Annotated in this window: 57 protein-coding genes and 1 tRNA gene (2 of these 58 running past the window's edge); 28 read left to right on the top strand and 30 right to left on the bottom strand. The window is 71.6% G+C overall.

All coding sequences use genetic code 11. The features are described 5' to 3' along the window. The 3 genes from CSIV_RS03650 to CSIV_RS03640 all read left to right on the top strand — a co-directional run. Nucleotides 1-919, top strand: the 3' portion of a protein-coding gene (locus tag CSIV_RS03650; RefSeq protein ID WP_202400747.1) for an SPFH domain-containing protein. It extends 74 nt beyond the left edge of the window; only the last 919 of its 993 coding nucleotides appear in the window; its start codon lies beyond the left edge, outside the window; it ends in the stop codon at nucleotides 917-919. Beyond that, a complete protein-coding gene (locus CSIV_RS03645; protein ID WP_077050053.1) occupies nucleotides 916-1698 on the top strand; it encodes a glycerophosphodiester phosphodiesterase family protein in 783 nt (260 codons plus the stop codon). The genes CSIV_RS03650 and CSIV_RS03645 overlap by 4 nt, the downstream gene beginning before the upstream one ends. A gap of 109 nt (nucleotides 1699-1807) precedes the next feature. Continuing rightward, the gene (locus CSIV_RS03640; RefSeq protein ID WP_077050052.1) at nucleotides 1808-2176 is read left to right on the top strand and encodes an RNA polymerase-binding protein RbpA; all 369 of its coding nucleotides are present in this window, start codon (nucleotides 1808-1810) and stop codon (nucleotides 2174-2176) included. 14 nt (nucleotides 2177-2190) lie between these two features. Here the strand turns inward: CSIV_RS03640 and lnt are convergent, their stop codons facing one another. From lnt to CSIV_RS03595, 9 genes are all read right to left on the bottom strand, one after another. Further along, complete coding sequence (lnt, locus tag CSIV_RS03635; protein WP_077050051.1) at nucleotides 2191-3753, bottom strand: apolipoprotein N-acyltransferase; 1563 nt, start codon at nucleotides 3751-3753, stop codon at nucleotides 2191-2193. A 72-nt stretch (nucleotides 3754-3825) separates the two neighbouring features. Then, the gene (locus CSIV_RS03630; protein WP_083734973.1) at nucleotides 3826-6300 is read right to left on the bottom strand and encodes a DEAD/DEAH box helicase; all 2475 of its coding nucleotides are present in this window, start codon (nucleotides 6298-6300) and stop codon (nucleotides 3826-3828) included. Next, entirely contained in the window at nucleotides 6297-7055 is a 759-nt protein-coding gene (gene tatC / locus CSIV_RS03625; RefSeq protein ID WP_077050050.1) for a twin-arginine translocase subunit TatC, read from the bottom strand. Before tatC ends, CSIV_RS03630 begins: the two co-directional genes overlap by 4 nt. Nucleotides 7056-7118: 63 nt before the next feature. Continuing rightward, on the bottom strand, nucleotides 7119-7373 hold the full coding sequence (gene tatA / locus CSIV_RS03620; protein WP_077050049.1) for a Sec-independent protein translocase subunit TatA: 255 nt from the start codon (nucleotides 7371-7373) through the stop codon (nucleotides 7119-7121). 79 nt (nucleotides 7374-7452) lie between these two features. Further along, nucleotides 7453-8436: a helix-turn-helix transcriptional regulator gene (locus CSIV_RS03615; RefSeq protein WP_077050048.1), complete on the bottom strand. Its 984-nt coding sequence runs from the start codon at nucleotides 8434-8436 to the stop codon at nucleotides 7453-7455. After that, a complete protein-coding gene (locus CSIV_RS03610; protein WP_077050047.1) occupies nucleotides 8433-9425 on the bottom strand; it encodes a helix-turn-helix transcriptional regulator in 993 nt (330 codons plus the stop codon). The genes CSIV_RS03615 and CSIV_RS03610 overlap by 4 nt, the downstream gene beginning before the upstream one ends. A 26-nt stretch (nucleotides 9426-9451) precedes the next feature. Then, complete coding sequence (locus CSIV_RS03605) at nucleotides 9452-10399, bottom strand: FKBP-type peptidyl-prolyl cis-trans isomerase (RefSeq protein WP_077050046.1); 948 nt, start codon at nucleotides 10397-10399, stop codon at nucleotides 9452-9454. 9 nt (nucleotides 10400-10408) lie between these two features. After that, the gene (locus CSIV_RS03600) at nucleotides 10409-11434 is read right to left on the bottom strand and encodes a tRNA (adenine-N1)-methyltransferase (protein WP_077050045.1); all 1026 of its coding nucleotides are present in this window, start codon (nucleotides 11432-11434) and stop codon (nucleotides 10409-10411) included. Further along, on the bottom strand, nucleotides 11431-12123 hold the full coding sequence (locus CSIV_RS03595; RefSeq protein ID WP_077050044.1) for an HAD family hydrolase: 693 nt from the start codon (nucleotides 12121-12123) through the stop codon (nucleotides 11431-11433). Before CSIV_RS03595 ends, CSIV_RS03600 begins: the two co-directional genes overlap by 4 nt. A gap of 97 nt (nucleotides 12124-12220) precedes the next feature. On the opposite strand from CSIV_RS03595, the gene CSIV_RS03590 reads away from it, so the two are divergent. After that, nucleotides 12221-13087 carry a PAC2 family protein gene (locus CSIV_RS03590; RefSeq protein ID WP_077050043.1) on the top strand — a complete coding sequence of 289 codons (867 nt, stop codon included), beginning with the start codon at nucleotides 12221-12223 and terminating at the stop codon, nucleotides 13085-13087. 54 nt (nucleotides 13088-13141) lie between these two features. Here CSIV_RS03590 and CSIV_RS03585 read toward each other — a convergent pair whose 3' ends face one another. Together CSIV_RS03585 and CSIV_RS03580 are read right to left on the bottom strand one after the other, a co-directional pair. Then, the gene (locus CSIV_RS03585; RefSeq protein ID WP_077050042.1) at nucleotides 13142-13993 is read right to left on the bottom strand and encodes an undecaprenyl-diphosphate phosphatase; all 852 of its coding nucleotides are present in this window, start codon (nucleotides 13991-13993) and stop codon (nucleotides 13142-13144) included. An 8-nt stretch (nucleotides 13994-14001) separates the two neighbouring features. Further along, the gene (locus tag CSIV_RS03580) at nucleotides 14002-15303 is read right to left on the bottom strand and encodes a M20/M25/M40 family metallo-hydrolase (protein WP_077050041.1); all 1302 of its coding nucleotides are present in this window, start codon (nucleotides 15301-15303) and stop codon (nucleotides 14002-14004) included. Nucleotides 15304-15442: 139 nt separating this feature from the next. Here CSIV_RS03580 and CSIV_RS03575 point away from each other — a divergent pair. Both CSIV_RS03575 and CSIV_RS03570 read left to right on the top strand, forming a co-directional pair. Then, a tRNA-Leu gene (locus CSIV_RS03575) sits at nucleotides 15443-15527 on the top strand. Nucleotides 15528-15685: 158 nt separating this feature from the next. Beyond that, nucleotides 15686-16729, top strand: a complete 1044-nt coding sequence (locus CSIV_RS03570) for an isopenicillin N synthase family dioxygenase (RefSeq protein ID WP_077050040.1) — start codon at nucleotides 15686-15688, stop codon at nucleotides 16727-16729. A 243-nt stretch (nucleotides 16730-16972) separates the two neighbouring features. On the opposite strand, the gene CSIV_RS03565 is transcribed toward CSIV_RS03570, so the two are convergent. Next, nucleotides 16973-18052: a VIT1/CCC1 transporter family protein gene (locus tag CSIV_RS03565; RefSeq protein ID WP_077050039.1), complete on the bottom strand. Its 1080-nt coding sequence runs from the start codon at nucleotides 18050-18052 to the stop codon at nucleotides 16973-16975. A gap of 155 nt (nucleotides 18053-18207) precedes the next feature. After that, nucleotides 18208-20088: a DEAD/DEAH box helicase gene (locus tag CSIV_RS03560; protein WP_083734972.1), complete on the bottom strand. Its 1881-nt coding sequence runs from the start codon at nucleotides 20086-20088 to the stop codon at nucleotides 18208-18210. Between the two features lie 279 nt (nucleotides 20089-20367). Here CSIV_RS03560 and CSIV_RS03555 point away from each other — a divergent pair, with 279 nt between their 5' ends. Continuing rightward, nucleotides 20368-21225, top strand: coding sequence for an SGNH/GDSL hydrolase family protein (locus tag CSIV_RS03555; RefSeq protein WP_077050038.1), 858 nt, complete (start codon nucleotides 20368-20370; stop codon nucleotides 21223-21225). A 2-nt stretch (nucleotides 21226-21227) separates the two neighbouring features. On the opposite strand, the gene CSIV_RS03550 is transcribed toward CSIV_RS03555, so the two are convergent. Beyond that, entirely contained in the window at nucleotides 21228-22034 is an 807-nt protein-coding gene (locus CSIV_RS03550) for a TrmH family RNA methyltransferase (RefSeq protein ID WP_077050037.1), read from the bottom strand. A 73-nt stretch (nucleotides 22035-22107) separates the two neighbouring features. Between CSIV_RS03550 and CSIV_RS03545 the strand changes: the two genes are divergently transcribed. Beyond that, nucleotides 22108-22956 carry a Sir2 family NAD-dependent protein deacetylase gene (locus CSIV_RS03545; protein ID WP_077050036.1) on the top strand — a complete coding sequence of 283 codons (849 nt, stop codon included), beginning with the start codon at nucleotides 22108-22110 and terminating at the stop codon, nucleotides 22954-22956. 95 nt (nucleotides 22957-23051) lie between these two features. Then, the gene (locus CSIV_RS03540) at nucleotides 23052-23639 is read left to right on the top strand and encodes a histidine phosphatase family protein (RefSeq protein WP_077050035.1); all 588 of its coding nucleotides are present in this window, start codon (nucleotides 23052-23054) and stop codon (nucleotides 23637-23639) included. A 10-nt stretch (nucleotides 23640-23649) separates the two neighbouring features. Here CSIV_RS03540 and CSIV_RS03535 read toward each other — a convergent pair whose 3' ends face one another. From CSIV_RS03535 to pdhA, 5 genes are all read right to left on the bottom strand, one after another. Next, on the bottom strand, nucleotides 23650-24117 hold the full coding sequence (locus CSIV_RS03535) for a MaoC family dehydratase (protein WP_077050034.1): 468 nt from the start codon (nucleotides 24115-24117) through the stop codon (nucleotides 23650-23652). Beyond that, complete coding sequence (locus CSIV_RS03530; RefSeq protein ID WP_077050033.1) at nucleotides 24114-25292, bottom strand: acyl-CoA dehydrogenase family protein; 1179 nt, start codon at nucleotides 25290-25292, stop codon at nucleotides 24114-24116. Before CSIV_RS03530 ends, CSIV_RS03535 begins: the two co-directional genes overlap by 4 nt. A 91-nt stretch (nucleotides 25293-25383) precedes the next feature. Continuing rightward, nucleotides 25384-26922: a dihydrolipoamide acetyltransferase family protein gene (locus tag CSIV_RS03525; protein ID WP_077050032.1), complete on the bottom strand. Its 1539-nt coding sequence runs from the start codon at nucleotides 26920-26922 to the stop codon at nucleotides 25384-25386. Continuing rightward, nucleotides 26919-27926 (bottom strand): alpha-ketoacid dehydrogenase subunit beta, encoded by a 1008-nt coding sequence (locus CSIV_RS03520; RefSeq protein WP_077050031.1) that lies wholly within the window; start codon nucleotides 27924-27926, stop codon nucleotides 26919-26921. The genes CSIV_RS03525 and CSIV_RS03520 overlap by 4 nt, the downstream gene beginning before the upstream one ends. Beyond that, nucleotides 27923-29089 (bottom strand): pyruvate dehydrogenase (acetyl-transferring) E1 component subunit alpha, encoded by a 1167-nt coding sequence (pdhA, locus tag CSIV_RS03515; RefSeq protein WP_077050131.1) that lies wholly within the window; start codon nucleotides 29087-29089, stop codon nucleotides 27923-27925. Before pdhA ends, CSIV_RS03520 begins: the two co-directional genes overlap by 4 nt. 175 nt (nucleotides 29090-29264) lie before the next feature. Between pdhA and CSIV_RS03510 the strand changes: the two genes are divergently transcribed. Further along, entirely contained in the window at nucleotides 29265-29738 is a 474-nt protein-coding gene (locus CSIV_RS03510) for an Lrp/AsnC family transcriptional regulator (RefSeq protein WP_077050030.1), read from the top strand. 69 nt (nucleotides 29739-29807) lie between these two features. On the opposite strand, the gene CSIV_RS03505 is transcribed toward CSIV_RS03510, so the two are convergent. Beyond that, nucleotides 29808-30800, bottom strand: coding sequence for an EamA family transporter (locus CSIV_RS03505; RefSeq protein WP_077050029.1), 993 nt, complete (start codon nucleotides 30798-30800; stop codon nucleotides 29808-29810). 72 nt (nucleotides 30801-30872) lie between these two features. On the opposite strand from CSIV_RS03505, the gene CSIV_RS03500 reads away from it, so the two are divergent. Continuing rightward, a complete protein-coding gene (locus tag CSIV_RS03500) occupies nucleotides 30873-31433 on the top strand; it encodes a CGNR zinc finger domain-containing protein (protein ID WP_077050028.1) in 561 nt (186 codons plus the stop codon). A 22-nt stretch (nucleotides 31434-31455) separates the two neighbouring features. Here CSIV_RS03500 and CSIV_RS03495 read toward each other — a convergent pair whose 3' ends face one another. Further along, a complete protein-coding gene (locus CSIV_RS03495; RefSeq protein WP_077050027.1) occupies nucleotides 31456-32331 on the bottom strand; it encodes an alpha/beta fold hydrolase in 876 nt (291 codons plus the stop codon). An 88-nt stretch (nucleotides 32332-32419) separates the two neighbouring features. Between CSIV_RS03495 and CSIV_RS03490 the strand changes: the two genes are divergently transcribed. The 4 genes from CSIV_RS03490 to CSIV_RS03475 all read left to right on the top strand — a co-directional run bounded on the left by CSIV_RS03490 (nucleotide 32420) and on the right by CSIV_RS03475 (nucleotide 36781). Continuing rightward, entirely contained in the window at nucleotides 32420-33154 is a 735-nt protein-coding gene (locus tag CSIV_RS03490; protein ID WP_077050026.1) for an exonuclease domain-containing protein, read from the top strand. 149 nt (nucleotides 33155-33303) lie between these two features. Then, nucleotides 33304-34773, top strand: a complete 1470-nt coding sequence (locus CSIV_RS03485; protein ID WP_077050025.1) for an HNH endonuclease signature motif containing protein — start codon at nucleotides 33304-33306, stop codon at nucleotides 34771-34773. Nucleotides 34774-35153: 380 nt separating this feature from the next. Then, nucleotides 35154-35693: a GNAT family N-acetyltransferase gene (locus CSIV_RS03480; RefSeq protein ID WP_202400694.1), complete on the top strand. Its 540-nt coding sequence runs from the start codon at nucleotides 35154-35156 to the stop codon at nucleotides 35691-35693. A gap of 233 nt (nucleotides 35694-35926) precedes the next feature. Next, a complete protein-coding gene (locus tag CSIV_RS03475; RefSeq protein ID WP_077050024.1) occupies nucleotides 35927-36781 on the top strand; it encodes a carbon-nitrogen hydrolase family protein in 855 nt (284 codons plus the stop codon). A gap of 175 nt (nucleotides 36782-36956) precedes the next feature. On the opposite strand, the gene CSIV_RS03470 is transcribed toward CSIV_RS03475, so the two are convergent. After that, the gene (locus CSIV_RS03470; protein WP_077050023.1) at nucleotides 36957-37502 is read right to left on the bottom strand and encodes an RBBP9/YdeN family alpha/beta hydrolase; all 546 of its coding nucleotides are present in this window, start codon (nucleotides 37500-37502) and stop codon (nucleotides 36957-36959) included. Nucleotides 37503-37626: 124 nt separating this feature from the next. On the opposite strand from CSIV_RS03470, the gene CSIV_RS03465 reads away from it, so the two are divergent. After that, a complete protein-coding gene (locus CSIV_RS03465; protein WP_077050022.1) occupies nucleotides 37627-38082 on the top strand; it encodes an Lrp/AsnC family transcriptional regulator in 456 nt (151 codons plus the stop codon). Between the two features lie 23 nt (nucleotides 38083-38105). Beyond that, nucleotides 38106-38636 (top strand): GNAT family N-acetyltransferase, encoded by a 531-nt coding sequence (locus CSIV_RS03460; protein ID WP_238592328.1) that lies wholly within the window; start codon nucleotides 38106-38108, stop codon nucleotides 38634-38636. A gap of 67 nt (nucleotides 38637-38703) precedes the next feature. Here CSIV_RS03460 and CSIV_RS03455 read toward each other — a convergent pair whose 3' ends face one another. From CSIV_RS03455 to glgA, 3 genes are all read right to left on the bottom strand, one after another. Continuing rightward, the gene (locus CSIV_RS03455; protein ID WP_076490581.1) at nucleotides 38704-38958 is read right to left on the bottom strand and encodes a type B 50S ribosomal protein L31; all 255 of its coding nucleotides are present in this window, start codon (nucleotides 38956-38958) and stop codon (nucleotides 38704-38706) included. 124 nt (nucleotides 38959-39082) lie between these two features. Next, nucleotides 39083-39865: an ABC transporter ATP-binding protein gene (locus CSIV_RS03450; RefSeq protein ID WP_077050020.1), complete on the bottom strand. Its 783-nt coding sequence runs from the start codon at nucleotides 39863-39865 to the stop codon at nucleotides 39083-39085. 65 nt (nucleotides 39866-39930) lie between these two features. Continuing rightward, nucleotides 39931-41121, bottom strand: coding sequence for a glycogen synthase (gene glgA, locus CSIV_RS03445; RefSeq protein ID WP_077050019.1), 1191 nt, complete (start codon nucleotides 41119-41121; stop codon nucleotides 39931-39933). Nucleotides 41122-41197: 76 nt separating this feature from the next. On the opposite strand from glgA, the gene glgC reads away from it, so the two are divergent. Beyond that, a complete protein-coding gene (gene glgC / locus CSIV_RS03440) occupies nucleotides 41198-42442 on the top strand; it encodes a glucose-1-phosphate adenylyltransferase (protein ID WP_077050018.1) in 1245 nt (414 codons plus the stop codon). Between the two features lie 62 nt (nucleotides 42443-42504). Here glgC and CSIV_RS03435 read toward each other — a convergent pair whose 3' ends face one another. Then, nucleotides 42505-42978, bottom strand: coding sequence for an S-ribosylhomocysteine lyase (locus CSIV_RS03435; protein ID WP_077050017.1), 474 nt, complete (start codon nucleotides 42976-42978; stop codon nucleotides 42505-42507). Nucleotides 42979-43080: 102 nt separating this feature from the next. Between CSIV_RS03435 and serB the strand changes: the two genes are divergently transcribed. Together serB and CSIV_RS03425 are read left to right on the top strand one after the other, a co-directional pair. Further along, nucleotides 43081-43722 (top strand): phosphoserine phosphatase SerB, encoded by a 642-nt coding sequence (gene serB / locus CSIV_RS03430; RefSeq protein WP_077050016.1) that lies wholly within the window; start codon nucleotides 43081-43083, stop codon nucleotides 43720-43722. A gap of 42 nt (nucleotides 43723-43764) precedes the next feature. Then, nucleotides 43765-44436, top strand: a complete 672-nt coding sequence (locus tag CSIV_RS03425) for an alpha/beta fold hydrolase (RefSeq protein WP_077050015.1) — start codon at nucleotides 43765-43767, stop codon at nucleotides 44434-44436. A gap of 107 nt (nucleotides 44437-44543) precedes the next feature. Here CSIV_RS03425 and fabG read toward each other — a convergent pair whose 3' ends face one another. Beyond that, the gene (fabG, locus tag CSIV_RS03420; protein ID WP_077050014.1) at nucleotides 44544-45254 is read right to left on the bottom strand and encodes a 3-oxoacyl-ACP reductase FabG; all 711 of its coding nucleotides are present in this window, start codon (nucleotides 45252-45254) and stop codon (nucleotides 44544-44546) included. A gap of 134 nt (nucleotides 45255-45388) precedes the next feature. Here fabG and CSIV_RS03415 point away from each other — a divergent pair, with 134 nt between their 5' ends. The 4 genes from CSIV_RS03415 to CSIV_RS03400 all read left to right on the top strand — a co-directional run bounded on the left by CSIV_RS03415 (nucleotide 45389) and on the right by CSIV_RS03400 (nucleotide 47653). Then, entirely contained in the window at nucleotides 45389-46009 is a 621-nt protein-coding gene (locus CSIV_RS03415; RefSeq protein ID WP_077050013.1) for a DUF4190 domain-containing protein, read from the top strand. Nucleotides 46010-46052: 43 nt separating this feature from the next. Further along, complete coding sequence (locus CSIV_RS03410; protein ID WP_077050012.1) at nucleotides 46053-46421, top strand: DUF3099 domain-containing protein; 369 nt, start codon at nucleotides 46053-46055, stop codon at nucleotides 46419-46421. Further along, nucleotides 46418-46624: a hypothetical protein gene (locus CSIV_RS03405; RefSeq protein ID WP_077050011.1), complete on the top strand. Its 207-nt coding sequence runs from the start codon at nucleotides 46418-46420 to the stop codon at nucleotides 46622-46624. Before CSIV_RS03410 ends, CSIV_RS03405 begins: the two co-directional genes overlap by 4 nt. Before the next feature lie 144 nt (nucleotides 46625-46768). Continuing rightward, nucleotides 46769-47653, top strand: coding sequence for an SURF1 family cytochrome oxidase biogenesis protein (locus tag CSIV_RS03400; RefSeq protein WP_077050129.1), 885 nt, complete (start codon nucleotides 46769-46771; stop codon nucleotides 47651-47653). A gap of 49 nt (nucleotides 47654-47702) precedes the next feature. Here CSIV_RS03400 and CSIV_RS03395 read toward each other — a convergent pair whose 3' ends face one another. After that, nucleotides 47703-49301 carry an ABC-F family ATP-binding cassette domain-containing protein gene (locus CSIV_RS03395; protein ID WP_077050010.1) on the bottom strand — a complete coding sequence of 533 codons (1599 nt, stop codon included), beginning with the start codon at nucleotides 49299-49301 and terminating at the stop codon, nucleotides 47703-47705. Nucleotides 49302-49488: 187 nt separating this feature from the next. On the opposite strand from CSIV_RS03395, the gene CSIV_RS03390 reads away from it, so the two are divergent. Genes CSIV_RS03390 through CSIV_RS03375 form a run of 4 tightly spaced genes read left to right on the top strand, consistent with a single transcriptional unit; the run spans nucleotide 49489 to nucleotide 53471 of the window. After that, complete coding sequence (locus CSIV_RS03390) at nucleotides 49489-50523, top strand: iron-siderophore ABC transporter substrate-binding protein (RefSeq protein WP_077050009.1); 1035 nt, start codon at nucleotides 49489-49491, stop codon at nucleotides 50521-50523. A 25-nt stretch (nucleotides 50524-50548) separates the two neighbouring features. Further along, entirely contained in the window at nucleotides 50549-51595 is a 1047-nt protein-coding gene (locus tag CSIV_RS03385) for a FecCD family ABC transporter permease (protein WP_077050008.1), read from the top strand. Next, a complete protein-coding gene (locus CSIV_RS03380) occupies nucleotides 51592-52650 on the top strand; it encodes a FecCD family ABC transporter permease (RefSeq protein ID WP_202969665.1) in 1059 nt (352 codons plus the stop codon). The genes CSIV_RS03385 and CSIV_RS03380 overlap by 4 nt, the downstream gene beginning before the upstream one ends. Continuing rightward, entirely contained in the window at nucleotides 52647-53471 is an 825-nt protein-coding gene (locus tag CSIV_RS03375; protein ID WP_077050007.1) for an ABC transporter ATP-binding protein, read from the top strand. The genes CSIV_RS03380 and CSIV_RS03375 overlap by 4 nt, the downstream gene beginning before the upstream one ends. An 81-nt stretch (nucleotides 53472-53552) precedes the next feature. On the opposite strand, the gene CSIV_RS03370 is transcribed toward CSIV_RS03375, so the two are convergent. Both CSIV_RS03370 and CSIV_RS03365 read right to left on the bottom strand, forming a co-directional pair. Continuing rightward, nucleotides 53553-54479: a siderophore-interacting protein gene (locus CSIV_RS03370; RefSeq protein ID WP_077050006.1), complete on the bottom strand. Its 927-nt coding sequence runs from the start codon at nucleotides 54477-54479 to the stop codon at nucleotides 53553-53555. 66 nt (nucleotides 54480-54545) lie between these two features. Continuing rightward, on the bottom strand, nucleotides 54546-55485 hold the 3' portion of the coding sequence (locus CSIV_RS03365) for a MalY/PatB family protein (protein ID WP_077050005.1). It continues 218 nt past the right edge of the window; 940 of the gene's 1158 nt are visible here — the last part of the coding sequence; its start codon lies beyond the right edge, outside the window; it ends in the stop codon at nucleotides 54546-54548.

Raw genomic sequence — 55485 nt, 5'->3', positions numbered from 1 at the left:
GATCCGCATCATCCCGCAGGCCCGCGCCGGGGTCGTCGAGCGGCTGGGTCGCTACCACAAGACCCTCTTGCCGGGCTTGAACATCGTGGTGCCCTTCGTGGACCGCGTGCGACCGCTCATCGACATGCGCGAGCAGGTGGTGTCGTTCCCGCCCCAGCCGGTGATCACCGAGGACAACCTCGTCGTCTCGATCGACACGGTGGTCTACTTCCAGGTCACCGACGCCCGCGCGGCGACGTACGAGATCGCCAACTACCTCGGCGCCGTCGAGCAGCTGACGACGACGACCCTACGCAACGTCGTGGGCGGCCTGAACCTGGAAGAGGCCCTCACCAGTCGCGACAACATCAACGGGCAGCTCCGGGTGGTGCTCGACGAAGCGACGGGCAAGTGGGGTATCCGGGTCGGCCGGGTCGAGCTGAAGGCCATCGACCCGCCCGTCTCCATCCAGGACTCCATGGAGAAGCAGATGCGCGCGGAGCGCGATCGTCGCGCCGCGATCCTCACCGCCGAGGGCTCGAAGCAGTCGCAGATCCTCGAGGCGGAGGGGCGCCGGCAGGCGGCCATCCTCCAGGCCGAGGGCGACAAGCAGGCCGCGGTGCTCCGCGCGGAGGGCGAGGCGCGAGCCATCCAGGCGGTGTTCACGGCGATCCACGAAGGGCGCCCCGACGACAAGCTCCTGGCGTACCAGTACCTCCAGACGCTGCCGAAGATCAGCGACAGCGCGTCGAGCAAGCTGTGGATCATCCCGAGCGAGTTCACCGAGGCGCTCAAGGGCATCTCGGGCGCGTTCGGAACCCGCGCCACCGGGCAGCCGGATGCGGCGGCGACCGCGGACCGCCCGACCGTCGAGTCCGCGGTGAGCCCCACCGAGGGCGTGGCCGACGAGCGTGGCAGCGCCACCCCCGCCGGCTCATGACTCGCCATCCCTACCTGTCTCCCGCGCCGCCGCGCGTCCTCGCGCACCGGGGGCTCGTGACCGCGCACGACGCCGCCCTCGGGGTCGTCGAGAACTCCTTCGCCGCCGTGGCCGCGGCGCACGCGGCCGGCATCGAGTACGTCGAGTCCGACTGTCACCTCACCGCCGACGGCGTGGTGGTCCTGTTCCACGACGACGATCTGGACCGCGTCGCCGGCGACCCGCGGAAGATCTCCGACGTCCGCCTGCCCGAACTCGAAGAGCTCATGGCCGACCGCGGCGGACTCGTGACCCTGCCGCAGGCCCTCGAGGCGTTCCCCGATGTCCGGTTCAACCTCGACGTCAAGGCGGAGGCCGCCGCCGAGCCCGTCGGCCGGCTGATCGCCCCGCACGCCGCGCGCGTCCTCGTGACGAGCTTCTCCGACGATCGGCGCCGCGTCGCGCTGGCGGCGGCCTTGACGGCCGGCGCGTCTCTTCCCCCCGCAACGTCCCCCGGCTCGGCCACCGTCGGGCGGCTCGTCACGGCACAGGCTCTCGGCCTGCGCCGCCGGGTCGAGCGGCTGCTCGGCGGCCTCGACGCGCTCCAGATCCCCGAGCGGCAGGGCCCGATCCGCGTCGTCACCCGCGGGCTCGTGCGTGCCGCGCACGCCGCCGGCGTCGAGGTCCACGTCTGGACCGTGAACGACCCCGCCGACATGGAGCGGCTGCTGGACCTGGGCGTCGACGGGCTCGTCACCGACCGCGCGGACCTCGCGCTCGCCGTGGTGAACGGACGCTGAACCCCCGGTGGCCTGAGCATCCTCTGTGAATCCCGTCAGGGAGCCCCTTGTTCGAATAAAGCGCACAGGTGCGGCCGTTATACATGGGGACCGACGAGAGGACCACACAATGGCAGATCGCAGTCTTCGAGGCATCCGACTCGGCGCACAGAGCCTTCAGAGCGAAGACGGGGTCGTTTTCCACGACCGGGCCCAGCACACCTACGCCTGCAGCACCTGCGGGCGCGAGACGGTGCTCACCTTCGCCGCCGACGCCGAGGTGCCCCCGGCGTGGGAGTGCCGCACCTGCGGCGCTGAGGCTCTGCTTCGCATCGGCGAAGGCACCGCCACCGTCGACCACAGCGACGACAAGGCACCCCGCACGCACTGGGACATGCTCCTGGAGCGTCGCACGATCCCCGAGCTCGAGGAGCTCCTGGAGGAGCGCCTCGCGTTCCTGCGCTCCCGCCGCGGCGGAGATCAGAAGATCAGCGCCTAACGCGCATCACGGATTCAGGCGCCGGTTCCCTCGGGAGCCGGCGTCTTGTTCGTGCGCCCGCGGACCATGACGCCCACGCCCAACGCCACGAGGGCGAGGAGACTCCCCCACCCCAGGACGATCTTGACCGCCGGGCCGATAACGACGGCCGGGGTGAGCCCTGTCCGCAGCGGCACATCGGTGAGCATGTGTCCGGCCACGTCCACGGGGAGCTGGTCGAGCGTCGCTCCGTCGGGGGCGATCACCTGGCTGGTGCCGACCGTCGAGAGGTTGACGACCGAGCGCCCCGTCTCGATGGCCCTCATGCGGGCGAACGCGAGCTGCTGCAGGTTCTCGTCGGTCCCGCGGAAGTCGGCGTTGTTCGTCTGGAACATGAACACCTGGGCGCCCTGATCCGCACCGTCCCAGACGACGTCGTCGTAGATCACGTCGAAGCAGATCGCGAGTCCGACACCGACCCCGTTCACGTCGAAGACGGGACTCGCCGTACCCGGCGTGTACTCGCGGCCGATGAGTCCGATGAGGTCCGGAGCGAACGGCTCCCAGAACGCCCGGTCGGGCACGTATTCGCCGAACGGGACGGGGTTGCGCTTGTCGTAGGTCTGCTGCGGCCCGCCGTCCGCGGTCCACAGCAGCGCCGAGTTGTACAGGTTCGGCCCGCGCTCGGTCACCGCCGAGACCAGAAGCGGCGCGTCGACGCGCCGCGACAACTCCTCGAGCACGGCCGCGGTCGCCGCGTTGCGGGTCGGGTCCGAGTCGACGCCGCCCTCCGGCCACAGCAGCACGTCCATGTCCTGGCCGAAGAGCGGGGCGGATGCCGACAGCTGCGCGTTCAGCACCGCGTTGCGCTCGCGCTGGTCGAAGTAACCCGCCGGGCCGTTGCCCTGGACCGCGCCGACGCGCATCGAACCCGCCTCGGCGGTCGGGAACTGCGGCAGCGCCACCAGGATCACGAGCACCAGGGCCGCGGGGAGAGCGGCGAGCGGACGACGGAAACGCGCGCGTCGGACGTATTCGATCACCATCGCGCAGAAGAGGACCACGAGGAAGCTGAGCCCCGACATCCCCACCCAGGACGCGACCTCCGCGAACGGGCCGTTCACCTGCGACACTCCGATGCGCCCCCACGGGAAGCCGCCGTACGGCCACGAGCCGACGATCTGCTCCCTGAGGGTCCACAGCGCCGCGACCAGCGTCGGCAGCAGCACCAGTCGCCCCCAGGACCCCGGCGCGATCCGCGGCATCCATCGATACGCCAGAGCGATCGGGACCGCGAACGCGGCGGTCAGCAGCGACTCGAGCACCGAGAGGGCGATCCACGGGATCGGGCCGAGGTACCGCGCCGTGAAGAGGAGGTTCACCGAGAAGAACGCCGCGCCGAAGAGGAACCCGACGAGCACGGCCGACCACACGCGCCGCCCGGCGAGGGCCACCAGGGCCATCGCCACCGCGGGGAACGCCACCGGCCAGAGCGCGGGCGCGGGGAATGCGGCGACCAGCAGCAGACCCGCGGCCGTCGACAGCGGCGCAGCGAAGGCGAGACGGAGGATCGGTCGCGGCGCGTCGGCGAGGGGCACCCGTCCAGCCTAAGCGGCGGGGCGGGCGACGTCGGCGAGGTGCGGACGACCCGTGCGGGCTCGAGGACGCCGCTACGCCGAGGTGTAGGCGACGATGCCCCGGCGCACCGAGTCCAGCGCGGTCCGCGCCGTCTTCGCGAGCTTCGGCTCGGCCACGAGAGAGATCTGGTCGAGGAGATCGATCGTCTGCTTCGCCCACCGCACGAAGTCGCCGGCGGCCATGTCGGCGAGCGTGAGCACGCTGTCCAGCGGCAGCCCGCGTGCCCAGCCGTGCATCGCGGGGGCGAGCCCCGACGCGGGCGTCTCCGACCCGGGCAGACGGTGGTCGCGTTCGAGGTCGTCGAGCTCCTGCCACAGCGTCTGCGTGGCATCCAGGGCCGCGCGGAAGGGTCCTCGCGGGAGACCCCGCTCCCCCGGTCCCGCCTCGTCGCGACGCGGCTCGTACACGAGACAGCAGGCGAGGGCGGCGAGCGAGGGAGCGTCGAGCGCGTTCCAGAGCCCCTGCCGGAGCGACTCCGCCACGAGCAGATCGCGCTCGCCGTAGATGCGGCGCATGGTGCGGCCGGCCGGAGTGAGCGTGGTGACCCCGTCGTCATCGATCTCGACGTACTCCAGCGCCGTGAGAACGTCGACGACGCGGTCGAACACACGCGCCACGGTTCCCGTGCGCTGGTCGATCTGCTGGCGCGTCTTGTCGGTGGAGCGCTTGAGCTTCCAGTACCGCTCGGCCCAGCGGGCGTGCGCCTCGCGGTCGGGGCAGGAGTGACAGGGATGCCGCTGCATCCGCCGCCGCAACGACTGGATCTGCTGCTGCCGCTCGTCGCGCAGACGGCGCGGCGCCGTCGCGTCGCGGCGGTTGATCTTCTCGAGGTCGGACAGCTCGCGGCGGATCGTGGAGTATTCGCGGAAATCGCCGCGATCGCAGGTCATCGCGGTCTCGTACCCGGCGAGCGACTCCTCGGCCTCCTTCACCTGGCGCGCCAGTCCGACGACCGAACGATCGGCCTGGAACTGCGCGAACGAGGACTCGAGGATCTCGCGGGCGCGAGCGCGACCGAACCGATCGATGAGGTTGACGGCCATGTTGTACGTCGGGCGGAAGCTCGAGTTCAACGGATACGTGCGACGCGAGGCGAGGGCGGCGACGGACTGGGGTTCGAGCCCCTCGGTCCACTGCACCACCGCGTGACCCTCGACGTCGATGCCGCGGCGACCCGCACGGCCGGTCAGCTGCGTGTACTCCCCCGAGGTGATGGCGACGCGTGCCTCGCCGTTGAACTTCTCGAGCTTCTCCAGCACCACGGTGCGGGCGGGCATGTTGATGCCGAGCGCGAGCGTCTCGGTCGCGAAGACCACCTTGACGAGCTTGCGGCGGAAGAGCTCCTCGACGACCTCCTTGAAAGCCGGCAGGAGTCCGGCGTGGTGCGCCGCGATACCCCGCTCGAGGTTCTCGCGCCACTCCCAGAAGTGCAGGACCGCGAGGTCCTCGTCCTTGAGCGCGAACGTCAGCTCTTCCACCACGCGGCGGATCTCGGAACGTTCCTCGGGGGTGGTCAGCCGCACATCCGCACGCCGCAGCTGCTGCACCGCCGCGTCGCAGCCGGCGCGACTGAAGATGAAGAAGATCGCCGGGAGCAGATGATTCCGACGCAGCAGGTCGACGACCTGCGGACGATCGATCCGCTCCATCCGCGGGGCCTGCGCCGCACGCAGCGGGCGCTGTCCCCCGCGCGGTTGACGCCGCCCGCCGGCGTGGCGCGCGGAACGGTACTCCTGCGCACGCCGGTTGCTCTCGTAGGTCGCTGCGTGACCGCCGCGGATGCGCAAAAGCTCTTGGTTCACCTGTGCGGTGGCGACACCGGCGCGATCGTCGAAGAGCGGCAGCAGATCTCCGCGGACGAGGACGTGCTGCTCGAGCGGCACGGGCCGCGTCTCGGACACGATGACCTCGGTGTCGCCGCGAACGGTGTCGAGCCAGTCGCCGAACTCCTCGGCGTTCGAGACGGTGGCCGAGAGCGAGACGAGCTTCACCGATCGCGGCAGGTGAATGATGACCTCTTCCCACACCGCTCCGCGGAAGCGGTCGGCGAGGTAGTGCACCTCGTCCATCACGACGAACCGCAGTCCGCGCAGCGCCGGGGAATCGGCGTAGAGCATGTTGCGCAGCACCTCGGTCGTCATGACCACGATGCGCGCGGAGGCGTTGATGTTGGTGTCGCCGGTGAGCAGCCCCACCTCGTCGTCGCCGTAGACCTCTTGGAGCTCGTGGAACTTCTGGTTCGAGAGCGCCTTGATGGGGGTCGTGTAGAACGCCTTGTCGCCGGGCTCGAGCATCGCCAGGTGGATGGCGAACTCGCCGACGATCGTCTTCCCCGCGCCGGTGGGGGCCGCGACCAGCACGCTCCGACCGTCTTCGAGGGCCTGGCATCCTGCGATCTGGAAAGGATCGAGGTCGAACCGCTGCGACTCCGCGAAATCGGCGGTCAGAGGGTGCTGGGCACGGGCCGAGGCCCGCGCGAATCGATCTGCCGCGCTGAGTCCGCTCACACGATCGATCCTGGCAGACCCATCGCGTCGAGGCGCTTGGCCTTGCGCCGGTCGAAGAGCAGGGATACCCCCGCGGCGGCGAAGAAGAGCACGACCAGGATGCCGGCGAGCATCACCATGCTGATGACGTCGGCAGCCGGAGTCGCCAGGGCGGCGAAGACCGTCGCGACGATGATGGCGACGCGCCACCCCTTGAGGATCGCCTTGCCGGTCAGGACGCCCGCGACGTTGAGCGCGACGAGGAACACCGGCAGGACGAAGGCGACACCGATGACGAGCATGAGCTTGAACACGAAGTCGTAGTACTCGGTGGCGCTGAACAGGTTCGCGGCCCCGTCCGGCGTGAAGCCGGCCATCAGCTCGATCACGTGGGGGACGATCAGGAGGCCGACCCAGCATCCCGCGAAGAACAGCGGGATGGCCGCACCGACGAAGCTCGCCGTGTAGCGGATCTCTTTGCGCGTGAGCCCGGGAACCACGAAGGCCCAGATCTGCCAGATCCACACCGGCGCGGACAGGAAGATGCCGATCGTGAACGCGATCCGGATGCGCAGATCGAACGCCGACGTCACCGTCGGGAAGTTCAGCATCGACTGCGCGTCACCACGCTGTTCGTTGATCACGCGGATCGGCTCGGTGATCAGTTGGATCACCGGATCGGTGATGATGAACGCGATCACCATTCCGATGACGAGGCCGAGAGCGGCGATCACCAGCCGCTTGCGAAGTTCGACGAGGTGAGCGCCGATCGACATGCGCTTGTCGCGCCGCGGTCCTTCCGGGACGTCGATCCGCGGCGGGCCTGCCGTTGCCACGTGTCAGGCGGAAGTGTCGTTCGGCGCGCGCTTCTCGGGCGCCACCGAGGAAGCGGTGCCGGCGTCCGTCGCGCGGGGCGCCTCGGGGGACGGCGCGGCGACCTCGTCGTCGCGCTTCATCTCCTTCATCTCGCTCCGGAAGACGCGAGCCGACTGGCCCATGCTCTTGGCCAGGGCGGGGAGCTTCGCGGCACCGAACAGCAGCAGGATGACCGCGAGAACGATCAGCAGGTGCCATCCGTTCAGATTGCCTAGCATGAGGACTCCTCAGTCTCGTTCGGGCGTGACTCTCAGTGTAGCCCGTGCTCCCCGGCGACGGCCGGAGAGCACCCAGGGTTCACCCCTCGGGCGACACATCGCCGCCGTACTGGGCGAGACCCGCCGCCGCCCAGGCGGCCGCAGCCGCGCGGGCACCGGTCGGCTCGATCAGCTCGACCTCGCCGCCACGACGGGCGGCGAGGCGCTTCAGGCTCTGCTCGTCGGCCAGACGGAGCGACGCGACGGCAACGTCGCCCTCGCCCTCGATGGTGGCGCGCTCGAGGTAGTCCGACAGCAGAGGCGCCACCGCACGCGGGAACCGGAAACGCGCGACGACCTCGTCGTCGGAGGGGGCGAACAGCTCGGGCACGGGGTCGGCGCCGTGGACGGCGGGGATGTCGGTGAGCTCGGGATCGGAGACGCGCTCGAGGAGGAACGTCCGCACCGCCTCGCGCGTGTGGCACCATCCCTGCAGGTACCACTGCCCGCCGGCGATGTGCACCTTGATGGGGTCGACGGTACGGATGGTGGGGCCGGTCCCCGGGGCGCGGTAGGTGAACGACACCGCCACGCGCCGGCGCAGAGCCCGGTCGACCACGTCGCGGACGCCGTCCACGGGGCCCGGCGCGACGATCACCGCGGGCGGGGTCGACGACGCACCGCGCCGCAGCTTCGCCAGCAGGCCCGTGACGAGCGCGCTGTCACCGACGCCGGGGAGCGTCCGGGTCAGCTGGAGACCCGCGAGCAGAGCGGCGGCCTCGCGGGCGGTGAGCCGCGGCGACCGCTCGAGTCCGACCGTGTTCGTGATCGAGATGACGTCGTCTCGGTCGAGCAGATCCCAGTCGATGTCGAACAGTTCGTTCGGGAGCTGCCAGTAGCCGCCCTCGCCGGGCAGTCCGATGACGGTGAGACGCTCGACCATCGCCCGCATCTGGTCGGCGGTGACGTCGAAGTCGGCCGCGGCTTCGGCGATGGACACCTCGCCCTTGCCGACGATGTACGGCACGAGCTGGAGGAGCAGGGCGGCTCGATCGAGCGCGGGAAGGGCGCGGTCGGAACTCACGCGGCACCTCCGTGCAGCGCCAGCGTCGCGGTCAGACGCCGGATCACCTGGTCGCGGAGGTCGTCGGGTGCCACGACGCGGACCTCGGGCCCGTACGACGCGAGCTCGTCGGCGAACACGTGGAGATCGACGTACGGGACGACGATGCCCTGCGGCGCGGACTCGGCGCGACGCGACAGCCGCAACGCGGCCTCGGTGCCGGGATGCACCTCCAGCAGCGCCCGCTGTCGTCGCGCGACCTCCTCGAGACCGGCGAGGGCCCGCTCCCCCGCACCGACCCGGAGCACCTCGTCGAAGCGTTCGCGCGTCACCGTCACGTCGCCGACGATGCGCGACAGCAGGAACGTGCGCTCGGCATCCATCGTCAGGTCGAACCCGAAGACGTGCCACCGCGCCTCGTACTCCAGCAGGGCCAGAGGACGGATGCGACGCTCCCGCGACCGCGCGTCGCCCGGACGCAGGTAGCTGAAGGTGACGACGCGGCACTGCTCGATCGCGCGCTGGAGCGCGGGGAAGGCGGCATCCCGGGCCCGGATGCGCGGCGCGTAGCCGATGATCGGTTCGTCGACCGGGATGCCGAGCGCGCGGATCTTGCGCAGTCCGCTGCGCGCGTCGGCGGAGAGCGATTCGCTCCCCCAGACGCTGCCGGCGATGTTGAGCAGCGCGACCTCGGCCGGGCTGAAGGAGATGTCTTCGGGGAGGGCGTACTCGGCGGTCGGCACGCGGTAGCGGGCCTCGCGCAGGTCTTCGGGGTCGGCGCGGTCGCCGATCGTCTCGATCGGAACGCCGAGTCCGCGCAGATTCTCCTTGTCGCGCTCGAACATCTTCTCGAGCGCGTCCTTGGACGCCCCGGCCTCCCACTGCTCGCGGTAGCCGGCCACCGACGACAGGATCGTCTCTTTGGTCAGCCCCTGTTCGGTCGCCATGAGGGCGACGACGAGGTTGACCAGACGCTCCTCCGGAGCGGGTCGGGACGAGGTGGCGGACACCCGCCCATCCTAGGCGCGGTGGTCGGTCAGCCGACGACGCCGAGGATGTCCACGACGTAGACGAGCGCCTTGTCCGCGGGCGCCTGCAACGCCTGCTGGTCGGCCTCCGTCTGGTCAGCGGGCACGACGACCAGCACCTGGGAGCCGACGGTCTGGCCCTCGAGCGCGGAGGCGAGCGCGGGCGGCAGTGCCGACACGGCCGCCTGTCCGGGTGCGCCGTTGTCCCAGGTGGAGGCGAACGTGGTCGTGGCCCCCCACGCGATGCCCTGGAGGTGGATCACGACCGACGAGTCGGCGGTCACCTCTTCGCCCGAGCCCTTCTTGATGGTCTGCGACCGCGCTTCCGTGGGAGCGTCGCCGGCGGGGATGACGACACCCGGCTGACCGTCGGGCGCGCGCACGACGGAGGGCATGCCCGAATCGGCGTTGAACTGATCGGCGCCGTTCGCCGCCGGCAGGAACACCCGGCGGAGGTCGAAGACGAAGACCGCACCGTCGCCCTCGTTCACGCCGAGGGCCTGGGCGCCCTGGGCGCCGAGGTCGGAGCCGGGGATCGCCACCGCCACGCGGGAGCCCTCCGCCGCGCAGTGCAGCAGCGGCGCGATGGCGGGGATCGACTGCGCGAGCCTCGACAGGGGCGTCGCCGAGGCGACGTCGGACTTGTACGGGGTGGCGACCAGCTTCTCACCGGTGGTCGCGTCGAACACCGTCACATCGACCAGGGCGAGCTGGTTGTCGACGGTGAGGCGCTCGCCGTCGCCGGCGATGAGCGTCTGCGCGCCGGACTGCTCGGGAAGGAAGGGGGAACGCACGGAGACCGTGGGCGCCGTGCCGAAGTCGCCGTCGGCCTGGACCGCGGCCCCGATGGCGCTGTCGGTGGGATCCGAGCAGGACGCGGCGGGGGATGCCGAGCATCCGACGAGGCCGATGGCGGCCAGGGCGGTCACGGCGACGAGGGCGGGGAGTCTGCGCACCGGATCAGTTTAGGCGTTCGCGTCGGGTGTCTCCGTCGCGCCCGCGGGGTCGCCTTCGCGGTGGCGGACACCGTCGGCGGCCTTCTGGGCCTCCCGCACGCGCTTGCGGAGGTTCTTGTCGGTGATCTCGCGGTCGCCGACGGCGCCGGGGGTCCACAGCTCGACGTCCTCGTCGCCGTAGCTCGACTTCGATGCGCGGCGCTTGACCTCGGGCGGGACGGCGCCCGGGGCGAGACGGCGGGCGGTGAGCAGGAAACCGGTGTGCGCGACCATGCGGTGGTCGGGGCGGACCGCGAGTCCTTCGACGTGCCAGCCGCGGACCATGGTCTCGGAGGCATCCGGGTCGGTGAACAGCCCCGTGGCGCGGATGTACTCCGCGACGCGGCTCAGCTGGGTCGCGGTGGCGACGTAGCAGAGCACGACGCCTCCGGGGGTGAGCGCGTCGGCCGCGGCGTCGATGCACTCCCACGGCGCGAGCATGTCGAGCACGACACGATCGACGGATGCCGGGGCGACGGCATCCGGGAGGTTCTCGACGAGGTCGCCGACGACGACCTCCCACGTGGCGGGGGTCGCGCCGAGGAACGTCTCGACGTTGGCGCGCGCCACGTCCGCGAACTCCTCGCGGCGCTCGAACGACACCAGGCGCCCGCTCGGACCGATGGCACGCAGCAGCCACAGCGACAGCGCGCCCGAACCGACGCCCGCCTCCACGACCGTCGCACCGGGGAAGATGTCGGCCTGCGACAGGATCTGCGCCGCGTCCTTCGGATAGACGATCGCCGCTCCCCGCGGCATCGACATCACGAAGTCGCGCAGCAGCGGCCGCAGCGCCAGATAGTCGTGACCGGAGCTGTTGGTGACGACGCTGCCGTCGGGCTGGCCCACGAGGAGTTCGTGCTTGAGGACGCCATTGTGGGTGTGGAGCTCGCCGTTCTCGCGCAGCGTGATCGTGTGCATCCGGCCCTTGGGCCCGGTCAGCTGCACGCGATCGCCGACCCGGAAGGGTCCGCTCAGGTGCGGGGTCTCGCTCATCGGGTCTCCTGCGGGTTCGGCGCGGCTGCGTGGGTGAAGTGGAGGGTCGCGAGGTCCGCGGCACCGCGTCCCTCCAACGTCGGCCAGAGGTCGTGGGCCCCGACCCCGTCGAGCGGCACCATGAGCGGAACGCCGAGGGTGACCGCGCCGCTGGCGATCGCCGAGCGCAGACCGTTGGGCGAGTCCTCGATCGCGACGGTGTCGACGATCGAGACGCCGAGGGCGTCGGCCGCCTGGAGGTAGGGATCGGGGTGGGGCTTGGGCCGTTCGACGTCGTCACCGGCGACGACGACGTCGAACGCGGGGAAGTCGATCAGGTCGACGACCGAGAGCGCCATGCGCCGCATCGACATCGTCACGAGGGCGGTCTTCACGCCCGAACGGCGGAGGTCGGCGAGCAGTTCGCGCGCGCCGGGCCGGAAGGGCACGCCCTCCACGGCGAGCTGCCGCAGCACCTCGTCGGTGAGGTGGGCGATGATCTCGTCGACGCCCCAGGGGACCCCGGCGTTCTGCAGCAGGCGGGCGGAGTCCTCGAGGGCGAGCCCGACCATGCCCAGCGCCTGCGCGTGCGACCAGGTGCCGCCGAAGCGCTCCACGAGGGGGGTCTCCGCCGCCATCCAGAAAGGTTCGGTGTCGACCAGGGTGCCGTCCATGTCCCACAGGACGGCGGCGGGGGCGGGGGAAGTCATCGTTCCATCGTATCGAGCGCCCGGCGGCCGCCTCGCGCTCCCCCGGGCGCATGCGCCTATCCTGGATATCCAGCCCCGCAGGGGCAGAGGAGGTTGCGTGGACGCACTGGGTCGCCGGATCATCGTCGCCGCTTTCGACGGGTGGAACGACGCCGGAGAGGCGGCCTCGGCCGCGGCGTCGATGCTGCGCGCCGGCGGCGACTACGAGGTGGTGCACTCGGTCGACCCCGAGCTGTACTTCGACTACCAGTACACGCGCCCGCAGGTCGGAGTGGATGCCGAGGGTCGCCGCACGCTCACGTGGCCCGAGGCGACGCTCCTCCGCCCCGCCGAGCGCACCGACGGCCCGGAGATCTGGCTGCTCACGGGCGTCGAGCCCGCCCGCGCCTGGCAGGCCTTCGCCGCCGAGTTCGTCGACGTGGCGCTCCGCGAGGACGTCACGGGCTTCGTCGCGCTGGGCTCGATGATGTCCGACGTCCCGCACACCCGCCCGATCTCGGTCTTCGCCGGCAGCGACAACGACGCGGTCCGCCAGTCGCTCGGACTCGAACGGAGCCTCTACGAGGGGCCCGTCGGCATCCTGAGCGCACTCGGCGACGCGGCCGAGCGCGCCGGCATCCCCACGGCGAGCCTCTGGGCCAGCGTCCCGCACTACGTCGCGGGGCACACGCCCTCCCCCAAGGCCACGCTCGCACTGCTGGACCGCCTCGAAACCGTGTCCGGCATCCCGGTTCCCCGCGGCGAGCTGGCCGCCGAAGCCCTCGCGTGGGAGGCGTCGATCGACGCCGCCGCCGCGGACGACGACGAGATGCGCGACTACATCCACCAGCTCGAGCAGACCCGCGACACGTGGGATTCGCCCGAGGCATCGGGAGACGCCATCGCGCAGGAGTTCGAGCGGTACCTGCGGCGTGGCGGCGACGGCCCGACCAAGCCGGGCCGCGACGACCCGCCCCGCCGCTGAACGCGAGAACGGCGCCCTCCCCGAGGGGGCGGCGCCGTTCTGCTGCGTGCGGGGTCAGCCGGAGATGATCGTCGACTCGGCCGGCACGACTCCGGTGAGGAGCAGCACGATGACCACGACGCCGAGGACGATGCGGTAGATCACGAACGGCAGGAAGCTGCCCTTCTTGAGGTACTGCATCAGGAAGGCGATCACGAGGAAGCCCACCACGAACGCGATCACCGTGGCCAGGGCGGTCTCGCCGAGGTTGTACGGCCCGGTCCCCTCGTCGAAGCTCTTGTAGAGCTCGTACAGCCCGCTGACGAACACCGCGGGGACGGCGAGGAGGAACGAGTACTCCGCGACGGCGGTGCGCTTGTACCCGAGGGCACGGCCGAGCGTGGTGGTCGCGCCCGACCGGGACACGCCCGGCACGAGGGCGAGGGCCTGCGCGAACCCGTAGGCGAGGCCGTGCGGGTAGGTCAGGTCGTCGAGATCGCGTCGACGCTTGCCGTAGTGGTCGGCGAGACCGAGCAGGATGCCGAAGACGATGAGCACGACCGCGGTGATCCAGAGGCTGCGGAAGTTGTCGCGGATGAGGCTCTGCAGGAGGAACCCGGCCACCCCGATCGGGATGGTGCCGATGATGATCAGCCACCCCATGCGGGCGTCGGGGTCGTTGCGCGGCACCTGGCCGGTGAGCGACCCGAACCAGCGGGAGATGACCCGGCCGATCTTCTTGCGGAAGTAGATCAGCACCGCCAGCTCGGTGCCGAGCTGCGTGATCGCGGTGAACGTCGCCCCCGGGTCGGTCTGCGACGGCAGGAACTCCCCCACGATGCGGATGTGCGCACTGGAGGAGATGGGGAGGAACTCGGTCAGGCCCTGCACGAGCCCGAGGATGATGACCTCGAAGATGTTCTGCATGCGTTCCTTCAGTACGTCCGGATGAGGTCGGCGAGAACTCGACGACCGAACTCGAGCGCGTCGACGGGGACGCGCTCATCCACACCGTGGAACATCCCGGTGAAGTCGAGATCGGACGGGAGTCGCAACGGCGCGAACCCGTAACCGGAGATTCCGAGGGAGGCCAGGGCCTTGTTGTCGGTGCCGCCGCCCATCAGGTACGGGATCACCGGGACGCCGGGGTCGTGGCGGGCCAGCTGCCCCACCATGGCGTCCACGAGGTCGCCGGCGAACGGCACCTCCAGGCCGATGTCCTGGTGGACGATCTCGACCTCGATGTCGGGGCCGACGATGCGGCGGATGTCGGCGAGCGCCGCCTCCTCGGTACCGGGCAGCACCCGCACGTCGATGAGGGCTTCGGCACGGTCGGGGATGACGTTGTGCTTGTACCCCGCGGTGAGTCCCGTGGGGTTCGTCGTGGTCCGAAGCGTCGAGCGGAGGAACCCGGATGCCGCGCCCGCGCGCTGCGCAAGGAGGTCGGGGTCGCCCGCGTCGTCGCCGGTGAGCTCGGCGAGACCCGCGAGGAGCTGCGTCGTGGTGTCGGTCAGGCGGACGGGCCATCGCGTCCGGCCGAGGGCGGCGACGGCCTCCGCGACCGCGGTCACGGCGTTGTCGGGGTGCAGGGCGCTGCCGTGTCCGGCGCGGCCCCGCGCGACGAGCTTGATCCACAGCAGGGCCTTCTCGCCCACCTGCAGCAGGTACGCGCGCCGATCGTCGACCGTGATCGAGTATCCGCCGACCTCACTGATTGCCTCGGTGGCACCCGCGAACCACTCGGGGCGGTCGCGGACGACGAGGGCCGAACCCTCGACGCCGCCGTTCTCCTCGTCGGCGAAGAACGTCACGATGATGTCGCGTTCGGGCTGCTCCCCCGCGCGCAGCACGTCGGCCACGGCGGTGAGGATCATGGCATCCATGTCCTTCATGTCGACCGCGCCGCGGCCCCACAGGATGCCGTCGCGGATCTCGCCCGCGAACGGGTCGACGCTCCAGTCCTCGGCGACGGCCGGGACGACGTCGAGGTGGCCGTGCAGGATCAGCGCGGGCTTGTCGCGGTTGCGGCCGGGCACGCGCGTCGAGAGGTTCGTGCGGCGCGCGATCGGCTCGTAGTAGTCGACGTCGAGACCGAGGTCCTCGAGGTACGCGCCGGCGTACTCGGCGGCCTCGCGCTCGCCGCGCGACCGTCCGCCGCCGAAGTTGGTGGTGTCGAAGCGGATCAGGTCGGCGGCCACGCGGGCGACCTCGGGCGGGTCGGCATCGTGCTCGGACATGGGCACTACGGTACCCGGATGCCGGACCCTCCCCCGTCCACGCCACGAGCGGGACGCGCCCGGGTTGCGGCCGCGGTTCGGGGGCACGGCGCGGGCGTGGTAATGTCGTTCTTCGTTGCGAAAGCGACCAACACCCAATGCGCGGGTGGCGGAATAGGTAGACGCGCTAGCTTGAGGTGCTAGTGCCCGTATAGGGCGTGGGGGTTCAAGTCCCCCCTCGCGCACAGAACGAAGAAGGCCCCGGATTCGTCCGGGGCCTTCTTCGTTGTCTGCGGGAGCGGGAGGGCTGCGGACCCCGACCCGGCGCAACCGTGACACCGACGAAACGCCGCCGTGACATCGCGGATCTAGCGTCGAGGCATCCCGGAAGGATGGATGCCACATGTACCGGTTCCACGTTCCCACCATCGACATCTCCGCCTGGGTCGGCCGTGGACCCGAGGCGGCCCGCGCGGCCGTCGTCGCCGCCGTCGATCACGCCTGCCGCACCGTCGGGTTCATGCAGATCGTCGGGCACGGCGTACCCGACCGGGTGATCTCCGATCTCGAGGAGGCGCTCGACGACTTCTTCGGCCTGCCCCTGGATGCCAAGAAGCAGTACGTCCGCCCGGTCGCCGAGAACCGCGGGTACACGCCGCCCAAGAGCGAGTCGCTGAGCTACAGCCTCGGCATCGACCCGGTCACGCGCATGAACGACTTCTTCGAGGCGTTCAACGTGGGCACGTCCTGGCGCGACTACCCCGGCACGACGGCGACCCCCGCGGACTACGCCGAGAACACGTGGCCGGACGTCACCCCCGCGTTCCGCGGCGCGGTCGAGGCGTACTACGACGAGGCCCGGCGGGTGGCGCAGACGCTGACCCGTGTCTTCGCGGCGGCGCTAAGGGTGCCCGACGACTCGTTCGACGCCCTGACCGACCACTCGATCGACGTGCTGCGGATGAACAACTATGCGCTGCCACCGGGCTCGATCGAGCTGGGCGCCGAGCTGACCGGAATGGGCGAGCACACCGACTTCGGACTCGTGACGGTGCTGTGGGCCGACCGCGTCGCCGGGCTGCAGGTGCTGGGGCTGGACGGGTCGTGGAACGACGTGATGCCCGCCGAGGGGGCGCTGCTGGTGAACATCGGCGACGTCGCGGCACGGCTGACGAACGACAAGTGGCTCTCGACGCTGCACCGGGTCAAGCCTCCCGTGATCAACGGCACCATCGAGCGGCGCCGGTCGGCGGCCTTCTTCCACGACGGCAACGCCGACGCGGTGGTCGGGGTGCTCCCCCACTTCGCCACGCGGGAGTCCCCGGCGCTCTACGAACCGGTGACGGTCGCGCAGCACATCGCCGCGAAGCTCGCCGGTTCGCGCGCGGGCCGGAAGAACCTGTCGGCGGTGCGCGAGGCCGCGCGGGTCAGCGCGAGCCGCGGCTGAGCGCGAGCCGCGGCTCAGCGCGAGCCGCGGCTGAGCGCGGACCGCGGCTAGTCGGGCGGGTGGGTCGTCAGGGCGCCCGAGGTGCCGCGCGAGGCCGCGGCCGCCGGGACGATCCGTGGGCCCGCACCGCTCGGCATCCGTCATAAACGCGATCCGCGCGCATAAACGCGTTGTCAGCGCGTTTCTCGTCGTGGATCGCGTTTATGGCCGACAGAACGTCGGGCGCGAGCGGATGCCGGGGCGTCAGGCCGCGGAGACCCCGAACAGCAGGCCGAGGACGTACGTCACCGCGGCGGCGCCGAAACCGATCGCGAGCTGGCGCAGGCCGCGCTTGAGCGGCGAGGCGCCCGAGAGCAGCCCCACCATCGCGCCGGTGCCGAGCAGGGCGACGCCGACGAGACCGAGCGCGAGGGCGACCGCCGCGACACCGCTCATGCCGAAGATCCACGGCAGCACGGGGATGATCGCGCCGGAGGCGAAGAACAGGAAGCTCGAGATCGCCGCGCCCCACGCGCTTCCGACGACCTCGTGCGACGATTCCCCGGGCGCCGCGGCGGCCGGGGCGGTGCCGGCCTGCGCCGCGGTGACCACCTCGCGCGCCTTGGCGAGGGCCTCCTCGGCATCCATTCCGCGGGTGCGGTAGACGAGCGCGAGCTCGTTGGCATCCAGGTCGAGGTGCGGGAGCGCCGCGTCGGCGTAGTCGTTCTCCTCGGTGGCCTCGAGCAGCTCGCGCTGCGAGCGCACCGAGACGAATTCGCCCGCGCCCATGGACAGGGCGCCGGCGAGGAGGCCGGCGATGCCGCTGAACAGCACGAAGCTCGGGGCGACGCCCGTGGCCCCGACGCCCATCACGAGGGCGAGGTTCGACACGAGGCCGTCGTTCGCGCCGAACACGGCGGCGCGGAACGTCCCGGACAGGCGGCGACGGCCGCGCGCGGCGAGGCCGCGGACGACCTCGTGATGCACCTGCTCGTCGGCGGCCATCTGCGCGGTCGCGTACGGCTCGTCGGCGTACGGCGAGCGCGCCTCGGCGTTCTGGGCGAGCGCGAGGACGAAGATCGAGCCGAAACGGCGGGCCATCCAGGCGAGCATCGTGGTGCCCAGGCCCGGGCGGGGAAGTCGGTGAGGAGTGTCGCCGAGCAGGTCGATCCAGTGCTGCTCGTGACGGCCCTCGGCCTCGGCGAGCGCGAGCAGGATCTCGCGCTCCTCGCCGGTGCGGCGGCTCGCGAGGTCGCGGTACACGCGGGCCTCGGCGCGCTCGTCGACGAGGTAGCGCGCCCAGCGGCGGCGGTCGCGGGCGGTGGGTGTGGCGGCGATCGTCACGGTTCTCCTTCAGGTCGGCCCCCACGTTAGGCCGCGGGATCCCCTCCCCCGGGCGCGTCGGCCGATACTGACAGCATTTCGGGCTTCCGAAGCCCGGAAAGACGCGGATGCCGACGGCTCGGCGTCAGCATTTCGGACGGGCGAATCCGCGGCGCTCAGGACCGCACGCGCTTGCGCAGCACCTCGATGCGCGCCTGCAACTGCGCGACGGTGGCGTGCGAGACGGCGGGTCCGCCGCAGATGCGACGGAGCTCGGCGTGGACGAGGCCGTGCGCCTCGCCGGTCTGGCGCGCGTAGAGCCCGACGAGGCTGTTGAGGAGCTGCCGCTGCTCTTTCAGCGTGCGGTGCAGGGGCTGGGGCAGTCCGCCCTCGTCGACGCTCGGCGGCTCCTGGCCGCTCGCCTTCTCCTTCGCCTCGCGCGAGGAACGGTGGCGGGACTGGCGCGACGCCCGCGTCATGAGCACCTCGTGCACCTGTTCGGGTTCGAGGAGCCCCGGGATGCCGAGGAACTCCTCCTCCTCGACCGTGCCGGGGACGGCGAGCTGACCGAACTCCTGCCCGTCGAACAGGACGCGGTCGAAGTGGGCCAGCGAGCCGAGGGCCTGGTACTCGAACTCCTGCTCGAGCGCGTCGGACGCCTTGTCCTCGCGCTCGGCGGCATCCATCATGTCTTCTTCGGCGTTCCACTGGTCGTCCGCGTCGCTGTCGCGGTCGAGGGCGTGGTCGCGCTGAGCCTCCATCTCTCCGGCGAGCGCGAGGAGCTGCGGCACGTTGGGGAGGAAGACGCTCGCGGTCTCACCGCGCCGCCGGGCACGGACGAAGCGGCCGATGGCCTGGGCGAAGAAGAGCGGGGTCGAGGCGCTCGTGGCGTACACGCCGACGGCGAGGCGTGGGACGTCGACGCCCTCGGACACCATGCGGACCGCGACCATCCAGCGGCTCGTGCCCTTCGAGAACGTCTCGATACGGCCCGAGGCCTCGGCTTCGTCGGAGAGGACGACGGTGACCTTTTCGCCGCTGATGTCCTCGAGGATCGTGGCGTAGGCCCGCGCGGCGGTCTGGTCGGTCGCGATGACGAGGCCGCCGGCATCCGGGACCGTCTCGCGCACTTCGGTGAGGCGCCGGTCGGCGGAGCGCAGGACCGCGGGGATCCAGTCGCCGTTGGGGTCGAGCGCGGTGCGCCAGGCCTGCGAGGTGATGTCCTTGGTGTTGTCCTGCCCGAGCTGGGCCTCCATCTCCTCCCCGGCCTTGGTGCGCCAACGCATCTGTCCGGCGTAGACGAGGAAGAAGACGGGGCGCACGACCCCGTCGTCGAGTGCGCGCCGGTAGCCGTAGGCGTAGTCGGTGCGCGAGAGACGGATGCCCTTGTCGTTGGGGTGGTACTCCACGAACGGGATGGGCGCGGTGTCGCTGCGGAACGGCGTCCCCGACAGCAGCAGACGCCGGGTGGCTCGGCCGTAGGCCTCGCGCAGCGCGTCGCCCCAGCTGAGCGCGTCTCCGCCGTGGTGCACCTCGTCGAGGATCACCAGGGTTCTGGCATCCATCGTCAGGCGCTGGTGCACATCGGCCTTCACGGCCACCTGCGCGTAGGTGACCGCGACGCCGTGGTACTGCCGCGACGGGGTGGCGTGCCGGTTGGAGAAGTACGGGTCGAGGCGGATGCCGACGCGCGCCCCCGCCTCGGCCCACTGGGTCTTGAGGTGCTCGGTGGGGGCCACGACGACGATGCGGTCGACGACGCGGCGGCGCATGAGCTCGGAGGCGAGGCGGAGCGCGAACGTCGTCTTACCGGCGCCCGGGGTGGCGGCGGCGAGGAAGTCCCGCGGGCCCTTGCCGACGCCGTCCGGCCCGTCGGAGCCGAAGTACTGATCGAGCGCCTCGGCCTGCCAGGCGCGCAGGCGCTGGGCCGTTCCCCAGGGTGCGCGTTGCGGGAAGGAGGGCGAGAGGTGCTCGGCGGCGAAGCTTCCGAAGTGGTGCTCGTCGGCATCCGCGGCCGGGTCGTACGCCTCGGGGGTGCGAGCCTGTTCCTCCAGCATCGAACCTCCATCCCTCACGAGCGCGAACATCCACGATAGGCGAAGGCGTGGGGGTGCGGTTGCGGCCTGGGGAGGGTTCCGCCACCCCACCAGCGATAAACGCGATCGGCGATGAGAAACGTGCCGTCGTCCTGTTTCTCGCCGCCGATCGCGTTTATCGGCACAGGGGGGCGCGCAGACCGCAGCGCAGCGCAGCGCACGGCACCGTCGCCGAGAGGGGCCCGCGCCGCACCCCTTGCCGTGTCGCAGCCCGGGGTTAGCCTGGAAGCGGAGGTTTCGATGACACTCGATCCGCACTCGCCCGCCCCGTCTCCGTTCGACAACCCCGGCCCGCACCCCTGGCGCCGATTCGTCGCCCTCGGCGATTCGTTCACCGAGGGGATCGGCGACCCGCTGCCCGACGGCGGGCACCGCGGCTGGGCCGATCGTGTCGCCGAGGTGCTGGCCTCCCAGGTCGACGACTTCGCGTACGCCAACCTCGCCGTGCGGGGGAAGCTGATCGGCCAGATCGTCTCCGACCAGATCGAGCCGGCGCTCGCGCTCAAGCCCGACCTCATCACGTTCTCGGCGGGCGGGAACGACGTCATCCGCCCCGGCACCGACCCCGACGCGGTCTCGCAGCAGTTCGAGGATGCCGTCGTGCGGCTGCGCAGCGGGGGCGCGACGCTCGTCGTCTTCACGGGGATCGACACCGAGTTCACGCCGGTGTTCCGCGGCATCCGAGGGAAGGTCGCGATCTACAACGAGAACATCCGTTCCATCGCCGACCGCTACGACTGCATCGTCGCGGACCAGTGGGGCCTGAAAGAGGTGCAGGACATGCGCTTCTTCGACGACGACCGCCTGCACTACAACACGCTCGGCCACCACGAGATCGCTCGCATGGTGCTGCGCGCCCTGAACGTCCCCAACGACCTCCAGCCCATGCAGCCCGAAGCGCTCACGCCCACGACGTGGCGCGCGGCGCGCGAGAAAGACCTGGTCTGGGCACGCTCGTACCTCGTGCCGTGGGTGCTGCGGCGCCTGCGCCACGAATCGTCGGGCGACCACATCCTGCCCAAGCGCCCCGAGCCGCTGCCCGTGATCACCCTCGCCCCGGGCCGGGACCCCGCCGCCTCCCGCGAGACGCAGGTCTGAACTCAGCGCAGCGCGCGACCCAACTCCCACAGCGCGACCGCGCTCGCGGCGGCGACGTTGAGCGAGTCCACTCCCCCGGCCATCGGAATCGTCACGACCGTGTCGGCGGCGGCGAGCGCCCCGCGGCTCAACCCGTCGCCCTCGGCCCCGAGCAGCAGAGCGACGCGCTCGTGCCCCGCGGCCGAGAACGCGTCGAGCGTCACCGCGTCCTCCGACAGCGCGAGGGCGGCGAGGTGCAGCCCCGCCTCCTGCAGCAGGGGCTTCGCCCGGGGCCACTCCGGCAGCCGCGTCCACGGCACCTGGAACACCGTGCCCATGCTCACCCGCACGCTCCGCCGGTACAGCGGGTCGGCGCACCGGGGCGTGACGAGCACGGCATCCGCCCCGAGGGCCGCTGCCGAACGGAACGCCGCTCCGATATTGGTGTGATCGACGATGTCTTCGAGCACGACGACGAGCCGCGCGTCCTTCACGACCTCCTCGACGGATGCCAGGACCGGCCGGTGCATGGATGCCAGGAGCCCGCGGTGCACGGCGTATCCCGTCACCTGTTCGGCGACCTCGGCGGGCACGACGTAGATCTCGGCGTCCTCCCCGACGAGGGCGAGCGCGTCGTCGAGGAACTTCTCCTGCACCAGCACGGAGCGCGGACGATGCCCCGCGCGGAGCGCCCGATCCAGCACCTTCGCGGACTCCGCGATGTACAGGCCCCCCGCGGGCTCGGAGACCCGCCGCAAGGACACGTCGGTGAGGTCGCGGTAGTCGGCCAGGCGCGGATCGTCGGCGGCGTCGAGGGGGATCACGGGCATCGTCCCACTCTGCCAGCCTCCTCGGGCGACGGCGTCCGTGGGCGGTCCTAGACTCGATCCGACGGAGGTGGGCATGACGGACACGACGAAGGATGCCGAGACCATGGCATCCATCGATCGAGCCGTCGAGGTGCTCGCCGGTCGTCGCGTGGCCGTCCTCACCGGCGCCGGGGTGTCCACCGACTCGGGGATCCCCGACTATCGCGGCAAAGGTGCGCCGACGCGGACGCCGATGACGGCGCAGCAGTTCCTCGCGAGCGCCGAGGCCCGCCGGCGCTACTGGGTCGGCAGCCACCTCGGCTGGAAGGTGTTCGCCGCGGCCGAGCCGAACGACGGCCACCGCGCGCTCGCCGCGCTCGAGAACGCCGGCGTCTCCAACGGCGTCATCACGCAGAACGTCGACGGTCTGCACGTTCGGGCCGGCAGCCACCGCGTCGTCGAGCTGCACGGCACGATGCGGCGGGTCGGCTGCCTGCACTGCGGTCAGGTGTTCGACCGCCGCGATCTCGCGGCGCGCGTCGAGGCCGACAACCCGTGGATCACACTGCCCGAGAACGTCGAGCTCGGTCCCGACGGCGATGTGACCCCGGCCTCGGCCGAGGGCTTCGTCGTGCCGGTGTGCTCGGTGTGCGGCGGCACGCTCAAGCCCGACGTGGTGTTCTTCGGCGAGTACATCCCCGTCGAGAAGTTCCGCGAGGCCGAGCAGCTCGTGCACGCGAGTCAGGCGCTGATCGTGGCCGGGTCGTCCCTCGTGGTCAACAGCGGCATCCGGCTGGTCGAGCGCGCCCGGCGACGCCGCCTCCCCGTCGTCATCATCAACCGCGGTGCGACCCGGGCCGATCAGCGGGCCGCGGTCAAGATCGACGCCGGCACGAGCGACGTGCTCGGCGCCTTCGCCGAACGCCTGCCCGGGCTCCTCTAGCCCACCGGGCTCTCCGGCCGCTCCCGTCTCGGGGAGAGCGCTCCCGGCCCCGCGCTCGCAGCGACGGCACCGACACCCGCGGGTAGGCTCGGACCGTGACGATTCTGACTCTGGTGCGACATGGCGAGACGGCGTGGAACTTCGGAGGACGCATCCAGGGGTCGACCGACATCCCCCTGAACGACACGGGCCGGGTCCAGGCCCAGGGCGTCGCCGAGATCCTGGCCACCGAGAACGCCGGCCACGAGGTGACCGTCGTGTCGAGCGATCTGTCGCGCGCGGCCGAGACCGCCGACATCATCGCCGCAGCTCTCGGCACCACCGTGAGCCGCCGGCTGGCCGGGCTCCGCGAGAGGTCCTACGGCGACGCCGAGGGCATGGATGCCGCGACCTTCCACGCGACCTTCGGCCCGTGGGGCACCGCCCAGGTGCCGAACGCCGAAGCGTGGCCGGTCGTGCGCGAGCGCGCGCTCGCCGCGATCGCCGAGGTCGTCGCCGAGACGCCCGAGGGCGTGGACGTCATCGCGGTCGCGCACGGCGCGCTCATCCGCGAGGTCATCATGCACGCCACCGACGGGGAGTTCCCGCGCGCCGGCGAGCGCCTGCCCAACTGCTCCGCCACGGTCTTCCGTCTGGACGGCGAGAGCTGGGAGATGCTGGCCTACGCCGGCGTCGTGAGCTGAGCCCCGGCCCTCACCCCGCCGCGTCCCGGGACCACACCAGCACCGTGCGGGTCGCGGTGGCCACGACCTCGTCGTTCTGCGAGCGGCCGGTGTGCGCGAGTACGACCACGCCCTGACCGGGGCGGGATGCCGACGGCCGCACCGACACCACCTCGGTCTCGGCGGTGAGGGTGTCGCCGACGAACAGGGGCGCGGGGAAGCTCACGTCGCTCAGCCCCAACTGCGCGACGAGCGTGCCCTGGGTCAGCTGCGCCACCGAGAGTCCGACGAGCGTCGACAGCGTCCACATCGAGTTCACGAGGGGCCTGCCGAAGGGCTGGGTCGCCGCGTACGCGGCATCCAGGTGGAGGGCCTGCGTGTTCATCGTGAGGGTCGTGAACAGGACGTTGTCGGCGTCGGTGACGGTGCGTCCGGGGCGATGCCCGTACCGCTCACCGACGACGAACTCCTCCAGATACAGGCCCCGCTGCTCGATCATGCGGCAACGGTACTCCCTGCCAGACCCAGCGCCCGCGAGATCACCAGGAGCTGCACCTCGGTCGTCCCCTCCCCGATCTCGAGGATCTTCGAGTCGCGGTAGTGCCGCGCGACGGGGTACTCGTTGATGAAGCCGTTGCCGCCGAAGATCTGCGTCGCGTCCCGGGCGTTCGCCATGGCCGCGTCGCTCGCGGTCATCTTCGCCACGGCCGCGTCCACCGCGAAGGGCTTGCCCGCGTCGCACAGGCGCGCCGCGTGCACCCAGGCCAGACGCGCGGTGTGGACGCGCGCGTGCATCCGCGCGAGTGTGAACTGCACGTTCTGCTTCGTCGACAGGCGCTCGCCGAACACGGTGCGGCTGCGGGCGTAGTCGACCGCCGCTTCGAGGCATCCCTCGGCCGCTCCCGTCGCGAGCGCCGCGATCGCCACACGGCCCTCGTCGAGGGTGCGCAGGAAGTTCTTGAACCCCTGACCTCGCTCGCCGAGCAGGTTCGCCGCGGGGACGCGTACGGCGTCGAAGGTGAGCGGATGCGTGTCGGAGGCGTTCCAGCCGACCTTGTCGTACGCGGGGCCGACGGTGAAGCCGGCGGTGTCCCGCGGGACGATGATCGTCGAGATCTCGGGGCGGTCGCCGCCCCGGTCGGTGACGGCGGTGACGGCGACGTAGCTCGTGATCGCCGTGCCGGAGTTGGTGATGAACTGCTTCGACCCGTCGATCACCCACTCGTCGCCGTCGAGCCGGGCGGTCGTGCGCGTGGCTCCGGCGTCGCTGCCGGCCTCCGCCTCGGTCAGGCCGAACCCGGCGAGGGCGCGCCCGGAGACGAGATCGGGCAGGTACTCGGCCTTCTGCGCGTCGCTGCCGAACCGGTACAGGGGCATGGCACCGAGCCCCACCCCCGCCTCCAGCGTGATCGCGAGCGACTGGTCGACACGGGCGATCGCCTCGATCGCGACGCACAGCGCGGCGTAGTCGCCGCCCTGGCCGCCGACCTCCTCGGGGAACGGCAGCCCGAACAGCCCCAACTCCCCCATCTGGGCGACGATGTCGAGCGGCAGCTCATGGGCGCGATCGGCCTCGTAGGAGCGCGGCGCGATCACCTCGTCGGCGAACTCGCGCACCATCCCGGCGAGCTCGCGCTCGTCGTCGGTGAAGGCCTGCTGGCTGTCGATGCTCACGGGGATCCTCCTGGGGATCGAGGGGACGGATGCCGCGAAGGCGGCGTTTCGAATCGGGTGCGGGCAGGGAGCGCGAGTTCTCGCGCCCGGGTCACCGCAGGAGCATCGCCCGGCCGGGCTCGCGCAGGACGCCGGCGACGTCGGTGAGGAAGCGTGCGGCCTCGGCTCCGTCGACGAGCCGGTGGTCGAACGAGAGGCTGAGGGTCAGCACGTCCCGCAGCGCGATCTCGCCGTGGTGCTCCCACGGGGTGCGCCGCACCGCCCCGACGGCGAGGATCCCGGCCTCACCCGGATTGAGGATCGGGGTTCCGGCATCCACGCCGAAGACGCCGACGTTCGTGATCGAGAACGTCCCGCCGGTCATGTCGGCGGGCGCGGTCCGGCCCGCGCGGGCGGTGCCGGCGAGCTCGGCGATCGCGTCGGCGAGCTCGACGAGCGGCAGGGCGTCGGCATCCCGGACCACGGGGACGACCAGACCGCGATCGGTCGCTGCCGCGATGCCGAGGTTCACGAAGTGGTGCTCGACGATCTCGCCCGCCTCCTCGTCCCAACGGGCGTTGAGCGCCGGGGTGCGCCCGAGAGCGAGGCACACCGCCTTCGCCACGGTCGCGAGGACTCCGATGCGGTGGCCGTCGAGGGCCCGATCGGTCTTGAGCGAAGCGAGAAGCTCCGTCGTGGCGGTGACGTCGAGCGTGAGGAACGTCGTGGCGTGCGGCGCGGTGAAGGCGCTGCGCACCATGGCGGCGGCGGTGTGCTTGCGCACCCCGCGGATCGGCGTGCGCGTGGTCCGCGGGTCGGAGGAGACAGCCGGGGGGACCGTCGACGCGAGGGGAACGGTGTCGGCGTACGATGCCCGCGCCCGTGACGCCTCAGCCGGGGGGACCGTCGACGCGAGGGAGAACGGATCGGCGGAGGCACGCGCGGGGGTCGGCGCCACGGAGGTCGCGCCGGTGGATTCCGCCCGCGCGGCGAACTCCTCGACGTGCGCCCGCGTCACCAGGTCGCCGGGGTAGGCGGCGGCGACGAGGACGAGATCGACGCCGAGGTCTTTCGCGAGCTTGCGCACGGGCGGGGTGGACCGGGGCCGCTCGGGGGCCGAGTCCGCCGCCGCCGCGGGCACGACGTCGTGCGGCGCCGACCGGTGCACCGCGTGCTCGATCTCCGCCGTGGCGGTCGTTCCGGCGGCGCGGGGGCGGCGGCGCGGACGGGCACCGGAGGCGGGCGCGGCGCCATAGCCGACGAGGTTCGGGGTCGCCGCGGGCGCGGACTCCCGTTCCGTCGTGCGGGGTTCGTCGGCGACACGCGGTTCGGTGTCGTCCGCGGCCGGGGTGTCGGCGGCGGACTCCGCGGACCGGGGCGCAACCCCGGGCGGGGTCGGGGCGGCATCCGCCTCTCCCACCGCGAAGGACACCAGGGGCGAACCCACCGCCACGACGTCTCCGGCGGCGGCGTGGATCCCCCGCACGGTCCCGGCGTACGGCGAGGGGATCTCCACGACCGCCTTGGCCGTCTCGACCTCGGCGATCGTCTGGTTCAGACTCACCTCGTCCCCCTCGTCGACGAGCCACTGCACGATCTCGGCCTCGGGCAGTCCTTCGCCGAGATCGGGAAGCAAGAACTCCGCGATCACAGCGCCACCTCCCGGTCTCCGGTCCGCTCGAGCACCGCGTCCACCGCGTGCAGGATGCGGTCGAGGTCGGGCACGTGGTGCTTCTCGAGCTTCGATGGCGGATACGGAATGTCGTGACCCGTGACGCGCTGCGGCGGCGTCTCGAGGTGGTGGAAGCAGCGTTCGGTGATGCTCGCGACGATCTCGGCGCCGAGTCCCGCCTGGCGCGCGGCCTCGTGCGCGACGACGACCCGGCCGGTCTTGCGCACCGACGCGGCGACGGTGGTGAAGTCCATGGGCGACAGCGACCGCAGGTCGATGACCTCGAGCGAGATCCCCTCGTCCTCCGCGGCGAGCGCGGCGTCCAGCGCCGTGCGGACGAGCGCGCCGTAGGTGACGATCGTCGCGTCGGTGCCCTCGCGGGCGACGCGGGCGAGGTGCAGGGGTGGGGCGTCGGCGAGGTCGGCATCGAGGTCGACCTCCCCCTTGGAGTGGTACAAGCGCTTGGGCTCGAAGAACACGACGGGATCATCGGATGCCACGGCCTGGCGCAGCATGACGTAAGCGTCCTGCGGGGTGCTCGCCGCGACGACGCGCAGTCCCGCGGTGTGCGCGAAGTAGGCCTCGGGCGATTCGGAGTGGTGCTCGGCGGCGCCCACGCCTCCGGCCCACGGGATGCGGATGACCATCGGCATCCGGATCCGGCCGCTGCTGCGGTAGTGGAGCTTGGCGACCTGGCAGACGATCTGGTCGAACGCCGGGTACACGAAGCCGTCGAACTGGATCTCCACGACCGGGCGGTAGCCGCGCAGGGCGAGGCCGACGGCGGTGCCGACGATGCCCGCCTCGGCGAGCGGGGTGTCCACGACGCGCTGCGCGCCGAAGCGCTGCTGGAGGCCGTCGGTCACGCGGAAGACCCCGCCGAGCTTGCCGATGTCCTCCCCCATGAGCAGGACACGGTCGTCGTCCGCGAGGGCGCGGGCGAGTCCGGCGTTGATCGCCGAACCCATCGTGCGAGCGGTCATGCGATGCCCTCCCCTGCGGAGAATCCGGCGAGGTACTGCACGTAGTCCGCCTTCTGCTGGGCCAGGGCCGCGTGGGGCTCTGCGTAGACGTGGTCGAACACCGTCTCCGGTGCGCGGGTGGTCGCATCTATGCAAGCGGCACGGACTTCGGCGGCGAGGCTGTCCGCCGCCGCGGCGACCTCCGCCAGAGCGGAGTCGTCGAGCACCCCGGCGGCGCACAGGTACGCCTCGAAACGCGCGATCGGGTCGCGCTGCGCCCACATCTCCACCTCGTCGGGGGTGCGGTAGCGGGTGGGGTCGTCCGAAGTGGTGTGCGGACCCATCCGGTAGGTGACGGCCTCGAGGAAGGCGGGGCCCTCTCCGCGGCGCGCGCGGTCGAGCGCCCACCGCATCGCGGCCACGCAGGCGAGCACGTCGTTGCCGTCGATCCGGAGGCTGGGAATGCCGAACCCCGGCGCACGACCCGCGATGGGGTACTTCGCCTGGACGGTGACCGGCTCGGAGATCGCCCACTGGTTGTTCGAGCACACGAAGACGACGGGGGCGCGGAACGAGGAGGCGAAGACCATGGCCTCGTTCACATCGCCCTGACTCGTCGCTCCGTCGCCGAAGTACGCCACCGCGACATCCGTCGAGCCGTCGCGCTGAGCGCCCATCGCCCACCCGGTCGCGTGGAGCGTCTGGGCACCGATGATGATCTGCGGCGGGGCCGCGTTGATCGTGGTGTGGTCGTACGCGGAGTGCTCCTCGCCGCGCCACGCGAGGACGTAGCCCTCGGGCCGCGCGCCGCGGGCCAGCAGCACGCCGTGCTCGCGGTAGCTGGGGAAGACGAAGTCGCCCGCGGCGAGCGCATGGGCGGTGCCGACCTGCACGGCCTCCTGACCGCGGCACGGCGCCCACAGGGCGAGTTGCCCCTGGCGCTGGAGTGCGACGCCCTCGGCGTCCAGGCGACGGGTGAGGACCATGTCACGGTGGAGGGCGCGGAGCTCGTGCGGTGAGAGGTCGGCGATCCAGGGGTCCAGCGCGGAGTCGGCCACGCGGGTGCCGTCCGGTGCGAGCACGCGGGCGACGTCGTCGATGTCGGCGACGGGCTCGGCGGCGGCGTCCGCGGGTGTGGCGGAAGCGGCCGATCCGTGGTCCGGCTCGGTCTGGGTGTACGTCATCGTCATCCCTCCAGGTGCGGCCCGCGATCCTCGTGGGAGCGGGTCTGTCCGGGTGCCGGCAGCGTCGCCGACAGGCCCGACCGTACGCGTGGCAGGCAGGCCGCTCAAGACCTCAGCCGCAGGTTCAGCAATGTGCGCATTGCGGAGACCGAGCATCCTGCTAATGTTTCGCAGCATGACCAAGCTCGACGCGGTCGACCTCGACCTCCTCCGCGCCCTGTCCCACGATCCGCGGGCCACCGTGGTCGCGCTCGCCGAGAAGCTGGGGCTCTCCCGCAACACCGTCCAGGCGCGCATGAGCCGCCTCGAGAAGGGCGGGGTGTTCCTGGCGTTCGAGCGCACGCTGTCGGCCGAGGCCCTGGGCTTCCCGATCGAGGCGTTCCTGCAGGTCACGGTCCGCCAGGCGGAGCTGCCGGCGATCCGCGAGGCTCTCGCGCAGGTACCCGAGGTGCTGCAGGCGCACGGCCTCAGCGGTCAGGTCGACCTGCTCGTGCGCGTGGCGTGCCGCGACACCCAGCACCTGTTCGACACCGACGCGCGCATCCTCGCGATCGAGGGTGTCGAGCGCACCGAGACGTCCCTCGTCATGGGCGAGGTGATCGGCTACCGCGTCGGTCCGCTCATGAACCTGGCGCGCGAACGGCTGTAGGGCCCGTCGACCGCCCGCGGCTCGCGGCGGGCGCGGGCGACGCGGCTACGGCCGATGCCCCGATCCCGTCTACGGCGACGGCACCACCGGGATGGTCGCGGTCTCGGTCCGCTGTTCCACCGGGTCACCGGCATCCATCCGCACGAGCACGACGCCGGCGAGGAGCACCGCTCCCCCGATGAACTGCACGAGCGCGGGGGTCTCGCCGAGCAGCAGCCACGCGAACCCGAGGGCGAACAGCACTTCGCTGAGGCCGACGAACGACGCGACCCGCGACCCGATGAGCGGAACGGCGATGACGCCGAGCGCGTAGCCGAGCGTCGTGGCGACGCAGCCGACCCACAGCAGGGGGATGATGCCGGGCACCTCCATGCCGAGCATCGACACGGTGATCGCGGGCGCCGCGAACGGCAGCACCCCGGTGGCAACGAGGACGGCCATGACGATCGTCCCGACGACGAGACCGCCGGCCGCGAGCGCGAGCGGTGGGAGCTCGTCGCCCGCCCGGGCGGCGATCACGAAGTACACGGCCGTGCACGCCGCGGCGCACAGGGCGAAGAGGGTCCCGAGGAGGTCGAACCGGGCGCCGCTGATGTCGACGACGAGCACGAGCCCGACCATCGCCACGACCGATCCGATCATGACGAGCTTCGAGGGCGCCCGGCGGGTGCGCACCCACACCGCCGCGACGAGCAGAACCGGCGCGATGTACTGGATGAGCAGGGCCACCGCGACGGGCATGCGCTGCATCGCCGCGAAGTAGAAGAGCTGGCAGCCGGCCACCGCGGTCAGACCGAACGCGAGGATGAGCAGGCCGTGGCGACGCACGAATCCGGGCTGGCGCCGCACGGCACGGATGAGCGCGGGGGAAAGCAGCAGGGATGCCAGCCCCATGCGCACCAGCAGGACCGCGCCGAGCGACCACCCGCCCTCGAGGAGGGGTTTGACGAAGGGTCCGCTGGAGGAGAACGACAGCGCCGAGGCGACCGCGATCGCGAGTCCGGTGACGGCACCCGACGCCCGGTGGGTCGGACGTGGGAGGGTGGCGGAGGAAGTAGTCATGCAAAGCCCGCTGTCATGAGTCAAGTACGTTTACACTCGTGACAGTAGAGCCTTCGCCTGTCAGGAGTCAACATGGTCTTCATTCGTGACACCGAGCTCGTCCTCCGCGCCACGGTCGAGCTCGTGAACACGCTCCCCCACACCGACACCACGGGGGTCGACACGCTCGTGTCGCCCGACCAGCTCGACGACTTCGCGACCCGCCACGCCTACACCGGCTCGCGCACGCGCGACGCCCGGGAATTGGCGGCGGTCCGTGGCATCCGCCCCCGGATCTACGAACTGTGGACGGTCGACCGCGACGAGGCCGTGCCGCTGGTAAATGCGATGCTCCGCGACGGGAAGGCGCTGCCCCAGCTGGTGCGGCACGACGACTTCGACTGGCACATCCACGCCTCCGACCCCGCGGACGCCCTCGCTCAGCGCATGCTCGTCGAGGCGGCGATGGCGTTCGTCGACGTGATCCGCGCCGACGAGTACGCCCGCGTCCGCGTGTGCGACGCCGACGACTGCAGCGGCGTCTACGTCGACTTCTCGAAGAACGGCTCGAAGCGCTACTGCGACGCCGGCAACTGCGGCAACCGCATGAACGTGAACGCCTACCGACGACGTAAGGCGGATCAGCCCGCCTGACACCGCGACCGGATCCGCGGGCTCAGCGCTCCAGGAACCCTCGGATCGCGGATGCCGCGGCGGCGGGCGTCTCGTAGTGGATCAGGTGGCCGACGTCGGGGATCTCGACCAGTTCGGCATCCGGGAAGAGCGTGGCGAGGTGACGTTCCGCCTCGATGGGGGTGATGTCGTCCTTCTCGGCCGCGATCAGGAGGGTCGGTTGCGCGATGCGGGGCGCGAACTCGCGCACGTCGTGCGAGACGCTGGTGACGAACGCGTCGTGGAGCACGTCGCGGTCGGCGAATCGCGAGAAGTACGCGTCGTGCTGTTCGTGCACGAACCGGCGCAGGTGCGGATCGCGGGTCTTGGCCATGGCGTTGCTCATCACCCGCACGATCATGCCGTTGCGCAGCAGTGCGTCGCCGAGGGCGCGCGGGAGCCGCGCGCCGGCGAGGTAGTAGAAGACGGCGAGGCGCGTGAGCACGCCGCGGGGCCCCTCGAGCGCGGGGGCGCCGATCGGGTTGACGAGGATCAGCCGGGGCGTGGCGAGCCCGCCCGCCACGGCCGCGGAAGCCACGATCGAGCCGAACGAATGCCCGAGCACGATCGCGCCCGGTGCGACCGACTCGACGAACGCCCGCAGCCACGCGGCGTACGCGTCGAGGTCGTGCGTGCGCCCGGGGAGCGGGGGCGTCTCGCCGAAGCCGGGCAGGTCGGGAGAGATGACCCGGATGCCGGGCAGATGCGCCACCACGGGCTCGAGTCCGTGGTGCTCGCCGCGGAACCCGTGCACGGCGACGATCGTGATCGGATCGGCGGCGTCGCCGTAGGTCCAGTAGGCCGTCGCCCCGCCGAGCACGTCGGCCGTTCCGCGCTCGACCGGGATCTCGGCCAGGAGCGGGGCGTAGGGGTTCGGCATCCGTCGAGTCTAGGCGGCACGCGTTCGCTCCGGCCCAGCCGCGGAGCGCCTCGGCGGTCGTGTCGGAGCCCCGATCTACTGTGAGCGCATGACCACGTGGCAGGCCGAGCCGCTCCCTCTGTTCCAGACGCCCGAGTGGGCGCGCGTCGTCGGCGTGTTCGACCTCGAGACCACGGGCGTCGACGTCCGCACCGACCGGATCGTGACGGCGCACGTGGGCGTGCTCGACGCGGACGGCCACATCATCGACGCGCGCGACTGGCTCGCCGACCCCGGCGTCGAGATCCCCGCCGGCGCCGCGGCGATCCACGGTGTCACCACGGCCCACGCCCGCGCCGAAGGAGCGCCCGCCGCGGAGGTCGTGTCGCAGGTCGTCGAAGCGCTGCGGGCCCTGTTCGACGCGGGCATCCCGGTGGTCGCGTACAACGCGCCGTTCGACTTCTCGCTGCTCAAGCACGAGGCGCTGCGCCACGGTGTCGCGCCGATCGACGCCCCGTCGCCGGTGATCGATCCTCTCGTCGTCGACAAGACCTACGACCGCTACCGCCGCGGCAAGCGCACGCTCACCCACGTCGCGGCGCACTACGCCGTGCCGCTCGAGGCGGCTCACGAGGCGTGCGCCGACGCCGTCGCCGCGGGGCGCCTGGCCCTGGCCCTCGCCGAACGCTACGCGGCCTGGCTGCCACCGACCCTCGACGAGCTGCACACGCGCCAGATCGCGTGGGCGCGCGCGCAGGCGGCGAGCCTCACCGAGTACTTCGTGAAGATCGGGCGACTGGATGCCACGGCTCCCCCGCTCGACGGGGCATGGCCGATCCGCTGACGCGCGGCGAGTGTCGCGACGACCGGCCACCGACGGTGACCGGCGGCCGGTGGCGACCGGCGGCCCACGACGACCGGCCACGGGCGGTGGTCGATGACGGGCTGGGACCTCCCACGAGCGATGTCGGAGGCCCTGGCTAGCGTTGGTTCATGGACTTCCCGCCTCCCGCAGCCGATCGGTCAAGCGCGACCGTTCGCAGTGACGAGGCGCCCTGGCCCGACGAGGACACCCTGCGTTCCGACGCGGATTCCGCCTGGGCGATCACGCTCGGGCTGGTCGACGAAGACGATCCCCTGGGCGCCGCCCCTGACGGCGAGCCGTCGCACGGACCGGCCTCGCTCCTCGACCGCCTCGAGGACTCGTCCACCGCACGGCACAGGGCCGCCGCCGCAGAGTACGACCTGATCCTCCGCGTGCTGCAGGACGCGCTCGATGACCCCGCGGTGTGGGTCGGTCCCGACCCGACTCTCGACGGCCTGTGGCACGACCCCCGGGGCCGCACGGCCGCCGCCGTCCGCCGCGATCGCCTCGACATGGCCGAGCGCGCCGCGGTGGCCGAGATGGCGGTCCGCCTTCGTCTGGCGGAGCAGACCGTGCGCACGCGCGCTGCGCACGCGACCGTGCTCCGCGAGCGATGCCCGCGAATGTGGGCAGAGTTCTCCGGGGGCCGTGTGTCCGAGCGCCACGCCGTCGAGACCGCGCGGCTGGCCGCCACTCTCCCGGCGGATCGCGACTCGTGGGTCGCGTTCGACACCGGCGCCCTCGACCGGGCGCTGAGGCTCGCGCCCGCCCGGTTCGCCACCTCGGCGCGAACCCTGCGGGAACGTGTCCACGCCGAGTCCCTCGCGACGCGCCACGATCGCGCCCGCGGCGACCGGGGTGTCTGGATGACGGCCGAGCTCGACGGCATGGCCACGCTCACCGCCTTCCTTCCCGCCGACCGCGCCGCAGCGGCGATGACGCGGGTCGACCGCGCCGCGCGACACCTCGCGACCGCCGACGACGAAACGCGCACGCTCGCTCAACTTCGCGCCGATGCGTTCGCCGACCTCCTCACCGAGGCACGACCGGCGGAAGCCGCAGCCGACCTCGAGACCGCGACAGGGGGATCGCGGGTCCGCGCGTCGAGCGCGGGCCCGGCTCCCGCCCGTCCGGGCATCGTCGTCACCATCCCGGCTCTGACCCTGCTCGGCGTCGACGACGCTCCCGCGATCCTCGACGGATACGGCCCGATCGACCTCGAGACCGCCCGGCGGCTGGCGGGCGAAGCGACGTCGTGGATCCGCGTGCTCACCCACCCGATCACCGGCGCGCCCGTCGCCCTCGACCGCACCACCTACCGGGCGCCCACCGCACTGCGCCGCTGGCTCGGGCTCACGTCGCCGACGTGTGCCTTCCCCGGCTGCGCCCGCCCGACCCGGGAGTGCGACCTCGATCATCTGCATGCCTGGAGCGAGGGCGGCACGACCGACGACGACAACCTCGATCCCGAGTGCCGCCACCACCATCGCCTCCGCCACGAAAGTCGCTGGGCCGCTGGCCGCGACCCCGACACCGGCGGCCTGTCATGGACGACCCCGCTCGGCGCGCACATCGACCCCGACCCACCGCCGTTCTAGCCCGGAACCGCGCCGAGCGGGCGAGCACACCGTCCGACCGGCATCCCGGACGATCGGCACCCGGACGACCCGCACCGGGAACGACCCGCACCCCGGACAACCGGCGGCGAGGACGAACGGCATCCAGGACCACCCGAAGTCGGGGCGCCCCGCGCCCAGGACGACAGTCGTCTCGTGCGGCCGCACGCGGGAACCTCGTCGTCTCGTGCGTCCGCACGCGGGAACCTCGTCGTCCCGTGAAGCCGCATCCCGAACGACCAGCAGCCGGGGCGCCCCGCACCCAGGACGACCGTCGTCCCGTGCCGCCGCACGCGGGACGCCCCGCACCGAGAACGGCCCGCATCCCGGACTGCCTCCGCGGCGCCCGGTACGCTCCCCCCATGGACGTGCCGACCGAGTCCTCGCCGCCCGGTTCACCGGCCTCGCGTGCCCCGGACGCCCCGGGCGCCTGGGCGCTGCGCCCCGCACGGCCCGCCGACGCCCCCGCGATCGCCCGCGTTCACGCGGCATCCTGGCGGGAGACGTACGGGAGGTTCGTCGACGACCCCGACACCAACCCGTGGTTCAGCGTCGACCGTCGCATCGCCGTGTGGGAGGCCACTCTGCGCGAGGCCGGAACGTCGACGATCGTCGCCGAAGGTCCCGAGGGAATCGTCGGGTTCGCGTCGACGACGCCGTCGACGGAATCGGATGCCGTCCGCCCCGAGGAACTCGCGATGCTCTACGTCCTTGAAAGCGCCCACGGATCGGGCGTCGGTCAAGCGCTCCTCCACGCGACTCTGGGTGACCGGCCCGCGTCCCTGTGGGTCGCCGCCGACAATCCCCGGGCGCACGCGTTCTACCGCCGCAACGGGTTCCGGCCCGACGGCGCGGAGTCATCGTTCGGGCCGATCCCCCGAACCGTGCGGCTGATCCGCTGAGCACCGGGCCGCCTCCCGCCCGCTGACCCAATACGGCACTGCGGCCCCGACCCCGCTTCAGCGCTCCGATCCCGCACTACGGCCCTCAGCCCGCTCCGGCGCTCCAATCCGGCACTGCGGCCCCGACCCCGCTCCGCCCCTCCAATCCCGCTCTGCGGCACCCGCCCCGCTCCAGCGATCCGATCCCGCATCGAGGCACCCACCAGCGCCGACGTACCTGCGAGAATTCGTCGGTGACCGTCCGCATCGCCACCGTCCAAGCCGAGGCGACGCCCGGCGACATCGCGGCCAACCTGTCGAGCGCGGCGACGTGGATCGAACGCGCCGCCGAGCGGGGCGCGGACGTCGTCGTGTTCCCCGAGGCGTTCACCACCGGATACGACGAGTCCGCGTTCGCCGGCTCCCTCCCCTCCGCCGACGCTCCCGCGTGGCTCGCCCCCGTGCAGCGCGCCGTCGACGGCACCGGAGTGGTCGCGATCCTCAACACCGCCCTCGACCGCGGCGACCGCCGCACGCTGACCGACGTGATCGTCGTCCCGGGCGAGCCCCCGGTCATGGCGTACGACAAGCAGCACCTCTACGACAGCGAGCGCGCCGTCTTCACCGCCGGCGAGGGCGGATTCTCGTTCGTGGTGAATGACCTGCGTCTCGCGCTGTCGGTCTGCTACGACGCGAACTTCCCGGAGCACGCTGCCGCGGCCGCCGCCGCGGGTGCCGACGTCTACGTCAACAGTGGCGCGTACTTCCCGGGCGGCGCACACCGCCGCGACCTCCACTACGCCGCCCGCGCGCTCGACAACGGCATGTACGTCGTGTTCAGCGGCCTCACGGGCGGGTCCCACGACTTCGTCGGCGGTTCCGCGGTCTTCGACCCGCTCGGCCGCCGCGTCACCGGCGTGGTCGCCGCGACCCCCGGCGACACCCCCGCGACGTCCACCCCTCCGGAGGGCCTGGCGATCGCCGACCTGGATGCCGCGGTCGTCGCGGCCGCCCGCGAGCACCAGCGCATGTGGGCCGACCGCCGCGACGATCTCGGAGTCCCCCGCACGCTCGGCACCGTCACCTCCGGAGCATCGGTGGACGCCTGAGGCGCGAGGCCTGCCACGCAAGGCACGACGCCCGCCACGCGAGGCACGACGCCCGCCAGGCGACACGCGACGCCCGCCAGCCGAGGCACGCCGCCCACCCCCCGACGCGCAACGCCCACCACCGGAAGCGCCACCCCCGCTGCGGCACCTCCCCCGCGGGAGCGTCATCCGCCCCTCACCGCGCGATCAGCCGCGCCAGAGCCTCCTTGCCGCGCGGCCAGTCCCCCAGGCCGCTCGCGGAATTGAGGTGGCCGCCCGCGGGAACCGCCTCGAACGCGCTCCCCCACCGGCGTCCGAGCTCCCGGGCCACGTCGACGTCGCAGAACGGGTCGTCGACGCTGGCGACCAGGACGGTCGCGCTCGGCAGCGGGCGTGCGGACACTCCGAGGAAACTGGCCGTCACGACCGATCGGAAGGCACTGCCCGACGGGTCCGGCGGTGCGACGAGGAAAGCACGGAGTGGTCGCCGGGTGGTGGTGGCGAGCCATTCCGCGACGGCCCAGCATCCCAGGCTGTGCGCCACCAGAACGATGTCGTCGACCCGCGGGTCGAGGAGACCCACGCCGCGCTCGATCGCTTGGACCCAGTCGTCGAGCTCGGGCACCGACCACGAGCCCGGCTCGATCCGCACCGCCCGCTCTCCCCAGGCCTGCTCCCATCGCGACTGCCAGTGCGCGTCATCCGACCCGTCGATCCCGGGCACCACGACATAGCCGATCATCCTGCTCCTTCTCACTCCATCGCCGATCGGACGTTCCGCGAACGCCCCCGTGAACCATGATGGTGAGACCATCGACCGCCGGCACGCCCGGCAAGCGTTCGCAAAGCGCCGAAGGGAGAACACGATGGAATCACTCGACCGCGTCGACCAACGCATCCTCGCGCTGTTGCAAGAGGACGGGCGGTTGACGGGCGCCGAGATCGGCCGGCGGGTCGGCCTGTCCCAGCCCGCCGCCAGCGCCCGCATCCTGCGCATGGAGAGAGCCGGGATCATCGCCGGGTACCGCGCCGTCGTCGATCCCGCCGCGGTCGGGCTCAACATCCGTGCCGTCATCCGGCTGCGCACGACGCACGCGCAACTGAGCGCCGCGATGCACCTGGCGGCTCAGACGGCCGACGTCACCTCGACCCTCCGGGTCACGGGCGAGGACTGCCTGATCTTCGACGTCCACTGCGTCGACGCCGCGCGGCTGGAACGCGTGGTGGATTCCCTCGCGCGCTTCGGCCCCGTCACCACGGCGCTGGTGCTCCGCGAATACCCGTCCAAGCCACTGACACCCGCCGCTTCCCCCGCCCCGTGACGCCCGCCTTTCGGATCGAGGCGGTGCCTCACGACGACCTCGGGCCCGACGAGCTGGTCGCCCTCGGCTCCCTCTTCGACGACGAGTACCTCGACGCGTTCGGGCCGTGGCATCCGGCACAGCCCTACGGCTATGCGGGTCACGACGTCCACGTCCTCGCGTGGGAAGGGTCTCGCCTCGTCGGTCACGTCGGCTGGGCGCGCCGCCGGGTCGACGTCGGCGGAACCGAGGTCGCCATCGCGGGGGTCGGCGGCGTCCTCGTCGCCGACCGCGCGCGCGGGCGGGGCCTCGGGCGCCGACTCCTGGGCGACTGCGCCGTGTCGATGAAGGGCGCCGGCGACATCGACTTCGGATTCCTCGGATGCCGCGAAAGCGTCGTCCCGTTCTACCGGGCGTGCGGATGGCACCGGATCTCCGCCCCCGAACGCTCCGTGGCGCGAGACGGCTCGACGGTGGTCGTCGAGCCCGGCCCGCCGCTCCTGATCCTGCCGCTGCGCACCCCCGCGGATGCCTGGCCGCCGGGCACCGCGGACCTCCGCGGCCGCGCCTGGTAGCCGACCCGTGAAATGACGGAAGCCCCCGTCCCGAGGGACGAGGGCTTCCGGCGAGAACCGCTGCGACTCAGCGCGAGCCGCCGAAGTTCTTGAAGCGCTGGTTGAACTTCTCGACGCGACCGGCCGAGTCCATGATGCGCTGCTTGCCCGTGTAGAAGGGGTGCGAAGCCGACGAGATCTCCACGTCGATGACGGGGTACTCGACACCGTCGAGCTCGATCGTCTTGTCGCTCGACACCGTCGAACGGGTGAGGAAGGTCTCGCCCGAGCCGAGGTCGCGGAACACGACAGCCTTGTACGTGGGGTGGATGTCAGTCTTCATGGGAAGTCCTTTGAGAAGTGGTGCCCTGGATTCTGCCAGGACGGTCAAAGTCTGCGGCGCCGGAGGCACCAAAGGACGAGTCTACCAGGCCTGCGGCCCGCGCACGACGCTCGTCGTGCGGCCGTTAGGAGGCGCGGGCCGCGTAGCGACCGGCATCCTGGCTCAGGGTGATCTCGACCCCGAACGTGGCGGTCAGATTCTCGGCCGTGAGCGCCTCGGAGAGCGGCCCGGATGCCACGACCTCCCCGTCCCGCAGCAGGAGGACGTGCGTGAACCCGACGGGGATCTCCTCGACGTGGTGCGTGACCATGATCATCGCCGGCGTGGTCGGGGCCTGCGCGTATCCGGAGAGGAGGGCGAGGAGCTCTTCGCGGGCACCGAGGTCGAGGCTCGCGGTGGGCTCGTCGAGCAGCAGCAGCTCGGGGTCGGTCATGACGGCCCGGGCGATCTGCACCCGCTTCTGCTCGCCGTCCGACAGCGTCCCGAACGTGCGGTCGGCGAGGTGGTCGAGGCGCCACTCCGCGAGGACGCGCAGCGCGCGGCGCTCGTCGATGTCGTCGTACTGCTCGCGCCAGCGACCGGTCACCGAGTACGCGGCGGTCAGGACGACGTCGAGCACCGTCTCCTCCGGCGGCACGCGGCGCGCCATCGCCGAGGAGGCGAAACCGATGCGCGGGCGCAGCTCGAACACGTCGGTACGCCCCAGACGCTCGCCGAGGATCGTCACCGAGCCCGAGGTGGGGTGGATGAGCGTGTCGGCCAGCTGCAGGACCGTGGTCTTGCCGGCGCCGTTCGGGCCCAGCACCACCCAGCGTTGATCGTCGGTGACGGTCCAGTCGAGGTGGGACACGATGTCCCGGGCGTTCCGGCGGACGACGACGTCGGAGAACTCCAGAACCTGCGGCATGCCTCCACCCTAACGGCCTCAGCGCACCGGCAACGGCGCGCCACCCCGGCCTGGGGAAGGGCCCCTTACTTCCCCGCGACCTCCGCGTACAGCGCCGCGGTGGTCTGGGCGATCGCGGCCCAGCTGAAGTCCTCGATCGCGCGTCGGCGTCCGGCCTCGCCGTACTCGGCGGCGCGCGCGGCATCCGTCACCACTTCGGTGAGCACGCGGGCGAGATCGTCGACGAAACGCTCCGGGTCGACGGGGGTGCCGGTGCCGTCCTGCAGCTGCTCGATCGGCACGAGGCGGCCGGTGACGCCGTCCACGACGACCTCGGGGATGCCCCCGGTCGCTGTGCCGACGACCGCCGCGCCGCAGGCCATGGCCTCGAGGTTGACGATGCCGAGGGGCTCGTACACCGACGGGCAGACGAACGTCGTGGCCGCCGTGAGGATCGCGCACAGCTCGTGGCGGGGCAGCAGCCGATCGATCCACACGACGCCCTCGCGGGTGGCCTGGAGACCGCGGACGAGTTCCTCGACCTCGGCGAGGATCTGCGGGGTGTCCGGGGCGCCCGCGCACAGCACGAGCTGAACGTCGGGCGGCAGCTGCTCGGCCGCGCGCAGCAGGTACGGCAGCCCCTTCTGACGGGTGATGCGCCCCACGAACACCACCGAGGGCCGCGCGGCGTCGATGCCGACGGAGGCCAGGAATTCGTCATCCGAGACGGGATGCCAGGCCTCGGTGTCGATGCCGTTGTAGATGACGCGCACCTTGTCGGGGTCGAGCGCGGGGTAGCTGCGCAGGATGTCCTGGCGCATCCCCTCGCTCACCGCGACCACCGCGGCAGCACCCTCATAGGCGGTCTTCTCGATGTAGCTCGACACGGCGTAGCCGCCGCCGAGCTGCTCGGCCTTCCACGGCCGCAGCGGTTCGAGGCTGTGGGCGGTGACGACGTGCGGGATGCCGTGGAGAAGGGATGCCAGGTGCCCGGCGAAGTTCGCGTACCACGTATGGGAGTGCACGACGTCCGCGCCGGCGACATCGGACACGATCTCGAGGTCGGTCCCGAGGGTCTGGATCGCCCCGTTCGCGGCAGCCAGTTCGGTCGGCACCGCGTACGACGTCGTGTCGGGTTCGTCGCGCGGCGCACCGAAGGCCCGCACCTGCACCTCGGTGCCTTCCGCCCGCAGCGCACGGACCAGCTCGGTCGCATGGACACCCGCTCCCCCGTAGATCTCCGGCGGGTACTCCTTGGTCACGACGTCGACGCGCATGAGACGAACCGTAGCGCAGCGAAACCCCTGCCGCGCGTCTGTTCCCGGGATCGCGCGCGCCCCCTAGTGTGGTGCCATGCCTGCAGCGCCGAAGGTCTTCGGAATCATCCTCGCCGGCGGCGAGGGAAAGCGACTCATGCCCCTCACGGCGGATCGAGCCAAACCCGCCGTCCCCTTCGGAGGCCAGTACCGTCTCATCGACTTCGCGATCTCGAATCTCATCAATTCGGGCCTGAGACAGCTCGTCGTCTTGACGCAGTACAAGTCGCACAGCCTCGACCGGCACATCTCCCAGACGTGGCGCATGTCGCCGATGCTCGGTTCGTACGTGGCATCCGTCCCCGCCCAGCAGCGCCTCGGCAAGCGATGGTTCTCGGGATCGGCCGACGCCATCCTGCAGTCGATGAACCTCATCCGCGACGAGAAGCCCGACATCGTCGTCGTCATCGGCGCCGACCACGTGTACCGCATGGACTTCAAGCAGATGCTCGACGCGCACATCGCCTCCGACGCGCGGGCCACGATCGCCGGCATCCGTCAGCCCATCGCGCTGGCGAACCAGTTCGGCGTCATCGACACCGACCCCTCCGACCCGACGATGATCCGCGAGTTCCTCGAGAAGCCGCAGAACCCCACGGGTCTCGCCGACGCGCCGCACGAAGTGCTCGCCTCGATGGGCAACTACATCTTCGACGCCGACGCGCTCGTCGAGGCCGTCACGCACGACGGCGAGCTGCCGACCTCCGCGCACGACATGGGCGGCGACATCGTGCCCTACTTCGTCAACCGCGGCGAGGCGGCGGTGTACGACTTCCAGCGCAACGACGTCCCCGGGTCGACGTCCCGCGACCGCTCGTACTGGCGCGACGTGGGCACGATCGAGTCGTTCTACGACGCCCACATGGATCTGATCTCGACGCTGCCCATCTTCAACCTCTACAACGACGACTGGCCGATCTTCTCGCAGACCTTCAACGCTCCCCCGGCGAAGTTCGTGCGCGACTCGGTGGGCCGCATCGGCAACGCGATCGACTCGATCGTGTCCCTCGGGTCGGTGCTGTCGGGGACGCACCTCGAGCGGAGCGTCGTCGGACCGTGGGCGCTCGCGGGCGGCGGATCGACGATCACCGACTCGGTCCTCTTCGACGGCGTGCAGGTCGGCGCGGGAGCACGCATCCACCGCGCGATCCTCGACAAGAACGTGACCCTGGCGCCCGGCGCGACGATCGGCGTCGACCGCGAACGCGACCTCGCGCGCGGCTTCACCGTGACCGAGACCGGCATCACCGTGGTCGGCAAGGACGTCCGCGTCGACGTCTGATCCCGGATGCCGGAAGGGGCGGTGACCGCGATGGTCACCGCCCCTTCCGCGTCCCTGGAGGATCAGACGCCGACGCGCGCGAACGCGTCGCGGCTGATGCCTTGCGAGAGCACGAGCTTGGACCACTCGCGCGCGGTGTGCAGGCTGTGGTCGCGGTAGTTGCCGCAGCTGAACGCGTCGGTGCCCGGAACGTCCTCCCACTCCACGTCCTCGGCGATCGCGCGGAGAGAGTCGGAGACGGCGGCCACGACGTCGCCGAGGTCGGGCTCTCCCCACATGATCAGGTGGAAGCCGGTGCGACATCCGAACGGCGAGATGTCGATCACGCCGTCGATCCGGTCGCGCAGGAGGCTCGCGAGGAGGTGCTCGATCGTGTGGATGCCGGCGGTCGGGATCTCCCCCTCGTTGGGCTGCACGAGGCGCACGTCGAAGTTCGAGATGACGTCTCCGCGTGGGCCCGACTCCGTGCCGATCAGGCGGATGTAGGGGGCGAGAACGGCGGTGTGGTCGAGCGTGAAGCTCTCGACGTCGGCCATCGGGTGATCCTTTCAACGGCGGGCACGTGTCCTCCGAGACTACGCGCGGCCGCTCCGACCGGCGCCGCGTGGGTCACCGCGTGACGCGCTAGGGTCGAGGCCGTGCCTGCGCCCGCCCGTTTCCTCGTCGTCCTGGATGCCGATTCCACCCTCATCCGCAACGAAGTCATCGAGCTCCTCGCCGACGAAGCCGGCCGCGGAGCCGAGGTGGCCGCGGCCACAGAGGCCGCGATGCGCGGCGAGGTCGACTTCGCCGACAGCCTCCGGTCCCGTGTCGCCGCGCTCGCCGGGGTCCCGATCGAGGCGTTCGCCCGCGCGATCGCGCGGATCGAACCGACACCCGGGGTGCGCACGCTCATCGACGCGGTCCACGCCCGCGGCGGGCTGGTCGGCGTGGTCTCCGGCGGGTTCCACGAGGTGCTCGACACCGTCGCGCCCGACCTCGGCGTCGACGTGTGGCGCGCCAACCGCCTCGGCGTCGCCGACGGCGCGCTGACCGGAGAGGTGGACGGTCCGATCGTGGATGCCGCCGCCAAGGCCGACACCCTGCGCGAGTGGGCCGCGGCGCACGGCGTGCCGTCGCACCTCACGTTCGCGATCGGCGACGGCGCCAACGACCTCCGCATGATGGAGGCCGCCGGCCTCGGCCTCGCGTTCAACGCCAAGCCCGCCGTCCGCGCCGCGGCCGACCTCGTGATCGGCCCCGTGGATCTGGCCGCGGTGGTGCCGCTCCTCCCACGCTGACGTCCCCTCCGCGATGTCGGTGGCCCGGCCTACAGTGACGTCATGGACGTGATTCTGGTTCCGGGCCTCTGGCTCGATGCATCGTCGTGGGATGCCGTGACCCCCGCGCTCACCGAGGCGGGGCACCGCGTGCACCCGCTGACCCTTCCGACCGATCCCGGCGCCGGCATCCAGCACTGGGTCGACGCGGTCGTCGCTCAGGTCGACGCCGCCACCGACCCCGTGGTGCTCGTCGGGCACTCCGGCGGAGGCAACGTCGTGTGGGGCGCCGCCGACGCCCGTCCCGAGCGGGTCGCGCGCGTCGTCTTCGTCGACACCATGCCCCCGCCGCCCGGCGCGATGATCTCGGAGTTCCCCGTTCAGGACGGTGTCGTCCCGTTCCCCGGGTGGGACTTCTTCGACGAGCCCGACATCGCCGACCTCGACGACGAGACGCGCCGACGCGTGGCAGCCGCGGTCGTCGACGTCCCGGGCAGCGTCCCGACCGACCCGATCCCGCTCTCAGACGACCGTCGCCACGACATCCCCGTGACGGTGCTGTCGGGGCAGCTCGACGAGGACGGCGTCCGCGAGGTCCTGACCCAGTGGGGCGCGTTCGCCGACGAGTTCGCGCGGATCCGCGACGTCGAGGTCGTGACGCTCGGCAGCGGTCACTGGCCACAGTTCTCGCAACCCGAGGCCTTCGCCGAGAAGCTGCGCGCGGCGGTGCGCTGAGCGGAGGTGCGGGGCGGTGCCGGGAGGTGCGGGGACGGGTCGGGTTCTTTCGCCCCACCCCCGCACACCACCGAAGAAGCATCGGCCTCTGCGAAGTAGACCTGCGCTCAGTGCCCCATGCCCAGTCCGCCGTCGACGGGGATGACGGCGCCCGAGATGTAGGCGGCGTCGTCGCCCGCGAGCCACGTGACCACGCCGGCGACCTCATCCGCCGACGCGAAGCGGCCGGCCGGAATGTTCTTCTTGTACTCGGCCTGCGTGTCCGCGGGCAGTTCGGCGGTCATGTCGGTCTCGATGAACCCGGGCGCGACGACGTTCGCGGTGATGCCGCGGCCGCCGAGCTCGCGGGTGAGCGATCGGGCGAACCCGACGAGGGCGCTCTTCGACGCGGCGTAGTTGATCTGGCCCGCCGAGCCGTACAGTCCGACGACACTCGAAATCAGGATGACGCGACCCCAGCGCGCCTTGAGCATCCCCTTCGACGCGCGCTTGACGACACGGAAGGCACCGCCGAGGTTCGTCGAGACCACGCTGTCGAAGTCGTCCTCGCTCATGCGCAGCAGCAGCGTGTCCTTCGTGATGCCGGCGTTGGCGACGACGACGGCGATGGGTCCGAGCTCGGCCTCGATCTCACTGAACGCAGCGTCGACGGCGGCGGCGTCCGTGACGTCGGCGCGGACCGTGAGCGTCCCGGCCGGTCCCTCGCCCGAACGCGCGGTGACCGCGACGCGCCAGCCCTCGGCGACGAAGCGTTCGGCGATGGCTCGTCCGATACCGCGGTTTCCTCCGGTGACGACGACGACGCGGTCCTGGGACATGTGAGACTCCTGCGGTGCGAGGGACGGAACCGGCCCAGCCTACCGACGACCTCGGTCCCACCCGGCCCCCGGGCGTTTGACACGGCCCGCGCCGCGCTGGAAGCCTGGACGCGAGCACGACGAAAGGGACCCCCGTGAGCGACGACCAGAACCCCGCCCCGCGCAGCGAAGGCGAGACGCCGGCCACCACCGGCGCACACGACGCCGCCGCGCACCCCGCTCCCCCGGCGCCGCCCGTCCCGCCCACGCCCGCCGCGGACGCGCCGTCGTACGCTCCGCCGACCTCCGACGCCCCCGCGGCCCCCGCGTACGACGCCCCCGCGACTCCGGCGTACGACGCCCCCGCAGCCCCCGCCTACGGTGCACCCGCGGCGCCGCCCTACGGCACCCCGGCCTACGACCAGGCACCGGCGTACGGCCAGACCCCGGCATACGGCCAGTCCCCGTACGGATCGGCTCCCGTCGCCGGCGGCTACGGATCCGCCGTGCGGACCAACGTGCTCGCGATCATCTCGCTCGTGGCATCCATCGCGGGGTTCATCGGGCTGGTCCCGGTCATCGGACCGATCACCGGTGTGATCACCGGACACATCTCGCTCGCGCAGATCAAGCGCACGGGCGAGCAGGGACGCGGTATGGCGCTCGCGGGCACCATCATCGGCTGGGTCGGGATCGGTGTCATCCTGCTGCTCACGATCTTCTTCATCGTGTTCGTGGGGATCGCCGCGAGCCAGTCCTCTCGATACGGCGCCTAATCGCGCCCTCGCCCCGCGAGACGGGCGTACCCTGGGGTTCACCGTGAAGACATCGCCCCGCGCCCAGTCAGCGACGTCGCTCCCGCAGGCTCCCCGGGACGACGCCGGATCCCGTCTCGTCAAGTACATGGTGATGATGGGGATCCGTTTCGCGTGCTTCGGAGCGATGTTCCTCGTGACCCCGTACGGCTGGTACACCTTCCTCTTCGCCGCCGGCGCGATCTTCCTCCCCTACCTCGCCGTGGTCGTGGCGAACGTGGGGCAGGATGCCGCGACGGTCGACGCCGTGAACCCCGAGCGCATGATCGAGGCCGCGCCGGCCGCTCCCGTGTCGCCGTCCGCGGAGGCGCCGACCGTGATCCGCATCGCCGAGACGGCGCGTCTCGAGCAGCCGCGCGACGACCGGTCGTGACCGACGCCCCCGTCGAATGCTCCCGCGCCGGCTGCCGCGCGTCCGCCGAGTGGGCAGTCCGGTGGCGGAACCCGCGGATCCACTCCGCCGACCGCCGCAAGACCTGGGTCGCGTGCGGGGAGCACGTCGGATACCTGCGCGAGTTCCTGAGGGCGCGCGACTTCCCCGTCGAGGTCTCCGCACTGGCGGACGACGCGGCGTGAGCGCGGGAGCACCGACCGACGTACGCTGGACGACGTGGTCAGGACGATCGAGGTGAACGCACGAGCCGCGCGGAGCCCTCTGCGCGTCCGCGGCGCCCGCCCCGGGGCCGCCCCGCGCGGAGCGTCGTCGTGAGCGCGCGCGAGATGCCCACCGCCGCGCGGTGGAGCATGTACGTCGGGATCGCGATCCTGTTCGCGATCGCGTGCGGCTTCCTGTCGAACTGGCAGTTCTCCCGCAACGCCGATCGCAGCGAGCAGTTGCAGCTCGTCGCCGACAACTACGACGCCGCACCCGTGCCCCTCGCCGACCTGCTCGCGCCGGACGCGCAGATGAACCCCGCCGACGAGTGGCGTCCGGTGCGGCTGGAAGGGCGATACCTCGCCGACGAACAGCTGCTCGTGCGCAACCGGGCGCACGGCGGGACGGCGGCGTTCGAACAGCTCGTCCCCTTCCGTCTCGTCGACGGCCGGACGTTCCTCGTCGATCGCGGCTGGCTTCCGCCGGGCAACCGCCAAGCCGATCCCGACGAGATCCCGGCGCCCCCGTCCGGCGACGTCGTCATCGAGGTCCGGCTCCGGCCCGAGGAGGCTGCACCGACCTCGGGTCGCACCGCCGAGCCCGGACAGGTGCCGACGATCAATCTCGGTCTCGTCGCCGAGCAGACCGGACCCATCGAACAGGGTGCGTACGGCCTGCTCATGTCGGAATCGCCCGCACCGGCGACCGCCCCCACTCCCGTCGACCCGCCGAGCAACGACCCGGGCCCGTATCTGTCCTACGCGGTGCAGTGGATCCTGTTCGCCGTGATGGGGTTCGGTTTCATCACGTACGTCATCGTGAGCGAGCGACGACTGCGCCGCGAGGAAGCCGAGGAGGCCGAGCTCCGCGGCGAGCCGGAGCCGACGCCCGAACCCGAGAAGGTCCCGACGGAGCGCCGCCGCGTCGACCCCGTCGCACTCCACCGCTCCCGCAAGCGTCCGAAAGACCGCGACGCCGACGACGAAGACGCCCTGCTCGACGCCCGCTGAGCACGAGCAGAGCGCTGCCGCCGCGGCATCCGCTCGATCCGGAAAGGATCTACGCGAGCGTGATCAGGTCGGCGTAGTCGCGGCCCCAGATGTCTTCCACCCCGTCGGGGAGGATGAGGACGCGCTCGGGATTCAGCGCCTCGACGGCGCCCTCGTCGTGCGACACGAGCACGACCGCACCCTCGTAGTGCGCGAGGGCGCCCAGGATCTCCTCGCGCGAGGCGGGGTCGAGGTTGTTCGTAGGCTCGTCGAGCAGCAGCATGTTCGCCGACGACACGACCAGCGTCGCGAGCGAGAGTCGCGTCTTCTCGCCGCCCGAGAGCACGCCCGCCGGCTTCAGCACGTCGTCGCCCACGAAGAGGAACGAGCCGAGCACCTTGCGCGCCTCGGTCGCCGTGATGTCGGGGGCTGCGGACATCATGTTGTCCAGCACCGACCTCGTGACGTCGAGGTTCTCGTGCTCCTGCGCGTAGTAGCCGATCTTCAGACCGTGTCCGGGCTCCAGCTGACCGGTGTCGGGCTGATCCACGCCGGCGAGGATCCGCAGCAGCGTCGTCTTTCCCGCACCGTTGAGCCCCAGGATGACCACGCGCGACCCGCGGTCGATCGCGAGGTCGACATCGGTGAAGATCTCGAGCGATCCGTACGACTTCGACAGACCGGATGCCATGAGCGGGGTCTTGCCGCACGGGGCGGGCTTGGGGAACCGGAGCTTGGCGACGCGCTCGTCCTGGCGGACGTCGTCGAGACCCTGGAGCATCTTCTCGGCGCGCGCGACCATCTGGTGCGCGGCGGCGGCCTTGGAGGCCTTCGCGCCGAACCGGGCGGCCTGGAGCTGCAGGGCCGTGGCCTTCTTCTCGACGTTGGCGCGCTCCTTCTTGCGGCGCTCCTCGTCGGCCACCCGCTGGCGCAGGTAGTTCTTCCAGTTCATGTTGTAGACGTCGATGACCTGGCGGTTGGCGTCCAGGTAGAACACCCGGTTCACCGTCTCGCCGACGAGCTCGACGTCGTGCGAGATCACGATGAGCCCGCCCTTGTACCCCTTGAGGAATTCGCGCAGCCACACGACACTGTCGGCGTCGAGGTGGTTGGTGGGCTCGTCCAGGATCATGGTCTGCGCGTCCGAGAACAGGATGCGCGCGAGTTCGATACGGCGACGCTGACCGCCCGACAGGGTCTTCAGCGGCTGGTCGAGGATGCGGTCCGGCAACGAGAGGTTGTGGGCGATGGATGCCGCCTCGGCCTCGGCCGCGTAGCCGCCCGCGGATTCGAACTCCTCGGTGAGCCGGCCGTACTTCTTCATCGCTTTCGCCGCGACGGCGGGGTCGTCGTCGCCCATCGCCATCGACGCCTCGTGCATGCCGAGGGCGAGGGACCCGAGGCCGCGGGCGTCGAGGATGCGCGTGCGAGCGAGCATCTCGGGGTCGCCGGAACGGGGATCCTGCGGAAGGTAGCCGAGTTCGCCGCTGCGGTCGACTCCGCCGTTCGCGGGCAGCAGGTCGCCGGCGAGGACCTTGGTGAGCGTCGTCTTCCCGGCACCGTTGCGGCCGACCAGACCGATCTTGTCGCCGCCCGAGACGCGGAACGACACCTCCGACATGAGCACGCGCGCGCCGACGCGGATCTCGAGATCGTGCACGGCGAGCACAGCAGACGTCCGTTCGTCGAAGGGGAGGGAGAAAGGCCGAGGATGGCCAGCCACCCAGTATACGACGAGCCGCTGTTACCTCGCCGTCGAGAGGTTCGCCGGGGGTGGAGGGCCTCCGGGTTTGCGGTCACCGTCGGGCCGTGATCTAAACTAAGCCTATCCTTACCTAACCCGCAGGAGGTCCTCTGTGTCCCGTTTCCGCGCGCTGGCTGCTCTCGCCGCCGCCACGGCCCTCGTCCTGACCGGCTGCGCCGGCACCTCCGCCACCCCCGGGGCGCAGGACGCCTCCACGGCCGCCGACGGCTCCTTCCCCGTCACCATCGCCAACGTCTTCGGCGACACGACGATCGAGGCGAAGCCCGAGCGCGTCGTCACGGTGGACTGGGGCAACCAGGATGTCGCGCTGGCGCTCGGCATCGTCCCCGTGGCCATGCCCAAGGTGACGTACGGCGACGAGGACGGCGACGGCCTGCTGCCCTGGACCAAGGACAAGCTGGCCGAGCTCGGTGCGGAGACGCCCACGCTCATGGACGAGACGAACGGGTACGACTACGAGGCGATCGCCGACGCGCAGCCCGACGTCATCCTCGCCGCCTACTCGGGCATGACGCAGGAGCAGTACGACACCCTGAGCAAGATCGCACCCGTCGTGACGTACCAGAGCGTCGCCTGGGGCACCACCTGGCAGGACATGACCCTCCTCGACGGGACGGCCCTGGGACTCAAGGACGACGCCGAGAAGCTCATCGCCGAGAAGGAGCAGCACATCGCGGACGAAGCGGCGAAGTACCCCGCTCTCGCCGGCAAGAAGTCGCTCCTGACCTACTTCGACCCGACGAACCTGTCGACCCTCGGCTTCTACAGCACGCTCGACCCGCGTGTCGGCTACCTCGAGGAGCTCGGACTGACCCCGTCGTCCTACGTCGCTTCGCAGTCGTCGGGCTCCGAGACCTTCTGGTTCACCCCCAGCACCGAGCAGATCGAGAACTTCGCCGACGTCGAGATGATCGTCGCCTACGGAGACGACAGCACGATCGCCGCCATGCAGGCCGACCCGCTTCTGTCGAAGATCCCCGCGGTGACGAAGGGCGCGATCGCGGTGGTCGAGGGCGGCTCGACCCTGTCGTCCGCCATCACGCCGACTCCGCTGAACATCGGCACGAGCTACAACGACGAGTACATCGGTCTCGTCGGCGCCGCGGCCGAGAAGGCCGCGTCCTGATGCGGATCATCGTCCCGTCGGCGCGATGACCGTTCTCGCTCCGGCCCCCGCCGCCCCCGGCGACGCGCGTCCGCGTCGTTGGGGGCGGCGGCGGGTCGTGGGAGTGACGGCCCTGGTGCTCGTGCTCGTCGCCGCGGCCGTGCTGTCGGTGACCTTCGGCGCCCGCGACGTCGCTCCCGCGGACGTGTGGGCGGGCCTGACCGGCTCGACCGACACCGCGTCGGCGGCCGCCGTCGCCAAGCGCGTGCCCCGCACACTCCTCGCCATCCTCGTCGGCGCCGCCCTCGCCGTCTCCGGCGCCGTCCTGCAGGGCGCCACGCGCAACCCGCTCGCCGATCCGCAGATCCTCGGCATCAACGGCGGCGCGGGACTCGCCATCGTCATCGGCATCGCGTTCTTCGGGCTCGGCTCGGCCACGGCCTACATCTGGGTCGGCATGATCGGCGCGGCGGCGGCCGCCGTCCTCGTCTACGCCGTCGGCTCGCTCGGTCGCGGCGGAGCCACTCCCCTGCGGCTGGCCCTCGCCGGCGCCGTCACCGCGGTGGCCTTCAGTTCGCTCACGAGCGCCATCCTGCTCCCGCGCATCAACGTGATGAACGAGTTCCGGTTCTGGCAGATCGGCGGTGTCGGCGGGGCGACCTTCGACACGATCCTCCAGGTCCTCCCCTTCCTCCTCGCGGGCCTCGTGGTGTGCCTGGCCAGCGCCTCCGCACTGAACACCCTCGCCCTCGGCGACGAGCTCGCCGCCGGACTCGGTGCCCGTGTGCGCACCGCACGCCTCGTCTCCTCCGCCGGTGCCGTGATCCTGTGCGGTGCGGCCACCGCGGTCGCCGGCCCGATCGGCTTCGTCGGGCTCGTCGTCCCGCACATGATCCGGCTCGTCGTCGGCGTCGACCACCGCTGGCTCCTCCCGGTCTCCGCCCTCGGCGGGGCAGCCCTCCTGACCCTCGCCGACGTGATCGGTCGGGTCGTCGCCCGCCCCGAGGAGATCGAGGTGGGCATCGTCACAGCCCTCGTGGGGGCCCCGTTCTTCATCGCGCTCGTGCGCCGACAGAAGATGCGTGCACTGTGACCGGAACCCTGACTCCCCCCGCTCCCTCCGCCCTGGCATCCGTCACCACCGGGCGGCGACGTCGACGTCGACGCTGGGCGCTGGTCACCGGCATCCTGGCGCTCCTCGTGATCGTCGCGTTCGCCCTGTCGCTGATGCTCGGGCAGACGAACTACTCGCCCGCCGAGGTGTGGGGCGTCCTCACCGGCCACCGCGTCGCGGGCGCGTCGTTCACCGTCGGCGAGTTGCGGCTCCCCCGCGCGACCACGGCCCTGTTCACGGGACTGTGCTTCGGCATGGGCGGTGTCGTCTTCCAGACGATGCTGCGCAACGCCCTCGCCAGCCCCGACGTCATCGGGATCAACACCGGCGCGAGCGCCGCGGCCGTCATCGGGATCGTCGTGCTCGGGCTGAACGAGACGGCGGTGTCCTTCCTGGCGATGGCGGCGGCCCTCGCCGCGGCTCTCGCCATCTACCTGCTCGCCTACCGCGACGGCGGGTCGGGGGCACGGCTCATCCTCGTCGGCATCGGCGTCGCGGCGATGTGCCAGGCCGTGGTGTCGTACGTGATCGCGCGCGCCGCGGAGTACGACCTCCCGGCAGCGATGCGGTGGATCACCGGCAACCTCAACGACGCCACGTGGGCTCGCGCCCTCCCGGTCGTCGGCGCCGTGATCGTCCTGGGTCCGCTGCTGCTCGTGCTCGCTCGCCGTCTGGAGATCCTCCGCATGGGCGACGACACCGCCGCGGCGCTCGGCCTCCCCGTCGAGCGCAGCAGGCTGCTGCTCATCGTCGCCGCCGTGGGACTCCTCGCCTTCGGCACCGCCGCGGCGGGGCCTATCGCGTTCGTCTCGTTCCTGGCCGGCCCGATCGCCGTCCGCATCCTCGGCCCCGTGGGTTCTCCCGTCCTCCCCGCCGGCCTCGTCGGAGCCCTCCTCGTCCTCGTGGCGGACTTCTGCGCGCAGTACGCGTTCGGCACACGACTCCCCGTCGGCGTCATCACCGGCGTGCTCGGGGCGCCCTATCTCATCTACCTGCTCGTGCGCAGCAGTCGATCCGGAGGAACCACGCTATGACCGCGGAACGCACTCTCCACGCCGAAGCCGTCACCCTCGGCTATGGCGACCGCACGATCGTCGACACGCTCGACCTCCGCCTTCCCCCCGGGCGGGTGACCGCGATCGTGGGCGCCAACGCCTGCGGCAAGTCGACGCTGTTGAAGGCGATGGCCCGGCTGCTCACCCCGACGAGCGGTCATGTGCTCCTCGACGGCAAAGCCATCCATCGGATGCCGACGAAGCAGGTCGCGCGCGTTCTGGGTCTCCTCCCCCAGTCGCCGGTGGCGCCCGACGGCATCGCCGTGTCCGACCTCGTCAGCCGGGGGCGGCATCCCCACCAGGGCGCCCTGTCGCGCTGGACCCGCGCCGACGACACCGCGGTCGCCCGGGCCCTGGAGGCCACCGACACCGCGCACCTCGCCGATCGGCACGTCGACGAACTCAGCGGCGGCCAGCGCCAGCGCGTGTGGATCGCGATGGCGCTCGCCCAGGAGACCGACGTGCTGCTGCTCGACGAGCCCACGACGTTCCTCGACATCAGCCATCAGATCGACGTGCTCGACCTGCTGACCGACCTCAACCGCGAACGCGGCACGACGGTGGCGATGGTGCTGCACGACCTCAACCTCGCCGCGCGGTACGCCGACCACCTCGTCGCCATGGCGGGCGGACGGGTGATCGCCGCGGGAGATCCCGGCGAGGTCATCACCGAGCAGACGGTGCGCGACGTGTTCGGCCTCGACAGCCGCGTCGTCCCCGACCCGTTGACGGGGCGACCGATGGTCATCCCGATCGGGCGTCATCACACCGTGGTCGAACCGGAGCAGGTCGCCCGCTGACGCGGGTGCGGTCGAGGGCTCACCGTCGGAGCGCCGGCCATCTGCGCTGCAAGCAGGCCCACCCGCCGGGCGGGTGCGGTCTCAGACCGTGCGCTCGACCTGGCCGGCGCGCCAGTAGCCCATGAACGCGACGCGCTTGCGGTCGACGCCGCAGCCCTGGACGAGGAGTCGCCGCAGTACCTTGACGGCCTGCGACTCCCCCGCGATCCACGCGTAGAACTCGCCCTCCGCGTCGGCGGGGCTGTCCCACAGCAGCTCGACGTCGACGTCGATGTCGTCGAGCTCCTGGGGGCGGGGCGCGGCGGCGCGGGCGAGCACGTCGCCGGATGCCGCGGTCCAGGCCTCGACGGCCTCGATCAGGGCCTCGCCGTGGGGACGGTCGTCGCGGGCGAGCCACCGCACCCCTGCTCCCCCGACCACGGGGAGCGCGTCATCGGCCGTGGGCACCTCGATGAAGGCATCCACGACGAAACCGGACCCCAGCCCCTCGAGGATCGCGCAGATCGCCGGGGCGGCGGTCTCGTCGCCCGCGAGCAGCAGTCGCTGCGCGGTGCCGGGGTGGAAGTCGATGCCCTGCGCGGACTCGGCGCTGCGCGCGTCGGGTCCCACCACGAGGATCCGGTCGCCCATCGCGGCGACCTCGGCCCACGCCCCCGCGGGACCGGCGTCGTGATGCAGGACGAAGTCGATGTCGAGCTCGAGCGCCTCGGGGTCGATCCGGCGCACGGTGTAGGTGCGGAACGGCATCCGCTCCTCGTCGGGGAGGTCGCGCCAGCGGGTGTACCACTCGCCGTTGTCGATGGCCACGGGATCGTCCTGCCCGATGTCGCACAGCCGACCGTCGGGTCCGGGCAGCACGAGCTTGATCCGCTGGTCGCGGCGGTCGGTGCCGAAGACCTCGAAGTCGGGTGACGTGAAGGTGATCCGCGCGAAGTGCGGAGACAGCCGACGGGCCTCCTTCACCACGGCGACGTACGGGCGGTAGGCGGGACGCGTGGCTGTCTTCACCGGATAAGGATATCCTTACCTATCCTCGGATGCCACGCCGAGCCGTCGCGATAGGTCGCCGCCGTACTACTCGACGAGCGCGCCGATGCGACGGATCGCGTCCTCCAGGACCTCCGGCGCGCAGCCGACGTTGATCCGCACGTGCCCCAGGCCCTCGGTCCCGAACAGCGGCCCGTGGTGGAGCGCGACCTTCGCCTCGCGGCGGACGAACGGGGCGGGGTTGTCGCCCCACCCGTACGCCGAGACGTCCACCCAGGCGAGGAAGCCGGCCTCCGGCACGCGATAGCGCGCGAGCGGCAGGTGCTCGGCGAGCAGGTCGGCGAGGAGCCGGCGGTTGTCGTCGAGCGCGACGAGCAGCTGCGCGAGCCACGCGTCGCTCTCCGGCGCGAACGCGGCGCGGTTGGCGATGACCCCGAACAGGCCCGCCCGCCACTCGACCTCCCACGGCAGCGCCCGCACGACCGCGGCGGTCTCCTCCGACCCCGTGACGATGACGGCGCACTTGAGCCCGGCCAGGTTGTACGTCTTGCTCGCGCTCGTCACGGTGTACCCGACGGCCGCCGCCTCGGGCGCGGCGTCGAGGAACGGGGTGAACACCGAGGGCGCGAAGGTCAGCGGCGCGTGGATCTCGTCGCTCACGACCGCGGCTCCGTGGCGCGCGGCGAGGCGCGCCAGCTCGGCGAGGGACTCCCGCGAGTGCACCGTGCCGGTCGGATTGTGCGGGTTGCACAGCAGAACAGCCGTGGCCCCGGATGCCAGCGCCTCGCCGATCCCGTCGAGGTCGAGCTCCCAGCGCTCCCCCGTGTCGCGCAACGGCACGCGCTCGACGACGGCACCCGCCTCTTCGACGGTGTCGTAGAACGGCGGGTAGACCGGCGGCGTGACCACGACGCGGTCGCCCGGCGAGGTGACGGCCCGCAGAACCTCGACGACGCCCATCATGACGTCACCGGTCCAGCGGATGCGCGCGGGGTCGGGGCGCCACCCCCACCGGCGCTCGGCGAAG

The sequence above is a fragment of the Microbacterium sp. CSI-V genome, assembly GCF_001984105.1.
GTDB lineage: Bacteria > Actinomycetota > Actinomycetes > Actinomycetales > Microbacteriaceae > Microbacterium.
This window is presented reverse-complemented; position numbering and strand designations above follow the sequence as displayed.

What these genes read in the sequence shown, in the direction of transcription:
- CSIV_RS03520 (WP_077050031.1), bottom strand. Translation starts at nt 27,926, where the DNA reads ATGACCGCTCGCACGATGGGTTCGGCGATCAACGCCGGACTCGCCCGC.
- CSIV_RS03385 (WP_077050008.1), top strand. Translation starts at nt 50,549, where the DNA reads ATGACCGTTCTCGCTCCGGCCCCCGCCGCCCCCGGCGACGCGCGTCCG.
- CSIV_RS03500 (WP_077050028.1), top strand. Translation starts at nt 30,873, where the DNA reads ATGGTCTTCATTCGTGACACCGAGCTCGTCCTCCGCGCCACGGTCGAG.
- CSIV_RS03570 (WP_077050040.1), top strand. Translation starts at nt 15,686, where the DNA reads ATGTACCGGTTCCACGTTCCCACCATCGACATCTCCGCCTGGGTCGGC.
- glgA (WP_077050019.1), bottom strand. Translation starts at nt 41,121, where the DNA reads ATGCGCGTCGACGTCGTGACCAAGGAGTACCCGCCGGAGATCTACGGG.
- CSIV_RS03585 (WP_077050042.1), bottom strand. Translation starts at nt 13,993, where the DNA reads ATGCAGAACATCTTCGAGGTCATCATCCTCGGGCTCGTGCAGGGCCTG.
- CSIV_RS03375 (WP_077050007.1), top strand. Translation starts at nt 52,647, where the DNA reads ATGACCGCGGAACGCACTCTCCACGCCGAAGCCGTCACCCTCGGCTAT.
- tatA (WP_077050049.1), bottom strand. Translation starts at nt 7,373, where the DNA reads ATGCTAGGCAATCTGAACGGATGGCACCTGCTGATCGTTCTCGCGGTC.
- CSIV_RS03450 (WP_077050020.1), bottom strand. Translation starts at nt 39,865, where the DNA reads ATGCCGCAGGTTCTGGAGTTCTCCGACGTCGTCGTCCGCCGGAACGCC.
- tatC (WP_077050050.1), bottom strand. Translation starts at nt 7,055, where the DNA reads ATGTCGATCGGCGCTCACCTCGTCGAACTTCGCAAGCGGCTGGTGATC.
- glgC (WP_077050018.1), top strand. Translation starts at nt 41,198, where the DNA reads ATGCCTGCAGCGCCGAAGGTCTTCGGAATCATCCTCGCCGGCGGCGAG.
- CSIV_RS03480 (WP_202400694.1), top strand. Translation starts at nt 35,154, where the DNA reads ATGGACGTGCCGACCGAGTCCTCGCCGCCCGGTTCACCGGCCTCGCGT.
- CSIV_RS03400 (WP_077050129.1), top strand. Translation starts at nt 46,769, where the DNA reads ATGCCCACCGCCGCGCGGTGGAGCATGTACGTCGGGATCGCGATCCTG.
- fabG (WP_077050014.1), bottom strand. Translation starts at nt 45,254, where the DNA reads ATGTCCCAGGACCGCGTCGTCGTCGTCACCGGAGGAAACCGCGGTATC.
- CSIV_RS03510 (WP_077050030.1), top strand. Translation starts at nt 29,265, where the DNA reads ATGACCAAGCTCGACGCGGTCGACCTCGACCTCCTCCGCGCCCTGTCC.
- CSIV_RS03545 (WP_077050036.1), top strand. Translation starts at nt 22,108, where the DNA reads ATGACGGACACGACGAAGGATGCCGAGACCATGGCATCCATCGATCGA.
- CSIV_RS03505 (WP_077050029.1), bottom strand. Translation starts at nt 30,800, where the DNA reads ATGACTACTTCCTCCGCCACCCTCCCACGTCCGACCCACCGGGCGTCG.
- CSIV_RS03470 (WP_077050023.1), bottom strand. Translation starts at nt 37,502, where the DNA reads ATGATCGGCTATGTCGTGGTGCCCGGGATCGACGGGTCGGATGACGCG.
- CSIV_RS03550 (WP_077050037.1), bottom strand. Translation starts at nt 22,034, where the DNA reads ATGCCCGTGATCCCCCTCGACGCCGCCGACGATCCGCGCCTGGCCGAC.
- CSIV_RS03455 (WP_076490581.1), bottom strand. Translation starts at nt 38,958, where the DNA reads ATGAAGACTGACATCCACCCCACGTACAAGGCTGTCGTGTTCCGCGAC.
- CSIV_RS03425 (WP_077050015.1), top strand. Translation starts at nt 43,765, where the DNA reads ATGGACGTGATTCTGGTTCCGGGCCTCTGGCTCGATGCATCGTCGTGG.
- CSIV_RS03560 (WP_083734972.1), bottom strand. Translation starts at nt 20,088, where the DNA reads ATGCTGGAGGAACAGGCTCGCACCCCCGAGGCGTACGACCCGGCCGCG.
- CSIV_RS03465 (WP_077050022.1), top strand. Translation starts at nt 37,627, where the DNA reads ATGGAATCACTCGACCGCGTCGACCAACGCATCCTCGCGCTGTTGCAA.
- CSIV_RS03645 (WP_077050053.1), top strand. Translation starts at nt 916, where the DNA reads ATGACTCGCCATCCCTACCTGTCTCCCGCGCCGCCGCGCGTCCTCGCG.
- CSIV_RS03595 (WP_077050044.1), bottom strand. Translation starts at nt 12,123, where the DNA reads ATGACTTCCCCCGCCCCCGCCGCCGTCCTGTGGGACATGGACGGCACC.
- CSIV_RS03495 (WP_077050027.1), bottom strand. Translation starts at nt 32,331, where the DNA reads ATGCCGAACCCCTACGCCCCGCTCCTGGCCGAGATCCCGGTCGAGCGC.
- CSIV_RS03600 (WP_077050045.1), bottom strand. Translation starts at nt 11,434, where the DNA reads ATGAGCGAGACCCCGCACCTGAGCGGACCCTTCCGGGTCGGCGATCGC.
- CSIV_RS03535 (WP_077050034.1), bottom strand. Translation starts at nt 24,117, where the DNA reads ATGATCGAGCAGCGGGGCCTGTATCTGGAGGAGTTCGTCGTCGGTGAG.
- CSIV_RS03580 (WP_077050041.1), bottom strand. Translation starts at nt 15,303, where the DNA reads ATGTCCGAGCACGATGCCGACCCGCCCGAGGTCGCCCGCGTGGCCGCC.
- CSIV_RS03435 (WP_077050017.1), bottom strand. Translation starts at nt 42,978, where the DNA reads ATGGCCGACGTCGAGAGCTTCACGCTCGACCACACCGCCGTTCTCGCC.
- CSIV_RS03490 (WP_077050026.1), top strand. Translation starts at nt 32,420, where the DNA reads ATGACCACGTGGCAGGCCGAGCCGCTCCCTCTGTTCCAGACGCCCGAG.
- CSIV_RS03640 (WP_077050052.1), top strand. Translation starts at nt 1,808, where the DNA reads ATGGCAGATCGCAGTCTTCGAGGCATCCGACTCGGCGCACAGAGCCTT.
- pdhA (WP_077050131.1), bottom strand. Translation starts at nt 29,089, where the DNA reads ATGACGTACACCCAGACCGAGCCGGACCACGGATCGGCCGCTTCCGCC.
- CSIV_RS03555 (WP_077050038.1), top strand. Translation starts at nt 20,368, where the DNA reads ATGACACTCGATCCGCACTCGCCCGCCCCGTCTCCGTTCGACAACCCC.
- CSIV_RS03485 (WP_077050025.1), top strand. Translation starts at nt 33,304, where the DNA reads ATGGACTTCCCGCCTCCCGCAGCCGATCGGTCAAGCGCGACCGTTCGC.